We start from the raw sequence: 57,067 nt of genomic DNA, 5'->3' as shown, positions 1-57,067 counted from the left end.
GTGCCTGGCAGTTCCGGTGGCCCTCGCTGACGTACGGCAAGGTGCACGGGATGCATGCGCTGCCCGGCATGGAGCTGACGGGCGCGGATCCCGCCCGGCCGTCCTCCGAGGTCGTCGCCGAGTACTTCGACGCCTACGAGCGCACCTTCGACCTGCGCGTACGGCGGCCGGTCGATGTGAAGGCCGTACGGGAGGGCGCAGCCGGGCGACTGCTCGTCGAGACCTCCGACGGTACGTGGTCCACGCGGGCGGTGATCAACGCCACTGGTACCTGGGACCGGCCGTTCTGGCCACGCTATCCCGGCCAGGAGACCTTCCGCGGACGGCAGTTGCACACCGCGCAGTACCCGGGCCCCGAGGCGTTCGCCGGACTGCGGGTGGTCGTGGTCGGCGGCGGTGCGTCCGGTACGCAGCACCTGCTGGAGATCGCGCCGTACGCGGCCGACACCACCTGGGTGACGCGGCGGGCTCCCGTGTTCCGCGAGGGACCCTTCGACGAGGGTGCGGGCCGTGCGGCGGTCGCGCTCGTGGAGGAGCGGGTGCGGCAGGGACTGCCGCCGAAGAGCGTGGTGTCCGTGACGGGGCTGCCGCTCACCGACACGATCCGGCAGGGACTGGCCGACGGGGTGCTGGACCGCCTGCCCATGTTCGACCGGATCACTCCGGACGGCGTGGCATGGGACGACGGGCGGCGCGTGGACGCCGATGTCATCCTGTGGGCGACCGGTTTCCGGGCCGCCGTCGAGCATCTCGCGCCGCTGCGGCTGCGTGAGCCGGGCGGCGGGATCCGGGTCGAGGGCACGCGTGCGGTCGCCGATCCGCGCATCCACCTGGTCGGCTACGGGCCGTCGGCCAGCACCATCGGCGCCAACCGGGCCGGACGCGCGGCCGTCCGGGACATCAGGCGGCTGCTCGCCGGGGAGAGCGTCGCCGCCTGACGCCCCGCCAGGTCACTTCGCCGCCGCCGACGTACTCTTCTGAGCCTTCTGGTTCCGGTTGAACTCGGCGACGTTGCGCTGGTGCTCCGCGTAGCTCGCCGTGAAGCGCGTGTCACCCGGCTTGACCGTGACGAAGTACAGCCAGTCGCCCGGTGTGGGGCTGATCGCGGCACGCATGGCCTCCTCGCCGGGGTTGTCGATCGGCGTCGGCGGCAGGCCCATGCGCTGGTAGGAGTTGTAGGGGCTCTGGATGCGGGTGTCGTTCTGCGTCGTCCTGAGCGTGAAGCGGTTCAGCGCGTAGTTGATGGTGGAGTCCATCTGCAACGGCATCCCGCGCTCCAGGCGGTTGAACACGACCCGGGCCACCTTGCCCATGTCCGCCTTGGTGGCGGCCTCTGCCTGGACGAGGCTGGCGATGGTGACCGCCTGATAGACATTCATGGCGTTGCGCTGGGCACCGGCCGCGATCGGCGCCCCGTTGAACTTCTTGTTCGCCATGTCGACCATGTACGACAGCACCGTCTGCGGCGTCGCCTTCCTGCCCAACGGATACGTCGCCGGGAAGAGGTAGCCCTCCGGGTTGCCCTCGGCGTCGTTCGGCAGCTTGAGACGGGCCTTCGGCAGTGCCCCCCGGGTGGTACCGGGCGGCAGGGCGAGCGCCTTGTCGACGGCCTCGTAGATCTGGCTTGCGCGCCAGCCCTCCGGGATGACCAGGGCCGTCGGCTTCGGCTCGTGATCCTTCGATCGCTCCAGCAGCAGCGGCACCGCCACGGCGGTGCCGGCCACGACGGCTCCGGTCGCGATGAGGACGAGACGGCCGCGGCGCGTCAGTCGAATCGTGGTCCGTGGCGGAGTGTTCTTACGCATGCGGGCACGGTAACTCTCATACCGTCACAAACCCGGCATAACTTGGCATACTTTCATCTTGTCGGCTCCAGGTGGGCGTCTCGTCGCACGAGGGCCGCATACCGCCCGTTCCGCTCCAACAGCTCGTCGTGCGTCCCGCGTTCGGCCACCTGGCCGTAGTCGAGGACCACGATCTGGTCGGCACCCCGAATGGTGGACAGCCGGTGGGCGATGGTGAGGGTGGTGCGGTTCGCCGAGAGCGCGTCGATGGCCTCCTGGACGGCCCGTTCCGTACGGGTGTCCAGGGCGCTGGTCGCCTCGTCGAGGATCAGTACCGGCGGGTCGCGCAGGATGGTGCGGGCGATGGCCAGCCGCTGCTTCTCGCCGCCGGAGAACCGGTGGCCGCGCTCGCCGACGACCGTCTCGTAGCCGTCCGGCAGGGCGGCGATGTGGTCGTGGATCTGAGCCGCCCGCGCCGCCGCGTGCAGTTCCTCGTCGGTGGCGTCCGGCTTGGCGAAGCGCAGGTTGTCGGCGACCGTGGCATGGAAGAGGTACGTCTCCTGCGATACGACGCCGACCGCGCGGGCCAGGGTGTCGAAGTCGAGGTCACGGACGTCGACGCCGTCGAGGGTGACCCGGCCGCCGGTCACGTCGTACAGGCGCGGCACCAGGTAGCCCAGCGTGGACTTGCCGGCGCCGGTCGGGCCGACCACGGCGAGGCTGCCGCCGGCGGGGACAGTGACGTCGATGCCGTCGAGGACGGGCCGGACCGCCTTGTCGTCGTCGTTGTCGTAGCGGAAGGCGACCTTCTCGAAGCGCACCTCGCCCTTGATCTGGTCAAGGTGGACCGGGTTGTCGCGCTCGGTGATGTCGATGGGGAGGTCGAGGTACTCGAAGATGCGCTGGAACAGCGCGAGGGAGGTCTGGATCTGCACACCGGTCGCCAGGAGGCTGACGGCGGGGCGGAACAGTCCCTGCTGGAGCGAGACGAAGGCGACGATCGTACCGAGGGAGACGCCGGGACCACCGAGCTGGAGGGTCATGCCCGCGGCCCAGTAGATGACGGCCGGCATGGCGGACATGACGATCCCGATGACGGCCATCCGCCAGCGGCCGGCCATGTTCGACCGCACTTCGAGGTCGACGAGCTGCTCGGACTCCTCGGAGAAGGACCGGGTGAGGGAGTCGGAGCGGCCCATGGTGCGGCCGAGGAGGATGCCGCTGACCGACAGCGACTCGGTGACCGTGGCGGCCATCGCGGCCATCTGCTTCTGACGCTGGGTGGTGATCTTCTTGCGTTCGTTGCCGACGCGACGGCTGATCCACACGAAGACCGGCAGCAGGAGCAGGGAGACGACTGTCAGCCGCCAGTCGAGGGCGACCATCGCGATGATCGTGGCGACCACGCTGGTGAAGTTGGAGACCAGAGAGGTGGCGGTGGAGGTGACGGTGGCCTGCATGCCGCCGATGTCGTTGGCGATGCGGGACTGCACCTCGCCGGTACGCGTACGCGTGAAGAACGCGAGGGACATGCGCTGCAGGCGGCCGTAGACGGCCGTGCGCAGGTCGTGCATGACGCGCTGGCCGACCGTCGTCGAGATCAGCGTCTGCAGGACGCCGAACACGCCGCTGAGGACGGCGCTGAGGATCATGCCGAGGGCGAGCAGGCTCAGCAGGCCGGTGCGCCCCTGCGGGATGGCGACGTCCAGCGTCTCCTTCAGCAGGAACGGCGTGGCCACGGTGACCAGCGACGAGGCGGCGACGAGCACGCCGACGACCGCGAGCCGGGCACGGTAGGGCTTGAAGAGGGTGAGGATGCGGCGCACCTGCCGGGGTTGATCGGTCGAGGTGCCGGGCGAAGGGGTCCAGTCGATGTGGTCGCGGGGCATGGCTCCTACGGAGGGTGAGAGGGTGAGGACTGACGGAGCATAGCTCATTGTTACCTATACTCACAATGAACGGCGTCCTGATATTGTTCCCGTATGACCACCCCGGATTCCGACGGCCTCCTCGCCGAGCAACTGCTGCGGCTCACCCGCCGGGTGCACCGCATCCAGAAGCGTCACCTGGAGCAGCGCGGGCTGGGCGTCACCCCGGCCCAGGCCCGGCTGCTGCGCACCCTGGCGCACTGCGACGCACCGCCGCGCATGGCCGACCTCGCCGAGCGGCTGGAGGTGGTGCCCCGGGCCGTGACGACCCTGGTCGACGCACTGGAGGCGAGCGGCAAGGTGCGCCGGGTGCCCGACCCCACCAACCGGCGGGTGATCCGGATCGAACTCACTGAGGACGGCGGCGCTGCACTGCGGGAGCTGCGCGGTGCGCGGGTGTCCGCCGCGAAGGAGATTCTGGATCCGCTGACGGACCTGGAACGCCAGGTGCTGAGCGGGTTGCTCGACGCCCTGGTCGACGGGATACCGGAGCGGGAGCGGACGCAGGAACAGGGGCAGGGGCAGGGGCAGGGGCAGGGTCGGGGACATGAGCGGGGGCAGAGGCAGGGGCGGGCCTGCTGAACGACGTGACGGGCCGTGGCCGCTCCTCCGTACTGCGGGAGGGGCGGCCACGGCCCGTTGCGGTGTCGCGGTGCGTCAACCGACCTCGGGGGCCGTCTCCTTGGCGAGCTGAGCGGGCACCACAGCCACGGGCCCGGTCGTTTCCGGGCTTTCGGCGCCCTCGGGCTCGGCGGGAGCCGCGGGCTCCTCCTCGGCCGCGGCGACGTCCTCGCCGTCCAGGACCTTCTTGGCCCGCTCCAGGTCCAGCGCGCCCTCCCAGCGGGAGACGGCGAACACCGCCACGCAGTTGCCGAGCAGGTTGGTGACGACGCGCATCGAGTCCATGATGCGGTCCACGCCCAGCAGCAGGGCCACGGCACCGGCGGGGATGGCCCCCAGGGAGGAGGCGGTCGCGGACAGGGCGAGGAAGGCCGAGCCGGGGATGCCGGCCATGCCCTTGCTGGTCAGCATGAGCACCAGGACCACGGTGATCTGCTGCCCCAGGCTGAGGTCCACGCCGACCGCCTGGGCGATGAACAGCGTGCCGATGGACAGGTAGAGCGAGGCGCCGTCGAGGTTGAAGGAGTAGCCCGTCGGCAGCACCAGGCCGACGGCGTCGTCGCGGGCGCCGGCCTTGCGCAGCTTCTGCATCACGCGCGGCATGACGGCCTCGGTGGAGGCGGTGCCGAGCGCGAGGAGCATCTCCTCGCGGATGTAGCGCAGGAACTTCCACAGGCTCAGTCCTGTGACCAGCCGCAGGGCGACGGCTAGCAGCGCGACGAACAGGGCCGCCGCCGCGTAGCACAGGATGATCAGCTTGCCGTAGGTCTCGATCACACCGAGCCCGTAGTTGCCGATCAGGACGGCCATCGCGCCGAACACCGCGATCGGCGCCAGTCGCATGACGAAGCCGACGATCGCGAAGATGATCTCCTGCGCCTGCTCGACGGCGGGCAACACCTTGGGCACCTTGGTGTGGCCGAGGTGCAGCAGCGCGGCGCCCACCAGACAGGCCAGGATGAGCACCTGGAGCAGGGAGTTCTCCGCGAAGGCGCCGATGAAACTGGTGGGCAGCGCGTTCACGATGAACTCGGTCGTGGAAGGCAGCGAACCGCCGCCCGTCTTCGCGTCGACCGCCGAGGTGTCGAGCGTGGACGGGTCGACGTTCATCCCCGAGCCGGGCTGGACGATATTGGCGGCGAGGAGCCCGATGATCAGGGCGAGCGTGCTCGCGACCTCGAACCAGATCAGGGCCTTGAGCCCGATCCGGCCGAAGGACTTCAGGTCACCGGCCTTCGCGATGCCGACGACCACCACACAGAACACGAGGGGCGAGATGATCGTCTTGATGAGCCGGGTGAACCCGTCGCCGAGCGGCTTGAGATCCGTGGCCACGTCGGGCCACAGCCTTCCGACGACGATGCCCAGGACGAGCGCGCAGGCGACCTGCGCGAAGAGTGAGGTACGCAGTATGCGTGCGACGCGTCGTGGCAGGGACGGGGGGGACGACGGCACGGGCACTCCTTGGGGGACGGCCGACACACAGAAGTCGGGGCGGCGACTTCTGCGATACGGAAAGCGGTTTCCGTGCCGATCACTTTGAAGGTGACGTTGATCGCGCGCAAGACCGCTGCGTTTCAGCCTTGTAAATCCCGCCACGATTGACGGATCGCACGCTCTGCGTCTCAGCAGCCTCCGCGGTCCTCGGTCAGCACCCCCTGAAGGGTGGTCAGCCGACGGTCGTAGCAGCCCTCCGAGCCGTACAGCCGGTAGCGCTCGCTCGTCCTGGCGACGGCGTGCCGCTGCTCGCGGGGCACATTGACGGTGAAGGTCGCGTCACCCGTGTAGGTGTCGTCGAGTCGCGACCACCACGTGCGTCGGCCGTTTCGCGTCGTCATGGCGTCGGCCCGGTCGCCGAGGGTCAGGACGGTGCGCAGCCGGTCGTCCCCGCCGAGGGTGGTGGTGCCGTTCATCGTGTACGTCCGGTGGGTGCGTGTCGCCCGGGCCGGTCCGCGGCCGTCGACGGTGACCGACTCGTCGTCCGTCCAGGTGGCGTCGAGGCCGTCCACGTTCTCGCCGTCGGTCCAGCGGTGCACGGAGGTGTTCGCGAGGGTGCGGGTGACGGTGGTGCGCACACGTCCGTGCGAGGTGTCGAGGTATCCGGCGACGGTCAGCCGGTGCCGGCCCTCGGTGTCGAGCCGGTGCTCCGTGCCGGGCGTGTAGACGCTGGAGTCGGTGAGCTCACCCGCATCGTGCGTGACGAGCTTCCCGCCGACGACGGCCTTGCCCGGGTCCTGCCAGACGAGCACGTTGACGGGTGTGCTCCAGCCGCTCTGCCCCTCGGGCACCCCGACCACGGACACCTCGACGCGGTGCGGGCGGCCGTCGTTGAGAACCCCGGCGAAGGGGGTCAGGTCGTATTCGATCGGCTTGATGTCAAAGGCGCGTGGGCCCGGGAGCACGTACCAGAGAAAGGGGTTGGACCAGCCACCGGTCCAGACGGTCGGGAAGGGAGTGGCAATGCCGGCCAGTTGTCCGTCGACCTTGACCTGCACCTCCCGGTAGGGGCCGTCGTCGGCATGGCAGGAGTAGGGCGCCGCCGCGGGCACGGTCAGGTACCAGTACTCCTCGCACCCGCCGCCCGAACCGGTGGCGTACACCTCGGCGACGACGCGTTCGCTGTTGCGCGGCGTGGTGAGGGTCGCGCCGCCGGGCCCCTCGGCCAGGGTGAGGACCCGGTCGGGGACGGCGGCCGGTTTCCCCTTGGAGAAGGCGAGGTCGTAGAAGGTGAGGGTCGCCTTGACGTCGATCACACCCGTGTAGGTGTCGTCGACGACGTTGCCGATGAGCATCTCGACGTCCTGGGCCGAGCGGAACGTGTCGCTGTAGCGGGTGACGTCCTTCTCGACGGACCACTCGATCCCGTCGGGCGACGGCTCCGGCGTCGACGTACGCAAGACCTCCACCCCGCCGATGTGCAGATAGCCGAGCCGGTCGAACTGCCGCCCCTTGACCTTGCCGTCGAGCCGCAGCACGACCTTGCTCCAGCGGTCGCCGCAGCCGCCCGGCGGGGTGTAGGTGCCCCGGTACGGCGTGAAGTCCCGGAACTGCGCCTCGGCGAGGGTGATCCGACAGGACTTGGCGTCAGGCCTGGTCACGGGTGGGGCGGCGGTGAGGGGGTCGTGCCAGTCGGTGCCGAATTCGGCGGGAACCTCGACCGCCGCGGACGTGGATGCGGCGGCCCGCGCCGTGCCACCCCCGAGGACGGTGCCCAGCAGGAGGACCGCTCCGGTGAGCATGGACATGATGATCCGACTTCTCATGGCCGGTGTTCTACGGCGAGTCGCCCTCTCCCCGCAATGACGCGTCCGCCGGAAGTGCTGGGTCGTGTCCGCAAAGTAGCGCCGTCTGCCCGGAGCCAGACGGGACTTTCGAAACACGCCCTAGCTCCTCAGCGCGGCCCTGTCCCCCATGACCACCACGGGATGCCGATCCGGGTCGAGCGTGCGCAGCAGGTACTCCATCGCCTCCCTGGGCAGGCTGACGCAGGCCGATGTGCCGTTGCCGTGGTCCAGGTGCAGCCAGATCCCGCCCCCTCGCTCCTCGCCCAGAGGCTGCTCCGCATCGTCGGGAGGCGTGCCTTTGACGCGGTTGTAGTCGATGGCGATGACGTAGTCGAAGTCGTGCCAGTGCGCCTGGTCCCACCAGAGGGGCACCGCGTAGTCCTCGGACTGCGTGTACGGCAGCCGGGTCCCGGGGTCGTCCAGGACGCCGGCCGCGGCACTGAGTGTGAACACGCCGACAGGACTGCGGTCGTCGCCCAGGTAGTGCTCTGCGGTCCAGCCCTTCTTGCCGTTGTGCGCGGGCCAGGTACGGACGCGCTCCCAGACCGTGCCACGTTTGGCGTAGAACACGACGGTGGCGGTCGCGGAGTCCTTGCCGTCGCCGTACACCGCCACCACCTGGCGCGACGCGGCGGGGATCTGCCGTTGCAGCCGCTCTCCGACGCCCGGGACGCCGGTCGCCGGGGCCACGCTCGGCGGGGTGCCGCTGCCCGCGGCACCCGCTCGCGGCATGCGGTCACGCCCGTGTTCTCCACTCGAGCCGCCGCACGCGGCCAGGACCACGAGCAGAAGGCCACAGGTCACCGTCGCGGCTCCGACGCGCCGCACCTCACCATGTCGCACCGTGCCATGCTCGCATCACTTTCCGGTCATTTACGTCAAATTACGGACATTCGCGCCGTGTCGGGCGGCTGCCGGATCCTGCCGCCGCAGCGGAAAACAGGTTGATTTTCACCACACTGCGACGCGAACCTTGCACGGTTTGTTGCCGCTTGTTGCCGCGCCCCGCGGACCTTCCGCCGATCCGCCCCCCTGTCCCTTCCCTCCCCCCCCCACCCCCCACCCCCACTCCCTCCCCCGCCCCGCCTATCCCCCCTCCCCTGACTCGAGCCACTGGGACGTCATGCAGATCCAAGACCTTCCGTACCTCGACCCTGGTGTGCCGGACGCACGCTCGGGCCCCCGCTTCCTGTGGTGGCTCGGCCGCAATCAGCTGGGTGGCCAGCTCAAGTCCCTGGCCTGGGGGCTGCTGCACTTCGTCGCCGTCTCCGCACAGCCGTTCTGCGTCGGGCTCGCCATCGAGGCCGTCGTGGACCGCTCCGGTACCCGGCTCGCCCTCACCGGCGGGCTGATGCTGCTGTGCGGTGCCGCCACCGCGCTCGGGGACACCTTCCTGCACCGTACCGCCGTCACAAACTGGATCACCGCCGCCGCCCGGGTCCAGCAACTGCTGGCCCGCAAGGCCTCGCAGCTCGGCTCCGCGCTGACCCGGCGGGTCGCGGCCGGCGAGGTGGTGGCCGTCTCAACGGGCGACGTCGAGAAGATCGGCTGGTTCGTAGAGGCCGTCTCTCGCTTCACCGCCGCGGCCCTCACCGTCCTGCTGGTCTGCGTCGGCCTGGTCGTCTACGAGCCGGCCCTCGGCGTCGTCGTCGCCGTCGGCCTGCCTGTCCTCGCGCTCGCGGTGCTGCCCCTGCTGCCCCGGGCGACGCGCCGCGCCGACTTCCAGCGCGAGAAGGCCGGACGCGCCACCGAACTCGCCTCGGACACCGTGGCCGGCCTGCGGGTGCTGCGCGGGATCGGCGGCGAGGAACTGTTCCTCGACCGCTACCGCAGCGCCTCTCAGGAGGTCCGGCACGCGGCCGTGCGCAGCGCCCGCATGTGGTCCCTGATCAGCGCCATCCAGGTGTTGCTGCCCGGCCTGCTGCTGATCGCGGTCGTCTGCTATGGCGTCCACCTGGCCCGCGAGGGCCGCATCACGGTCGGCGAACTGGTCACGGTCTACAGCTCCGTCATGGTCCTGGCCTATCCCCTCAGGCACTTCGAGGAGATCGCGATGGCCTACTCCTTCTCGCGCCCCTCGGCCAAACGGGCCGCACGCGTGCTGTCCCTGGAGCGGGCCACCGACATCGGCGGGTCGCGCGCGGCAGACGTTCCCTCTGGCGACCTGTACGACCCCGACACCGGCCTGCTCGCTCCGGCCGCCCGGCTCACCGCCGTGGTGTGCGGCGACCCGGACACGGCAGGACGACTGGCCGAACGGCTGGGCGGACACCCACCGGAGGACGGCCCGTCAGTGCTGCTGGGCGGCGTCCCCCTGGACGAACTGCCGCTGGACTGCGCGCGCACGGCGGTCCTCGTCCAGGACAAGGACCCGGTGCTGCTGTCCGGTTCCCTGCGCGACCTGCTCGACGTGCCCGCCTCCGGTGCGGTCGACGCGGATGCGGCGCTGGCCGCCGCCCAGTGCGGGGACGTCCTCCAGGCGCTCGTACAGGGCTCGTTGGACGCCGACGATCCGCTGGACGCACGCATCACCGAACGCGGCCGGTCCCTCTCCGGCGGCCAGCGACAACGGCTCGCGCTGGCCCGCTCCCTGTACACGGACCCCGAGGTCCTCGTCCTGGACGAGCCCACGTCCGCCGTCGACTCGCACACCGAGGCACGGATCGCCGAAGGACTGCGCGCACTGCGTGCGGGGCGTACGACGGTCGTGTTCACCTCGTCGCCCCTGCTGCTGGACCGGGCCGACCGGGTCGTGCTCGTGCACGAGAGCGAGGCCGTCGCGGTCGGTGTGCACCGCGAACTGTTGCGCACCGAGCCCAGGTACCGGGCCGTGGTGACCAGGGAGACCGACGAGGAGGCCGCCCTGAACGGCGTGTTGAAGGACCTGGACGACAACGAACTCGCAGAGATCGAACGCGAAGAGATCGAGGAGAGCGCATGATCGGCGTGGCGCCGCCCGCGTACGACCCGGCGGCACCGACGACGGCGAACACCCTGCCCGTCGGCGCCCCCGCGACCGTACGCGCCTACGTGGCCGAACTCCTGCGCCGGCACCGCCGCGCCTTTCTGCTCCTCCTTTTCGTCAACACGGTCGCCACGGTCGCTTCGATGGTGGGTCCTTGGCTGCTCGGCGATCTCGTGGAGCGGCTCTCGGACCGAGCGCGGGAGCTCCATCTCGGGCTCACCGCCTCGCTGTTCGTGATCGCCCTGGTCGTCCAGGCCGCCTTCGTACGTCAGGTGCGGCTGCGCGGCGCGATGCTCGGCGAGCGGATGCTTGCCGACCTGCGCGAGGACTTCCTCGTACGGTCGGTGCGGCTGCCGCCGGGCGTGCTGGAGCGGGCCGGAACGGGCGACCTGCTGTCCCGCATCACGACGGACATCGACCGGCTGGCCAACGCGATGCGGGAGGCCGTGCCCCAGCTGACGATCGGCGTGATGTGGGCCCTGCTGCTGCTCGGCGGGCTCGTGGTCACGGCGCCGCCGCTGGCGCCTGCCGTACTGGTCGCGGTGCCCCTGCTGGTCGTCGGGTGCCGCTGGTACTTCAAGCGGGCCCCGGCCGGCTACCGCTCGGAGGCCGCAGGCTACGCCGCCGTGGCGGCCGCCCTCGCCGAGACCGTGGACGCCGGCCGCACCGTCGAGGCCCACCGCCTGGGCGACCGCCGTATCGCGATGTCGGAGCAGCGCATCCAGCAGTGGACCGCCTGGGAGCGCTACACGCTGTGGCTGCGGTCGGTGCTGTTTCCGGTGATCAACCTCGTGCACGTCACGGTGCTCGGCTCGGTCCTCATGCTCGGCGGCGTGTTCGTCCTGCAGGGCTGGATCGGGGTGGGCCAGCTGACGACGGGCGCGCTGCTGGCGCAGATGCTCGTCGACCCGGTGAACCTCATCCTGCGCTGGTACGACGAGCTGCAGGTGGCCCAGGTGTCGCTGGCCCGCCTCGTCGGGGTGCGCGACATCGAGCCGGACGGCGGGGACTCCGGGCTGACGCCCGACGGCCGCGACGTACTCGCCGACCGGGTCCACTTCGGCTACCGCGAGGGCGTCGACGTCCTGCGCAAGGTGTCCCTGGAGGTCTCCCCCGGGACCCGGCTCGCCCTGGTCGGCCCCTCGGGCGCGGGCAAGTCCACGCTGGGACGGCTGCTCGCCGGGATCTACGCGCCGCGCGACGGCCGGATCACCCTCGGCGGCGCCGAACTGTCGCGGATGACCGCCGAACGGGTCCGCTCCCACGTGGCACTCGTCAACCAGGAGCACCACGTCTTCGTGGGCTCCCTGCGTGACAACCTCCGGCTCGCCCGGACGGGAGCCGAGGACGCCGAGCTGTGGGCCGCCCTGGGCGCGGTCGACGCGGACGGCTGGGCACGGGCGCTGGACGACGGCCTCGACACCGAGGTCGGCTCCGGCGGCGTCGCGCTCACTCCGGCCCAGGCCCAGCAGATCGCGCTGGCCCGTCTGGTGCTGGCCGACCCGCACACGCTGGTCCTGGACGAGGCGACCTCGCTTCTCGACCCGCGTGCAGCGCGCCATCTGGAGCGGTCCCTCGCCCGCGTCCTGGACGGGCGCACCGTCGTCGCCATCGCCCACCGTCTGCACACCGCCCACGACGCCGACGTCATCGCCGTCGTTGAGAACGGCCGCATCAGCGAGCTGGGCAGCCATGCCGAGCTGGTCGAGGCGGACGGAGCGTACGCGGCACTGTGGCGGTCGTGGCACGGGTGAGGAGGCCTGGGGGGGGGGGGGGGGGGGGGGGGGGGGGGGGGGGGGGGGGGGGGGGGGGGGGTTGGGGGGGGGGGGGGGGGGGGGGGGGTTCTTGGGCCCTGCCGTGGGAGGTTTTTTCCCCCCCCAGGCCTGCCTGTAGGGCGCCCCCAGCCACAGCCGGTGCTGGTGCCAGTGCTGGTGCCAGTGCTGGTGCCGGCGTTCTCGGCAGAACCGCCGTAAGCAGTGGTGTACGGGCCGGGAGCGGACCAGAGACGCGTGTCGGCGACGCGCGGGAGACCGTGGGCGCCTCCCCTGCGCGAGCCCGGCACCCCGGCCGAGGCGACCCAGTCCCACGGCCGTGTGACCTTTGGCGTTGCGCGGTCCCGAAGCGGGGTGGAACGCTGGATAGCGGCACCCGCGCGGGAGGCACCCGGAATCCGTCCGAAACGCGCCTCCCCCGGCCGGTGCTCCGTCCGGCGGTATCCCATCGCCGACCGCGGAGAGTACGGGCCCGTCACCCCATGGAGGTACCCGTGAACAGCGCCGACGGATGGGGAGACGACGTCTACCAGCCCGACGCGTCCGACATCCAGGAGGACGCGGGGCTGCTCGACGTGGAGGACACGCTGGACAACGACGGCGTCGGAGACCCCCTCGACCGCGGCTGGTCCCCTCCGGACCGCCCCTGGGCCGTGGAGCACACCGGGGTGACCGCCGCGGAGCGCCATCAGGGGGAGACACTGGACCAGCGGCTCGCTGAGGAGCTCCCGGACCTCGATGTGCCCGACGGTGACGGCCTCGGGGACTGCGACGGCACCGACGGGGAACTCCTCGACAACGAGGTCGGCGCCGCCCGATCCGGCCGACTGGTGGCACCGGACGAGGGCGTCCACGAGGACGAGGAGAGCGCACTGATCGCCACGGACGTGGGCATCGACGGCGCGGCCGCCTCCGCCGAGGAGGCCGCGATGCACATCGTCGACGAGGACGCCCTGTCCGGTTGACCCGCCCGCTGCCGGCCCGGCCGTCCCCGGCCCATGACCGCCACCGCCACCGCACGAGGAGTACGCATGCAGCAGGACAAGCAGCCCGACTACCATCCGGTCGTCTTCCGCGACCGGACGGCCGGTTACGCCTTCCTGACCCGGTCCACCGCGACCAGCGGCCAGACCATCGAATGGGACGACGGCGAGACCTACCCGGTCGTGGATGTGGAGATCTCCTCGGAGAGCCACCCCTTCTACACCGGCAAGGCACGCACCGTGGACACGGAGGGCCGCGTCGCCAAATTCGAGCGGCGCTATGGCGACGGCGGGGCAATGACCTGAACGGGGGCTGACCCCGCCACCACCGTCACGGCCCTCGGCGCACCGGCCCACCGGACCCGTCGCGTCGCGCGTCAGATGTAGTTGAGGGCGGCAGCCCCGCCCACTCCTCCTAGCAGCATGAACACGGGCATCAGCACCTTCAGCTCGACCCAGCTGCCCGCGCGGAACCGCATCGCCTTGGGCGGACCGATCGGGTACCAGCGCTTGCGCCCGATCGGGATGGGCCACAGGACCGGGCAGCCGGAGACGGTCAGTGCGTCCCCGATGTCGTGGACCAGGGCGCCCAGCACGATCGGCAGCCCCAGCCACAGGTACTCCTGGCCCGGGTCCGTGAACAGCCAGTCCGAGCCGTTGCCCGGCTTGTCCAGCACACCGGCGAGGATCCACGCACTGGTCGCGGCGAGCAGCCACACCAGCACATCGCTGCTGGACCCCCGGGCCGCCCGCCACAACAGGCCCTCGATCGCCAGCACCATGTGCGCGAAGAGGATCGCCAGCACCGCCCAGCGGCCACCGGTGATCGCCAGCGCCGAGGCACCGGCGCCGATCATGACCGCCCACAGCCAGGTGTGGGTGAGCGTGCGGTGCCCCCCGGAGCGGCGCGGGTCGCCCTGCTTCCGCGTGGCCTTGTAGACGGCGTAGGAGAGCTTGTCGACGATCTCGCACAGCCAGCGCGAGACGGGACCGAAGGCACGGGAGATGGTGGCGGCCTTGTGATCGAGGTCCGGGGCGAGCGCGGCGCCGGCGCAGATCAGCGCACCGGCGAGCAGGACCGGCCAGGGCATCGTGTGCCCGGTCGCGGCGGCGGCCGCACCGACGCCGAGCCAGGCGGCGGCGCCCGACAGTGAGTGTGCTGGTCCCATCATGGCCGTTGCCCGCCCTATTCCTCGTGTGCCGCTGTCCAGTTGACCGGGTGCGATGACGCTCCGTCGGCGACACAGCGTAGCGGCCATGATCTTCGGGCCGGCAGCCGATTCCCCCATCAAGGGCGAGGGCAGGCAAGATGGGGTCGTGACCCTCATCGATCAGCTGCCACCGACCGCAGATCCCGACGCCCTGTACGAAGCCTTCGAGTCCTGGGCGCAGGAGCGCGGTCTGACGCTCTACCCCCATCAGGAGGAGGCGCTGATCGAGGTGGTCTCCGGGGCGAACGTGATCGTGTCGACGCCCACCGGATCCGGCAAGAGCATGATCGCGGCGGCCGCGCACTTCGCGGCCCTCGCCCGTGACGAGGTCACCTTCTACACGGCCCCGATCAAGGCGCTGGTGTCGGAGAAGTTCTTCGAACTGTGCAAGATCTTCGGCACGGAGAACGTCGGCATGCTGACCGGCGACGCGTCCGTGAACTCCGACGCCCCGGTCATCTGCTGCACCGCCGAGGTGCTCGCGTCGATCGCGCTGCGCGACGGCAAGGACGCGGACGTCGGCCAGGTCGTCATGGACGAGTTCCACTTCTACGCGGAGGGAGACCGCGGCTGGGCGTGGCAGATCCCCATCCTGGAGCTGCCACAGGCGCAGTTCGTCCTCATGTCGGCCACGCTCGGCGACGTGTCGTTCTTCGAGAAGGACCTCAGCCGGCGCACCGGCCGCCCCACAGCGGTGGTCCGCTCGGCGACACGGCCTGTTCCGCTGTCCTACGAGTACCAGTACACGCCGATGACGGAGACGCTCACCGATCTGCTGGCGACGAGGCAGGCGCCCGTCTACATCGTGCACTTCACCCAGGCGCAGGCGGTGGAGCGGGCGCAGGCGCTGATGAGCATCAACATGTGCTCGCGCGAGGAGAAGGAGCAGATCGCCGCCCTGATCGGCAACTTCCGCTTCACCACGAAGTTCGGCAGCAACCTCTCGCGCTACGTGCGGCACGGCATCGGCGTCCACCACGCCGGCATGTTGCCCAAGTACCGGCGCTTGGTGGAGAAGCTCGCCCAGGCCGGTCTGCTGAAGGTGATCTGCGGTACGGACACGCTGGGTGTGGGCGTCAACGTGCCCATCCGCACCGTGCTGTTCACGGCGCTGACCAAGTACGACGGCAACCGGGTGCGTACCCTGCGGGCCCGCGAGTTCCATCAGATCGCGGGCCGGGCCGGGCGGGCCGGCTTCGACACGGCGGGCTACGTGGTGGCCCAGGCACCCGAGCATGTCATCGAGAACGAGAAGGCCCTTTCCAAGGCCGGCGACGACCCGAAGAAGCGCCGCAAGGTGGTGCGCAAGAAGGCACCGGAAGGCTTCGTGGGCTGGACGGAGAACACGTTCGACAAGCTCATCGAGTCGGACCCGGAGCCACTGACCTCCCGTTTCCGGGTCACGCACACGATGCTGCTGTCGGTGATCGCCCGGCCCGGCAACGCCTTCGAGGCGATGCGGCATCTGCTGGAGGACAACCACGAGCCGCGCAAGCAGCAGTTGCGGCACATCCGGCGCGCGATCGCGATCTACCGTTCGCTGCTGGACGGCGGGATCGTCGAGAAGCTCGACGAACCCGACGCCACCGGCCGCATCGTCCGCCTCACCGTGGACCTCCAGCAGGACTTCGCGCTGAACCAGCCGCTGTCCACCTTCGCACTGGCCGCGTTCGAGCTCCTCGACCCGGAGTCGCCTTCCTACGCTCTGGACATGGTCTCCGTCGTGGAGTCCACGTTGGACGATCCGCGTCAGATCCTCGCCGCTCAGCAGAACAAGGCACGCGGCGAGGCGGTGGCCGCGATGAAGGCGGACGGCGTCGAGTACGAGGAGCGCATGGAACGCCTCCAGGACATCTCGTACCCGAAGCCCCTGGAGGAACTCCTCTTCCACGCGTACAACACCTACCGCAAGAGCCACCCGTGGGTCGGCGACCACCCGTTGTCGCCGAAGTCCGTCATCCGCGACATGTACGAGCGGGCGATGTCCTTCACCGAGCTGGTGTCCCACTACGAGCTGGCCCGCACCGAGGGCATCGTGCTGCGCTACCTGGCCAGCGCCTACAAGGCCCTCGACCACACCGTCCCCGACGACCTCAAGTCCGAGGATCTGCAGGACCTGGTCGAGTGGCTGGGCGAGATGGTGCGCCAGGTCGACTCGAGCCTGCTCGACGAGTGGGAGCAGCTCGCCAACCCGGAGGAGATGACCGCCGAGGAGGCCCAGGAGAAGGCCGACGAGGTCAAGCCGGTCACCGCCAACGCCCGCGCCTTCCGGGTACTGGTCCGCAACGCGATGTTCCGTCGCGTCGAGCTCGCCGCTCTCGATCACGTCGACGAGCTGGGCGAGATCGACGGCGAGTCCGGCTGGGACGCCGACACGTGGGGCGAGGCGATGGACAAGTACTGGGACGAGTACGACGACCTCGGCACCGGTCCGGATGCCCGGGGTCCGAAGCTGCTTGTCATCCAGGAGGAGCCGCAGAACGCCCTGTGGCGTGTCCGCCAGATCTTCGACGACCCGAACGACGATCACGACTGGGGCATCAGTGCGGAGGTCGACCTCACGGCCTCGGACGCCGAGGGCCGTGCGGTCGTCCGGGTCACCTCCGTCGGTCAGTTGTGAGCGGCGCAGCAGGGACCGAGGCGCAGAGAGAACCAGGAACGGCAGAAGGCACAGGAGAAACGCACCGATGACGAATCCTGCCGAGAGGCTCGTCGATCTGCTCGACCTGGAACAGATCGAGGTCAACATCTTCCGCGGCCGCAGCCCGCTGGAGTCCCTGCAGCGGGTCTTCGGCGGCCAGGTCGCGGGCCAGGCGCTGGTCGCGGCCGGGCGGACCACCGACGGCGACCGGCCGGTGCACTCGTTGCACGCGTACTTCCTGCGCCCGGGTCGGCCCGGTGTGCCCATCGTGTACCAGGTCGAACGGGTGCGGGACGGGCGGTCCTTCACCACCCGCCGGGTTACCGCCGTGCAGCAGGGGCGCACGATCTTCAATCTCACCGCCTCCTTTCACAAGCCTGAGGAAGGACCCTTCGAGCACCAGTTGCCGCCGGCCCGCGAGGTCCCGGACCCGGAGTCCCTGCCGACGGTCGCGGAAGAGATCCGGGAGCATCTGGGCACGATGCCCGAACAGTTGGAGCGCATGGCGCGCCGTCAGCCCTTCGACATCCGGTACGCGGACCGGCTGCGCTGGAGCGCCGAGGACGTCAAGGAAGCCGAGCCGCGCAGCGCGGTGTGGATGCGGGCGGTCGGGCCGCTCGGCGACGATCCGCTCGTCCACACCTGCGCGCTCACCTACGCCAGCGACATGACCCTCCTGGACGCCGTCCGCCTCCCGGTCGAGCCCCTGTGGGGTCCGCGGAACTTCGACATGGCGTCGTTGGACCACGCGATGTGGTTCCATCGGCCGTTCCGCGCGGACGAGTGGTTCCTGTACGACCAGGAATCGCCGATCGCCACCGGCGGACGAGGGCTGGCCCGCGGGCGCATCTACGACCGGGAAGGACGCCTGTTGGTGTCCGTGGTCCAGGAGGGTCTCTTCCGGGCGCTGTAGTTCCCGTCCCGCTAGGTCACGTCGCCGTACGTCACGCGGTTCGGCGGCGCAACCGGCTCAGCAGACCTCGTGTCGACCGGCCGGGCTCGTCGGGCTTGTCCGGGTGCGGCGCCGGTTGCGTCGGGGCCGGTTTCGAAAGTGGGCTCGACGCGATCGGCTCCGGCGCAACAGGCGTCGACCTGGACGGCTTCGGCGAGGGGCGCGGCGCGGGCTGGTCGGCGCGGGCCTCGGCCAGGGTGCGTTCCAGGTCGGACCTCAGCCAGTCGATCTCGTCGGGGTCGTCCGCCGTCATGATCTTCTCGACGAGTTGGGCACCCGGCGTACCTGGGGCGCCGTGGGCGGGCGGTCCGGGCCGGAACCTGTTCAGGTGGGAGCGTTCGTAGGGGTCCCTGACGATCTCCGCGACCTGGAGGGGGTCGAGGAACCCGGCCAGAACTCCGGCATGCTGCCAGGGGCCGTCGGCCTGTCGGAGCAGGAAGCCCAGGTGTCGTCCCCGCCAATTCCGGGCCCGCAGGTCAACGCCTTCGGCCAAGCGGCCGCGCACCGTTTCGGGTGTCCGACCGGTGAGCAGGGACGAGTTGGTCTTGTCGGTGGCGAACTGCCGTAGTTCTTCGGCGAGATACAGCCAGACGACGGCCCGGTAGCGGTTGAGATAGAACCTGACGGGCACCACCAGTCCCACCCGCGCGAGACGGGTGAACCGGGCGGGAGGCACGTCCAGGATGGCCGCGGCGTCGCCGGTGCCCACGGCCAGCACGCTCTCACGCAGCGTTTCGGGGAAGCCGGGTTCCGAGCGCAGGCGGTCGATCTCCGTGCGGGCCACCCGACGGCCCCCTCCTCCGTCGTCGGGCAGGGTCCTGACGCGTCCGAGATGCACGGCGAGGTCGAACTCACTTCGCTTCAGGTTCAGTTCTCGCGCCGCCCGACTCGGCGTGCAGGAAACATAGTGTGGTTGCGTGACGGTGTTGCCGGACATGGTCGGTCTCCCCCGTGGAGTGAAGTGGAGTGCAGCAGGCCCGCGCTGTCCGCGGTGGCCTCGGGAAAACCGTAGCCGGAATCGCCGATCTCGTGGCGAGCCTGTGGATAACTCCAGGAAGGAGAGGAAAAGCGCAGGTCAGAGATCTGTCAGCGGGGCACGCTCGGGCTGTCGGGCGTCCACCGTGAGGTGTTCGCCGACCCGGTTGACGAGCAGGGTCATCTCATAGGCGATCTGACCCATGTCGGCCTCCGCCCCGCTGAGCACGCACAGGCAACTGCCGGTTCCCGCGGCGGTGACGAACAGCACCGCGTCGTCGAACTCGATCATTGTCTGGCGGACTCGGCCCGCGCTGAAATGGCGTCCCGATCCCTTGGCCAGGCTGTGCAGCCCGGACGAGACCGCGGCGAGGTGCTCCGCGTCCTCCCGGCGCAGTCCTGTGCTCGCGCCCGCCACCAGACCGTCGTTGGACAGGACGAGCGCGTGCCGCACATGGTCGACGCGCTCGGTCAAGTCGTCCAACAAGCAGCCCAGTTCCTGGTTCTGCGCCATGTGCCACTCCCCGTGTGACGTTCCCCGTATGTCTTCCCCATGTGATCCTCCGCCTCGCCGGAGAATCTGACCGCCACCCTTCCCCAGGCTCGGCCGCCGGAGCAAGGAGGCTGGCGGCATGGCACAGAAGATGACCGATGAGGAATGCGGGGCCTTCGTCGCCCACGGAACCCGCACCGGAAAAACTGTCGACCGTGCGGGCGGACGGCAGCCCGCACGTAGCGCCGGTCTGATTGGTCAGCCCACCGAGTCGAGCAGCCGCGCGGTGTGCATCCGCCCGGCATACTCCACCAGCCGGATCAGCACCTCCTTCCCCGAATCGCGGTCACGGGCGTCGCACAGGACGACGGGGGTTCCTCCGTCGAGGTCGAGGGCGCGCGAGACGTCCTGGGCGCCGTATGTCCGCGTGCCCGCGAAGCAGTTGACGGCTACGACGAAAGGGATGTGCCGGTGCTCGAAGTAGTCGACCGCGGGAAAGCAGTCCTCCAGGCGCCGGGTGTCGGCCAGGACCACGGCGCCGAGAGCGCCCTGCGACAGTTCGTCCCACAGGAACCAGAAGCGGTCCTGACCCGGCGTTCCGAACAGGTAGAGGGAGAGACCGGAACGGATGGTGATCCGGCCGAAGTCCATGGCCACGGTCGTCGTGACCTTCTGGTCCACGCCGTCGGTGTCGTCCACCAACTGCCCGGCTTCGCTGAGGAGTTCCTCGGTGCGCAGCGGCTTGATCTCACTGACCGCGCCCACCATGGTGGTCTTGCCCACGCCGAACCCGCCGGCGACCAGAATCTTCAACGCCAGGGGGGCCGTCTCGCCGTCTGTGGCGTCGGAGTGCTCGGAGACCATGGATCACTTCTCTCGGGAGAGTACGACTTCGGCGTGTGTGCGAAGCCGGCAGCATGACAACTGGGGGCTTTTTCCGTCCGGGTGGGGTTGAGCGTGCTTCTACAGCGCTCGCAGCCCCTCGATCACCTCGCGCAGGATCCGCTCGTCGGGCAACTGGGCGGGTGGGACGGGACGGCTGACGGTGACACAACCGAGTTCCAGCAGGTCTCCGAGGAGCACCCTGACCACGCCGACGGGAAGATCCGCGCCGGCCGCGAGTTCCGCGACGGACTGGGTCTCCGTACGGCAGAGGTCGATGAGGGTGCGGTGCTCTGGCCCGAGCGCCATGCCGTCCGCACCGGGCGCGCCGGGGTCCAGGGTGACCAGGGCTATCAGGTCGAAGCGCACTCCGGTGGGGCCCGGTTTCGTGCGTCCGCCCGTCATGGCGTACGGGCGGACGAGCGGACCGGCCTCGTTGTCATACCACTGGCTGCCCAGGTCGCGTGGGGCGCCGGTCGTGTCGTCGGTCATCTGCGTGGGTCGCTCTCTCGCCTCAGCCGGCGGCGGGCGGCCGCGCGCCGAGGCGTGGCGGCGTGTAGAGGTGCTCTCCGACCCGCTTGACCAGCCTCGCCATCTCGTAGGCGACCAGGCCGATGTCGGCGGTCACCGCGGTGAGGACGGCCAGGCAGGAGCCGTCGCCCGCGGCGGCCACGAAGAGGAATCCGTCGTCCATCTCCACCATGGTCTGGCGCACACCGCCGGCACCGAAGTGCCGGCCCGCACCCTTGGCGAGACTGTGGAAGCCGGAGGCGACGGCGGCGAGGTGTTCGGCGTCCTCACGTCTGAGGTCGGTCGAGGCACCGACGGCGAGGCCGTCGTTGGACAGCACCACGGCGTGCCGCACCTCGCTCACGCGCATCACCAAGTCGTCCAGCAGCCAGTCGAGTTCGCCGGACCGCTGGGCCGACCTCGTACTCGGGTCCTGGATCATGCGGGGTCTCCTTCACTGCTGTCGCTGCCCGGTGCGGGGTCCGGGGTGGCTGCGCGGCCGGGTTGCCTGCCGCCGCCCCGGGCCCAGCCGGCCCGGTACGCCGCCATTCGGTCCCGTACGAGTTCGGGGGTGCGTCCTTCGTCGCCGCGCGGCTCGGGTGCCCTGGCCGGTTCCTCGGAGAGCGGGCGGCGCAGTTGCGGGGCGAGATGGGCCTGCCGCACCCGGCGCGGGAGGTCGTCCGAGCCTTCGGAGTCGTCCGGGGAGCGGTGCAGGCGCAAGGTCGTGACTCCGGGAGGCGGCGGTTCGGCTGCCGCCGGTTCGGCGGCGGCCCGTAAGGGGGCCACCAGCGCGGGGCGGTCGGCGGCCGCGGGTACGGCCTCCGGATGGCGGTCCGTGGCACGACGGTCGTAGGCGTGACGGTCCGAGGCATGATGGCTGGAGGCGTCGCGGTCGGCTTCGGGCACGCGCGCGTGCTCGCGTTCCGCGGACTGTTGCGCCTGCGCGACCTCACGGGCGGAACGTTCCGGCTTGCCGCTGTGCAGCAGGGCCGTCGGCAGCAGGACGACCGCTGTGGTCCCACCGTAGGGCGAGGTGCGCAAGTGCACTTTGATGCCGTGACGGGCGGCGAGCCTGCTCACCACGAACAGGCCCAGCCGGTCGCTGTCGAAGAGGTCGAGGGCCTCGGACTGCGCGATGCGCCGGTTGGCGTCGGTGAGGGTCTCCTTGCCCATGCCTAGGCCCCGGTCCTCGACCTCGACGGCGTATCCGTTGCCCACGGGTTCGCCGGTGACGCGCACGCGCGTGTGCGGGGGCGAGAACTGGGCGGCGTTCTCGACGAGTTCGGCGAGCAGGTGGGTGAGGTCGGCGACCGCGGTGCCGATGACGGCCGCCTCCGGGAGTTGCCGTACCTCCACGCGCGCGTAGTCCTCGACCTCGGAGAGGGCGGCGCGGACCACGTTGGTGAGGGACACCGGCAGGCGCCAGGCCCGGCCCGGTGCCGCCCCGGACAGGATGATCAGGCTCTCCGCGTGGCGTCGCATACGGGTGGTGAGGTGGTCCAGCCGGAAGAGGTCGCTCAGCTCGTTCGGGTCGTCGGAGCGGCGCTCCATGCTGTCCAGGAGGCTCAACTGGCGGTGCACGAGGACCTGGCTGCGGCGGGCGAGGTTGACGAACACGCCGGAGATCCCGCTGGCGAGTTCGGCGCGCTCCACGGCGGCGCGCAGCGCGGCGCGGTGCACGGTGCTCAGAGCCTCGGCGACCTGACCTGTCTCGTCCTCGGAGGGAGGCCCGGGCGGGGCCTCCGCGCGGACGTCGATCTCCTCCCCGGCGCGCAGTTTCCGCATCGCCTCGGGCAGTTTGCGCCGGGCGATCTCCAGGGCGCTGTTGCGCAGGCTGACCAGTTCGACGACGAGTCCGCGGCCGATGCGCACGGAGATGACGAGTGAGGCGACGACGGCGGCGAGTCCGAGCAGGACCGCGGCGCCGGCGGCGGTGAGCAGACCGCGGGTGAAGGGGTCGGCGCGGTCGGCGACACCGCGCCCGGCGTCCGCCTCGATGGTCCGCATCCCGCTCTGCACGCGCGCGTGGGCCTGGTCCCAGGTGCTTGCCGGAGCAGCCGTGATCGCTTTCGCGCCGGGCCCGTCGGCGAGCACCTTGTCCTCCGCGGCGTCCAGGGCGGCGTAGGCGCTGCCGGCGGCGAGGCGCTGCCAGGCGGTGCGTTCGGGGCCGCGCAGGTCCGCGACAGCCGATTCCGTCAGGGTGCGGCGTGTGGCGACGGCGCCGGTGAACAGTCGCAAGCGCTGTCCGTCGAGGCGCCCCGCCCGGCGGGCGCCCGCGAGCACGACGTCCTCCTGGGACAGGGCCTCTCCCGCGCGGGAGAACTCGAGCAGCACACGCGCGTCGGAGCCGAGTTCGGCGTCCTGGATGCCGGAGAGCGCGCCACCGACCGAGAAGGCCGCGGAGATCGTGCTCGTGTACCGGCCGTACGTCTCCTCCCAGCCGGTTCTGCCGTCGAGCACGGCGGTCCGTACCGAGGAGAGTCCCTCGGTCCTGGAGACGAACGACTCGAGCCGCTGGGCCACTCCCTTGGGCAGTTCCTGGCCGTCGGCGACGGTGCTGTCGTCGCCGAGCCGCAGTTTGGCCACCGCGCGGTCCGTGCGTTGCGCGAGCGCCTTGAGGTCACCGGTCCGACCGGGTGCGGGGGCGGTCGCGTACCGTACGGCGGCCGCCCGTTCGGCCTGCAGGGCGGCCACCGCTGCCGCGACGGGGGTGCGCACCTCGGAGTCCACGCGCTGCGATTGGCGCAGTCCCGCGACGTTCTGGGCGGTGCTGACGGTGGCGTACGCCCACAGGGCCAACAGGGAGACGACCGGCACCATCAGCAGGCAGACGATCTTGGCGCGCACGGTGCGCGGCCGGATCCGCCAGCGTTCCGCGCGCGGGGGTATCGCGCCCGCCGGCGGGTCCGTCTGCTCGTCCGGCCCCTCGTCGGCGGGGGGTCCGGCGTGGGCGCGGCGCCCGCGCGTGGGGGGCGGCGCGTCGGCGCCTGCCGTGGGGGTCCTACGGGGTGTACGCATGGCCTCCTCGCTCGGAAGTGGTTCGGGGGCGTGGCCTGCCGGTCGCCTCAGACGGGCCGGGCCTGCTGTCGGCCCGGCAGGTTGTCCACCGGTTGTTGTGCCGTGGCGGACGCCTCGCGCTCCCCCGTGGTGGGCGACAGCGCGACGAAGGCCGAGGTCAGGAAGAGGTAGGACCCGAGGCCGACGGCGAGGGGGAAGATGAACTGCATCGCCGTGGCCCCGGGCAGTGCCTCCCCTGAGGGCGTGACGTGGACGCTCACCGCGAACATCGCGGTGTAGTGCATGCTGCTCACGGCCGCGCCCATGACGAGGGAGGCGACGGTGACCGCGATCGGCGACTTGATGTTGAGTGCCGCCCAGAGGGCCGCGGTGGCCGCGACGACGGCGATCAGGACGGAGAGTCCGACGCGCACCGGATCGTAGGTCACATCGCCGTGCAGCCGGACCGCGGCCATCCCGAGGTAGTGCATGCTCGCCACCCCCAGGCCCGTGGTCAGTCCGCCGATCAGCAACGCGCGCGTGCGGTCGCGGCTGTAGCCGACGGCGAAGACGCCGACGCAGACGACGACCATGGCGACGAGGAGACTGAGCACGGTCAGAGGAACGTCGTAGCGGATGTCGGTGCCGCTGACGCCGAAGCCGAGCATGGCCACGAAGTGCATGGTCCAGATGCCTGAGCCGATCGCCGAGGCCGCGGTGATCAGCCAGTTCCGGCGCGAGCGTCCGGTGGCGCCGAGGGCGCGCACGGTGCAGCGCAGCCCGAGGGCGGCGCCGATACAGGCCATCACGTACGACAGCACGGGGGTAAGCCAGCCGAAGGCGGCGTGGTCCAGGTGTCCCATGGCCACGGGACGCTAGCCGGGGCGCAGGAGCACAAAGGGGGCGCATTTCGAAAGGTGTTGGAATATGACGCGGAAATGCGCCGGATCGATCGGGTCACGCTCGAACATGTGCGCCGAGGCGTCGTCTGTGTCGGTGAGGAATCATGCGGAGCATGAGCGATGACCACACACACGTTCAGGATTTCTTCACGGCCCGCGCCGCGGACTGGGACCGCCGGTTCCCCGACGACGGCCCCGCCTACACGGCGGCGGTCGGAGACCTCGGGCTGCGCGAGGGGGACCGCGTGCTGGACGCCGGCTGCGGCACCGGACGGGCCCTGACGCCCCTGCGTGCGGCCGTGGGGCCCTCGGGAGTGGTCATCGGGGCCGATCTGACTCCGGCCATGCTGGAGGCCGCCGTACGGGCAGGACGCGACCGTGACGGGCACCTGGTGCTGGCCGACGTCGGCGCGCTTCCCCTGCGGTCCGTCTCGCTGGACGCCGTGTTCGGGGCGGGCCTCATCGCCCATCTGCCCCGCCCGGCCGAGAACCTGCGGGAGTTGGCGCGGGTGGTGCGCCCCGGCGGCACGCTGGCGTTGTTCCACCCGATCGGCAGGGCGGCGCTCGCGGCCCGGCAGGGCCGGCAGATCACCCCGGAGGACCTGCGCGCGGAGCCCAACCTCCGACCGCTGCTGGCCGGTTCGGGGTGGCGCATGACGTCGTACGTCGACGAGGACGACCGTTTCCTGGCCCTGGCCGTCCGCGAGCCCTGAGGACTCACGCCCCCTGGGCGACCGCCCGCACGAACGCATCGGGGTTGTCGAAGATTACGGTCCGGCGAGCATGGCTGCCCGCGCCGTCGAACTCTGCCTGGTGCGTCGTTTCCCCTCGGTCCGAGAGCAGTGCAGCAGAGTCTGGTGACGCCCGCCGCTCCGGCCCTCTTCTGCCACCGGGGCTCCAACTCTAGGTTGAGCAGCAGGAGATGAACGACCAGTCGCGGCAATCACGCAGGGGGAAGGTGGTCGACATGTTCGACGGGATCCGCAAGGCCTACGGCAGTTTCCTCGGCGCGCCGCGCACACGGTCGCGTCCGGACGTGGAGGGACGTCCGGACGGGGCATCGGGCCGCGGGAAGCGCACCGGGAAGCGCACGCCCAATCTGTTCGAGGCCGCCGCGGCGTACGTCTCGGCCTGCGCGCAGGACGATCAGGACGGGATCGACGAGGCGGCGGGCTGGGTGTCACCGGAGGCGCTGTGCTTCGGGATCAACGAGCTGGCCTGTCGCGCCGTGATCACTCTCGCGCGGGAGCGCGACGAGTCGCCCCGGACCGTGGCCCGTACACTCCTCGGGCTGCCGTCGGCGTGACGCATCCAACGGTCGGCGGTGGTCGATTCGCCCCGTCCGGCCGGAAAACTGCAGCTCCGGGTGTGTTGGGGAGTCGTGACAAGCGCCTTCCCGCCGCACTAGGGTGCGCGCCGTTGGACGAACCGATGGGGAGGCTGGGATGGCCGGGACGGACGAGGACGCCGTCGCCGCCGCGGACGAGGCGCTCTATGTGCTCACGGCGGTGCTGCTGACGCCGGCGAAGTTCCCGAGCGCGCTGGGCGACGACTACCCGGAGGCCTGTGCGGCGCTCGGCCTCCCGCCGCTCGCCGACGGGTACGGCCTGGTGCTGGGCCAGGACGGCGAGGGCGCGCGGTGGACTGTCGTCATCGACGACGTGTCGCTGGTGGCTGTCGCCATCGCGTCGTGGGACTGCGGTATGGAGTACGACCTGTCGCCGGACGAGCGGACGGTCGTCGCCGCGCTGCCCGGCTGGCCGCTGGCGGTCGCCGTCGCGGCTCCGGGCGTGCCCGCGCCGCACGATCCGGGCCCCGAGGTCGTGGACAGCCCTGCGCTGTGCCCTCCGGACACGAGCACCTGGGGCCCGGCCCAGCGACGGCTCGGGGCCGACGAGATCGCGCTGCAGTGGGCCCTGTGGCGCGAGCAGATCGACGACACGGAGTTCGCGCCTGCGCGGGCGGCCGCCGGAACGGATTCAGGCATCGGCGAGGGAGACCGCTCCGCCGAAGTCGCCGAGTCCGGCAGGTCCGACGAAGCCGACGCGGCCAACGGGTCCGACGAGGCCGGGAAGGGGGCACCGAAGAGGCACAGCGGTGTCCGACGTGTCCTGGCCGAGGTGCGTGCCTACGTGGACACCCCACCTCCCCTCGGCCGCGTGCGTTCTTCGTTCGCTCCCGGTGATGCGCGTACCCTGCGCGCCGACGGCCCCGGCTGGTCGCTGGTGGCCAGGACCGACGACATCGCTTTCGTCCTCCTCGACGAACAGCCCGGCGAGGTGCTGCCGGTCGGCCGCGGCCCCGAACTGCCCGGGCTTTTGGAAGCGCTCGACAAGATGGCCGTGCGGCCCCTCTGAGCTGCTGGAGCGGTAGGGGTCCTTGGGGTCGTGGGACGCCTGAGGGCCCCGGCGGCTCGCATGTGCCGGAAGACGGGGACCGCGGTGCGGTCCCCGTCACTCACCGGCCGAGCTCCTTGCGTGTGACACGGCGCAGCCTGCGCCGCTGTGAGGGATCCAGCGTGAGGTAGGCCGCCGCCGGAACTCCCAGCACGATCAGCAGGGCCGCCCACCAGGGCAGCCAGATCAGCAGGAGGAGTCCAGCCGCCACACCTCCTGCGGCGATCTTCGCGTTCCTCGACATCTACGTCGCCTCCTTCGCGGCCACTGCCGCTCTCTGCCATGAAAACGGGTCCGCGCCGCCCGCGGTTCCGGAATCGACCCTGAGACCTCCCTGAGGTACACCCCCGAGACGCCCCTGAGAACCATCTCGCCCCGAGTGCGCGGACGACAGGGCTCCTCGGTCCCAAGGCGGCGCGCATTCCTCGCCGGAGTGCTGTACCCTCGGCGACCGCCGACACCCAGTAGTCAAATTTGAGGAGCGAGCTCATCGCCGTGCAGAGGGTTCCCGTGCAAGCTTCGTCCGAGATCTCCGAACTGGCCCGTTGCTGCGCCCTGTTCGTGCCCGGCACTCCGGCCCGTACCGGCAGTGTCGCCTTCTGGCTCCCTGACGGTGACGCACCTCCCGTCGTCGCATCGAGGGCCGCACAGGATCTGACCGTCGTCAGGCCTGCCGGCACCGGCGTGGCACTCGTACGCGTGCCTGCCGTGCTGCTGCCGGTACAGGACGCCCTGCCCGCCCTCGCCCACGCGCGCGTCACCCCGGACGCGCACCGCGCCACCGCCTTCTGGGGTGCGGCCGCCCTGCTGGCCCTGCACTGTGTGGCCCGTGGACTGCTGTTGCCCGGCCTGTCCCCGGAAGACCACGACGCCTGGCGGGTCGGCCCCCTGGGCCCGGAGGACGTCGAGCAGGTGCGCCGGCTGGCCGCCTCGATGCCACCGGAGGCGCATGCCCTGCCGGCGAACGAAACACCGCCCCTGCGGCTCCCCTCCCCCGAACGGCTCCTACGTGCGTTCTTGGACGCCGTCGCGGACACCCTGCCCCGCACCCCCGCAGCGCCGCTCGTGACGGGCGGGCCTGCCTACGCGACACAGCAGCCCCATCGCGTCCCGGAGCTGCGCGCATGGGCGAGCGATGTCGCCGCGGGTCACGACGCCGGCCTGCGGATCTCGCTGCGGATCGAGGTGTCGGGCATCGACGACCTGTCGGAGCTCGACATGTCCAGGGCCGATGCCGTCGCGATCGCAGACTCTGCGGCGAGCCCGGCACGGCCCAGGTTCCGGGCCGTCCCGCAGGTGCACAGTGTCAGCGATCCCGCGCTCCTCGCGGACGCCTCCGAGATCTGGGGAGACAACGGCGTCACGCACGGGGCGTTCGGCCCGCGCGCGCGAATGGACGCCCTGCTCGCCCTGCGCCGTGCGGTCCGGGCCTGGCCCGCGCTCACGCCACTGCTGTCGGCGACCGTGCCCGACGCCGTCGACCTCCTGGACGAGGAGGTGGCCGAGCTGCTGGGCGAGGGCTCGCGGGCGCTCGCGAACGCGGGAGTCGAGGTGCACTGGCCCAGGGAGCTGGCCCGCACGCTGACCACCCGCGCGGTCGTGGGGCCGCCGCATGAGGCAACGGAACCGGACCGGACCGGCTCGGACATACCGTCTTTCCTGTCCGCGGACGCGCTCCTGACCTTCACCTGGTGGTTCGGGCTGGGCGACCAGCAGCTGACCCGCGAGGAGCTGGATCGTCTGGCCGAGGCCAACCGGCCGCTGGTGCGGCTGCGCGACCAGTGGGTCCTGATCGACCCACGAGAGCTGCGCCGTGCCCGCGCCCAGCAGGACCGCAAGATGACCCCCGTGGACGCGCTGGGAGCCGCTCTGACGGGCTCTGCGGAGGTGGACGGCCGCAGGGTCGACGTGCAGCCCACCGGGTGGCTGGCGGCCCTGCGGGAGCGGCTGACGCGGCCGCAGGAGCAGGAGCCGGTGGAGCAGCCCGCCGCACTCGACGCCACGCTGCGCGACTACCAGCGGCGCGGCTTGGACTGGCTGGCCCGGACCACGTCCCTCGGGCTGGGCTGTTGCCTCGCGGACGACATGGGGCTCGGCAAGACCGTCACGTTGATCGCCCTGCATCTGCACCGCCAGACGGACATCTCGTCGGCAGGTCCGACCCTCGTGGTCTGCCCGACGTCCCTGATGGGCAACTGGCAGCGGGAGATCGAGCGGTTCGCGCCGGGCACCGCGGTGCGCCGCTTCCACGGGCCGCGTCGTGACCTGGAGGCCCTGGCCGACGGGGAGTTCGTGCTCACCACCTACGGCACGCTGCGACTGGATCCTGGCCGGCTCCGCGAGGTGCCGTGGGGTCTGGTGGTGGCGGACGAGGCCCAGCATGTGAAGAACCCGTACTCGGCGACGGCGCGGGCGCTGCGCACGATCGACGCCCGCGCGCGCGTGGCGCTCACGGGCACCCCGGTGGAGAACAACCTGTCGGAGCTGTGGGCGATCCTGGACTGGACGACGCCGGGGCTGCTGGGCCGGCTCGGCGCCTTCCGCACACGGTACGCGCGAGCCGTCGAGGACGGCGGGGATCCGGCCGCGGCGGAGCGGCTGGCCCGGCTCGTGGGGCCGTTCCTGCTGCGCCGGCGCAAGTCGGACCCGGGGATCGCCCCCGAACTGCCGCCGAAGACCGAGACGGATCGCCCGGTGTCCCTCACCAAGGAGCAGGCGGGCCTGTACGAGGCCGTGGTGCGCGAGACGCTCGAGGCGATCGCCGAGGCCGACGACATGGCGCGACGCGGGCTGATCGTGAAGCTGCTGACCGGCCTCAAACAGATCTGCAACCATCCGGCGCAGTACCTGAAGGAGGAACAGCCGACGACCGCCGGGCGCTCCGGGAAGCTGGAGCTTCTGGACGAACTGCTCGACACCCTCCTCGCCGAGGGGGCGAGCGTGCTGATCTTCACGCAGTACGTGCGCCTGGCGCGGCTCCTGGAGCAGCACCTGGCAGCGCGTGGCGTGCCCACGCAGTTCCTGCATGGTGGCACGCCCGTCGCAGAGCGCGAGGCCATGGTCCGGCGCTTCCAGGACGGTGAGGTCCCCGTGTTCCTGCTGTCCCTCAGGGCGGCCGGCACAGGCCTCAACCTCACGCGCGCGGAGCACGTGGTGCACTACGACCGCTGGTGGAACCCGGCCGTCGAGGCGCAGGCCACCGACCGGGCGTACCGCATCGGCCAGACCAGGCCCGTACAGGTGCACCGGCTGATCGCCGAGGGCACGATCGAGGATCGCATCGCCGACATGCTGCGCCGCAAACGGGACCTGGCTGAGGCCGTTCTCGGGGCCGGCGAGGCGGGACTCACGGAACTGACGGACGCCGAGCTGGCCGATCTGGTCGAGCTGCGAGGGGGCACGCGATGAACCGGCACGACAGCGTCGAGGAACGGACCTTTGCCGCGTTGCCGCCCGCGCACGGGAGGGGGTTCGCGCAGACGTGGTGGGGCCGGGCGTGGCTGGCCGCGTTGGAGGACGGAGCACTGGACGGGGAGCAGGTGAGGACGGGCCGCCGGCTCGCGCGCGGGGGCGCCGTGGGCGCGGTGTCGGTGCGGCCAGGACGCATCACGGCCGTCGTCGAGGACCGCGATCGCACATCGCATCGGGCCGATGTGCTGCTCGACACGCTGTCGGAGGCACAGTGGGACCGCTTCCTGGATCTGGCGGTCGAGCGGGCCGGACACGTCGCCGCACTTCTCGACCGCGAGATGCCGCCGCATCTGGTCGAGGACGCCGAGGCGGCCGGCATCGACCTGCTGCCGGGGCTCGGCAACCTGGAGGCGGAATGCGACTGCGGCGCCTGGGACCACTGTGGTCACACGGCGGCGGTCTGCTATCAGGTGGCACGGCTGCTCGACCAGGATCCGTTCGTCCTGCTGCTGCTTCGGGGGCGCGCCGAGCGGACCCTGTTGGACGCCCTTCAGGCGCGCGGCACCGCCGCTTCCCGGGCCGAAGCGGAGCCGCCCCGGGCCGAAGGGGTGGACGCGGCGGAGGCGTATGCGGCCGGGAGCATCCTGCCTGCGCTGCCCGCCGCGCCCGAACTCCCGGAGGGGCCAGGTATTCCGCCCTCCTTGGACACGGAGGCGCCGGCCCCGCCCGGGGTGGAGCCGGCGGCATTGGAGATGCTGGCCGCCGGGACGGCCGCCACGGCGTACCTGATGCTCGCTCAGGCGCTCCGTGAGAGCTCCGGACCGAGTGCGCCCACAGCCGAGCTGACGGTCGGCCAGGACGCGGCACGGCTCGCGGCAGGCCTCCTCGAGGGCGCTCAGTCAGCGGATCCTCCCGCCACGGCCGTCGTCGGCCGACTCGCCGCCGGGTCGGGGCGCAGCCGGGAGCAACTGGCGTCGGCCGCGCATGCCTGGTGCCACGGAGGGGCGGCGGCCCTGTCGGTGTTCGAGGAGGAGTGGACCGTAGAGGGCGAGGCTCTCGCACGCGCGCGTGCCGCGTTGGATGCGGCCTGGGAGGAGGACGAGCGGCCGGTGCTGCGGGCGCGGGGGAACCGGTGGACGGTCGTCGGGACGGGCTGCCAACTGCGGTTGGGGCGGGACGGCCATTGGTGGCCGTATCGCAAGGAGGGTGGTCGTTGGATGCCGGCCGGGGAAGGGGCCCATGACCCGGCGACGGCCCTCGCCGTGGCCCGGCCCGACAGTGAGGAAGCACTTTCCTGACCGCGCGGTCGTTCCGTGACACGGGGCCGTCGGTCTGACGGGCGGCCGACGCCCCGTGTTCACCCGGAGGTCGCGCGGCGTTCGGCGCACGCCTCAACTCTGGCCGCTGTCCCCGAAGTTGCCGCACTGCTCCTCAGGAGGCCCGATGTCCCCGCATACCGCCGGTCGACGCCGCGTCAATCGTTGCGTCGCCGCGGGCGTACCGCTCGCCGTGCTGGCCGCGCTCGCCACTGCCGGACCCGCCGCCGCTGGTACACAGGCCAAGGGGCCGCACGAGGCGCACGTCATCAGGACCGCGACTCTCGGCGACATCCCGCTCGGGGCGTTCAGCAACGGGCTGCTGCCGGGAACGGTGGACGACGACCGCGGCGTGGACCTCGGCGGCATCGGCAGCGACATCTGTCCGACGGGCCACAAGGGCGAGTTCTGGACGGTCACCGACCGCGGGCCCAACGGCCAGATCAAGGTGAGCGGCACCAAGCGTCGCACGTTCCCCGCGCCCGGGTTCGACCCGGCGATCGTGCGGATCCGGGTGTCCGCAGACACGGTGAAGGTGGTGCAGGCGATCCCGGTCACCACGTCGTCGGGCAAGCCCGTGACGGGGCTGCCGAACCAGGCGGGACGCGACGAGGCGCCGTACTCCTACAACGCGCTGACACCCCTGGCGTACAACCCGAACGGGCTGGACACGGAAGGCCTTGTGCGGGCCGCGGACGGGAGTTTCTGGCTCGTCGACGAGTACGGGCCCTCGCTGGTGCACGTCTCCGCGCGCGGGAAGGTGCTGACGCGTTACGTTCCCCAGGGGCTGAACCTGACTGGCACGGACTACCCGGTCGTGGAGGCACTGCCCGCCGTCCTGCTGCACCGGAAGATCAACCGTGGCTTCGAGGGGCTGGCCCAACTTCCGGGCGGCGACCTCGTGCTGGCGATGCAGAGCCCGCTGTCGCTGCCGGACACGGCTGCGGGAGAGGGCTCGCGGACCGTGCGTCTGCTGCGTTTCTCGCCGAAGAAGAAGGCTGTCACCGCCGAGTACGCGTACCGCTTCGACCCGGTCGACGTGGTCGACCCGGGTGAGGACGACACCTCCGAGCTCAAGATCTCCTCGGTGGTCGCTGTGGGCGGCGAACGGCTGCTGGTGGAGGAGCGCACGGACAAGGCCGCACGGCTGCAGCTGGTACGGCTGGGCAGGGAGGCGGACATCCTGGGCAGCCGCTGGGACGACGCGGCGACCACACCGTCGCTGGAGCAGCTCGACGATCCCGCCGCCTCGGGGGTCCCGGTGCTGTCCAAGCGGCTGGTGGTCGATCTGGGCAGGGTCGCCGGGGTGCCCGGGAAGATCGAGGGTGTCGCGCGTGTCGACCGCGACACGCTGGCCCTCGTCAACGACAACGACTTCGGGATGACGGACGGCGCCGGCGCGTTCGACGCTCAGGGCCGGCTCGTCGACAGCGGCATCGAGACGACGGTCACCTACGTGCGGCTGCCGCGGCGCATTTGAGAGGGACGGACGGTGTCGTGGGCACGCGCGCGTGGCCGTGCGGAGCACCCCACGCGCGCGTGCAGACCAGGTCGTGTCCGCAAAGTAGCGCCGTCTGCCCGGAGGGCGGGGCTCGCGGCGTCCGGTGCGTGCGATCACAAGGCGGAGGGTCGCCCTCGTACCAGGTGTACGTGGGCGACCCGACAACGCGGCTGGGGTCCCCCGCCGAGGGAGCGTGCCGGGCGTCGCGAGCCAGGCGGGACTTTGCGACACGTCCTAGGGCAGCAGCTCGCCCAGGGACGGCAGCAGTGACTCGAGGCCGCTCGGTATCGCGGTCGGCAGGTCGGTGGGGAGCTGCGACGGCAGCTCGGTCGGCAGGCCGCTCGGCAGCTCCACCGGGAGGCTGAAGGACGGCGCGGGAGTGGAGCCACTGCCGGTGCTGCTCCCGGCGGTCGGCTTGTCGTCCGGTGAGCCGCCGCCTCCCGAGGCCATCAGCACGACGGCGATGACAGCTCCGGCGGTGACAAGGAGAGCGAGGACGACGAAGAGGGGGCTCCTACGTCTTCCGGAGCCCCCGGAGCCTCCTGGCGACTCCGGGGGCGGAGGCGGCGGCCAGCCGCCCCCTCCCGTCCCGTCATCGGGTCCGAAGCGGGACCGGGGCGGTCCGAAGCCACCCGGAGGCGGCGTGCCACCGGGCGGTCCGGGCGGCTGGGGCGGTACGGGCGGCATGGCCATACCGTCCAGCGTCGCGGCGGCCCGTTCGGGGCGCGACCTCCGCACGGAAGTTGATACGGATCCATGCCATGGACCGCATCATTCCGGCGTACTCCGTACGGAGACCGCTCGAAACATCGGCCGTTCGGCGGCACGCGCGCGTGCACCCTCATCGGCGCACACACGCGTGACGGCGGCTTCAGCCGCGGGCGCCCAGCAGGTGGTCCATCGCGAGCTGGTCGAGCTGCTCGAAGGCCATGCCGCGGGCGGCGGCGGCCTCGGGGTCGAAGTCCTCGAACGCGGTGCGGTCGGCGAGCAGGCTCTGCAGACCGTCGGCGGCGGTGGCCTGCGCCAGCTCGTCGAGGCGGGAAGCGCGCAGGGCCTCCTGGACCTCCGGGTCGCTGCGGAACGCGGCCGCACGCTCCTTGAGGATCAGGTAGTTGCGCATGCAGCCCGCGGCCGACGCCCAGACACCGTCGAGGTCCTCGGTGCGCGGCGGCTTGAAGTCGAAGTGCTTCGGGCCCGCGTAGCCGGCGGTCTCCAGCAGGTCGACCAGCCAGAACGCGGAACGCAGGTCGCCGGCGCCGAAGCGCAGGTCCTGGTCGTACTTGATGCCGGACTGGCCGTTGAGGTCGATGTGGAAGAGCTTGCCCGCCCACAGCGCCTGGGCGATGCCGTGCGGGAAGTTCAGCCCGGCCATCTGCTCGTGGCCCACCTCGGGGTTGACGCCGTACAGCTCCGGGCGCTCCAGGCGCTCGATGAACGCCAGGGCGTGGCCGACGGTGGGCAGGAGGATGTCGCCGCGCGGCTCGTTCGGCTTGGGCTCGATGGCGAAGCGCAGGTCGTAGCCCTGGGAGGTGACGTACTCACCCAGAAGGTCGAAGGCCTCCTTCATGCGGTCGAGCGCCACGCGCACGTCCTTGGCGGCACCGGACTCAGCGCCCTCACGGCCGCCCCAGGCGACATAGGTCTTCGCGCCGAGCTCGACGGCAAGGTCGATGTTGCGGATCGTCTTGCGCAGGGCGTAACGGCGCACGTCACGGTCGTTCGCGGTGAATGCGCCGTCCTTGAAGACGGGGTGCGTGAAGAGGTTGGTGGTGGCCATCGGCACCGTCATGCCGGTGGTGTCCAGGGCCTGGCGGAAGCGCTTGATGTGCTCCTCGCGCTCGCTGTCGGAGGACCCGAAGGGGATCAGGTCGTCGTCATGGAAGGTGACGCCGTAGGCGCCCAGCTCGGCCAGGCGCTGCACCGTCTCGACCGGATCCAGGGCGCGCCGCGTGGCGTCGCCGAACGGGTCCCTTCCCTGCCAGCCGACGGTCCACAGGCCGAAGGTGAACCTGTCATCGGGGGTGGGCTGGTAGCTCATGCCGCGGCTCCTTGCTTGAAGACTGTCGTGCTGGCGGTGGCGAACTATTTCGTCATGGCCGTTTACAAATTAGTATGCGGACGCATCTCTGGGAAGACAGATCCCGCAGAGCCGCGGAAAAAACTTGAGGGAGAACCCGATGTCAGCAGCCGAGGGTCCGCTCGTCGTCGGCGTGGACACGTCCACCCAGTCCACCAAGGCGCTGGTCGTCGACGCGGCCACCGGCGAGGTCGTCGCGAGCGGCCAGGCGCCGCACACGGTGTCCTCCGGGGCCGGCCGCGAGAGCGACCCGCGCCAGTGGTGGGACGCCCTGCGCGAGGCGTTGCACCAGTGCGGTGACGCGGCGCGCGAGGCGGCCGCGGTGTCGATCGGCGGGCAGCAGCACGGGCTCGTCACGCTGAACGAACGCGGTGAGCCGGTGCGCCCCGCGCTGCTGTGGAACGACGTGCGTTCGGCTCCGCAGGCCCGTCGGCTGACCGAGGAACTGGGCGGCGCGAAGTTCTGGGCGGAGCGGACCGGGTCCGTCCCGGCCGCGTCGTTCACCGTCACGAAGTGGGCCTGGCTGGCCGAGCACGAGCCGCAGGCCCTGCGCGCGACGAAGGCCGTGCGCCTCCCCCACGACTACCTCACCGAGCGCCTCACGGGCGAGGGCACCACCGATCGCGGTGACGTCTCCGGCACCGGCTGGTGGGCGTCCGGGACGGAGACGTACGACGAGGAGATCCTCGCCCATGTCGGCCTCGACCCCGCGCTGCTGCCCCGCGTGGTGCGGCCCGGTGAGGTGGCGGGCACCGTGCGGGACAGCCACGACCTGCCCTTCGCCAAGGGAACGCTGGTCGCGCCGGGCACCGGTGACAACGCCGCGGCGGCGCTGGGGCTCGGGCTGCGGCCGGGCACGCCCGTACTGAGCCTCGGCACGTCGGGCACGGTGTACGCGGTGGCCAAGCGCCGCCCCACCGACCCCACCGGCACCGTGGCCGGCTTCGCCGACGCCCACGGCGACTGGCTGCCGCTGGCCTGCACCCTGAACTGCACGCTCGCCGTCGACCGCGTCGCCGCCCTGCTGGGCCTGGACCGGGAAGCCGTGGAGCCCGCCGCGGACGTCACGCTCCTGCCCTATCTGGACGGCGAGCGCACCCCGAACCTGCCCAACGCCTCGGGCCTCCTGCACGGACTGCGCCACGACACGACCGCCGGTCAGCTGCTGCAGGCGGCCTACGACGGCGCCGTGCACTCGCTGCTCGGCGCCCTCGACCTGGTCCTCGACGAGGACGCGGACCGCTCGGCTCCCCTGCTGCTGATCGGCGGCGGCGCCCGGGGCAGGGCCTGGCAGCAGACCGTGCGTCGGCTGTCCGGGCGGCCGGTGCAGGTGCCCGAGGCCAAGGAACTCGTCGCGCTGGGGGCCGCGGCACAGGCGGCGGGCCTACTGACCGGGGAGGACCCGGCCGCCGTCGCCCGCCGCTGGAACACCACGCGCGGTCCGGTGCTCGACGCCGTCGAGCGGGACGAGAAGACGCTGGCCAGGATCGCCGGGGTACTCTCCGACGCGGCCCCGCTGCTCGAACGGAGCACGGACGCCCACTGAGCATCGACGAATCGACGGAGGCATGACAGCACCGCTGCACGAGACCCGGCCGGCCGGCCCCGGGCGCGCGCTGCCCGACACCCAGCAGGGCATGCGTCGCCGCAACCTGGCCCGGGTGATGCACGCCGTCAGCGCCGAGGGACCGCTCTCGCGGGCGGCGGTCGCCTCGCGCATCGGCCTGACCCGGGCGGCGGTGTCGACCCTCGTCGACGAACTCATACGCACCGGTCTGCTCGAGGAGTTGGGCCCCGAGCGGCCCGGCCGGGTGGGCCGGCCCGGTTCGGCACTGGCGGTCAGCGGGCGCGGCCCGGCCGGGATGGGCGCCGAGATCGGCGTGGACCACCTGGCGGTCTGCGCCGTCGACCTGCGGGGCGAGGTCCGGGCGCGCGCCGTGCGGCACGGCACGAACCGGGGCCGCTCCCCCGAGCCGGTCGTCGAGGAGCTCACCGGGCTCGTGCACCGCGTCGTCGCCGAGGCGGAGCGCGAGGGGCTGTGGCCGGCCGGACTCGCCGTGGCCGTCCCCGGACTAGTCTCCCGCGACGCCCGTACGGTCGTCCGCGCGCCGAACCTCGACTGGCAGGACGTCGACCTCGGCGCGCTGCTGCCCGAGGAGTTCCCGCTGACCGTGGACAACGAGGCCAACTTCGGCGGGCTGGCCGAACTCTGGCTCGGCACGGACACTCCAGGGCATTTTCTGCACGTGTCGGCCGAGATCGGCATCGGCGCCGCACTGATCGTGGACGGCAGCCTGCTGCGCGGCACCCGCGGCTTCGCGGGCGAGCTGGGTCATGTGCCGGTCCATCCCGACGGGCCGCAGTGCGGGTGCGGCGGACGCGGGTGTCTGGAGCAGTACGCCGGTGAGGAGGCGGTGCTGCGAGCCGCCGGGCTGGCACCGGGCGAGGACCGCGTCGGCCTCCTCGCGGGCCGCGCCGCTGACGGCGATCCGAACGTACGGCGCGCTCTGCGCGAGGCGGGAACGGCCCTCGGTATCGCCCTGACCGGGGCGCTCAATCTGCTGGACCCCGAAGGCGTCGTGCTCGGTGGCGCCCTGGCCGGGCTCGCACCGTGGTTGCTGCCGTCCCTCGAGACCGAACTCTCCCGCCGTACGGCGGGCCCCGCCTGCCCGGTGTCCGTCTCGCGGCTCGGTCCCGAGGGACCGTTGCTCGGGGCCGCGCACTCGGTCGTGCGGGCCGTGATGGACGACCCGGCGGCGGTGGCCGAGCGGGCCTGAGCGGCCGCACCGCGCCAACCGCTCGAGCCGGAACTCCCCGTTCGGGTGAGCGAGTTGTCCACAATGCCACGGTCGTCCACCGAACTTCGGCACGCCCGTCTGCCGGTCCGCCCCCCGCCGTAACGTGATCCGTGCGGGGCGCAGTCGTCGGGCCGTGACGGCTGACGCACCGACGCGTGCGAGGGGGGTTCGCTTCGCCGCCCCCCCTGACCTCCCTCGGAACGGAGCCGTGCAGCGATGAGCGACCGTCAGATCCTGACCGTACGTCCGGTACAGGGCGAGTACGCCCGGACGTTCGGTGGTGCGCTGCCTGTGGCGCGCATCGACTCGGACACCCACCTCATCTCGACCGGTTCGGCCCGGCCGCTGGCGGACGTGTTCCGCATATCCCGGTTCGGCCTGGTCCAGTGGCCGGTGCGGGACTACGGGTTTGCCGAGCTGAACACGTACCGGTTCGCAACCCAGGCCGTCGAATCGCCGTTGGCCAATGTGTGCGACACCAACTACACGTGCGTCGGTGCCGCTTTCCCCCCGTCGGAGACTCCTTGAAAGGCAACACCTCGTGGATCGAGCAGGACCCCTCCCCGGACGTCGACGCATCCTGAAGGGCGCCGCCCTGGCGGTCGTTCCGTACGCGCTGCTCCCCGAGGCGCGGGCGGGCGCGCAGCCTCGAACCGTCGACTATCCGCTCGCCGAGTGGCAGCCCGCGACCGAGTCCAACTACACGGCTTCGCACCGCCCCGCCACCCACGTCGTGGACCGCGTCGTCATCCACGTCACACAGACCGACTACGTCAAAGCCCTGTCCATCTTCCAGAATCCGCGGAAGAAAGTCTCCGCCCACTACGTCATGCGCTCCATCGACGGTCACGCGGCGCAGTGCGTGCGCGAGTCCGACGTCGCCTGGCACGCGGGGAACTGGGACTACAACACACGCAGCATCGGAATCGAACACGAAGGGTGGGTGGATCGACCGGAATACTTCACCGACACCCTCTACCAGCAGTCCGCTCGGCTGACGGCATCGGTCTGCGACCGGTACGGCATCCCGAAGGACCGGGCGCACATCATCGGCCACCACGAAGTACCAGGCACCGATCACACCGATCCCGGTCCGAACTGGGACTGGGGCCGCTACGTGTGGCTCGTCAACACTGCCTGACGCGAACCGGACCGGAACCGGAACCGGACGCCCACGTTTCGGGTGACCACGTCCAAACGGTTGTCGGTCCACGCACTCGGCGTGACGATGTCCCCAGCCGTATCGCCCCGCATGCCCTTCCGGGAGGACGACTTGACCGATCCCTGGGTGGCCCTGGAGCCGGGGGCCGACCCTGCCGAGCGTGTACGGATCCTGCGACAGGCGCACGAGACGTTCACCGAGGCGGGCACCGTACCGCGACCGGTGCGTGCCGTCGTGGCCGACTCGTGGCGGCGCTCGGCACGCGCCGGCGTGGGACCCGACGGCACTGCGAGTGTGGAGCTGACCGACGGTCAGCTCGGCGCCTACCGGGCCGAGCACCCGCTGGCGCGGGTGATGCCGCTGTTTCGCGAGCTGATGGGCACCTTCGCCGCCGACGGAGAACATCTGCTGGCGGTGTGCGACGCCCACGGCAGGCTGCTGTGGGTCGAGGGCCACAAGGCGACACGGCGGCACGCGGGGCGGATGAACTTCGTGCCGGGTGCGCGTTGGGCGGAGAGCGCGGTCGGCACGAACGCACCGGGCACGGCGGTCGCCCTGGACCGGCCGGTGCAGGTGTTCGCGGCCGAGCACTTCATCCGGCGGGTGCAGCCGTGGACGTGCGCGGCCGCCCCGGTGCACGATCCGTGGACCGGGCGGGTACTGGGTGCCGTGGACATCACGGGCGGGAACGGGCTGGCGCATCCGCACAGCCTGGGTTTCGTGCAGGCGGTCGCGCGGGCGGCCGAGGCCCATCTGGCACTGCTCGCCCCCGCACGGCCTGCCGCCGAGACAGCGCGGCTGACGGTGCTGGGCCGGGACGAGGCACGTCTGGCCGTCGGCGGCCGGAGCATCAGGCTGAGCCGGCGGCACAGCGAGATCCTGGTGTTGCTGGCCCGTCACCCCGAGGGCCTGAGCGGCGACGAGTTGTTGTGCGCGCTGTACAAGGACGAGTCGGTGACACCGGTGACGCTGCGCGCCGAACTCGCCCGGCTGCGCGGGGTGCTGGGCCCCGGGCTGCTGGCCTCGCGCCCCTACCGGCTCACCGTTCCGTTCGAGTCGGACGCGGCGATCGTCGAACGCCGGCTGGCTGCCGGCGCCGTCACGGCGGCCCTGACGGCGTACACCGGACCGCTGCTGCCGTCCTCCGAGGCACCGGCGGTGGTGCGGCTCCGGCACCGACTCGCCGAGGGGCTGCGCGCCGCGCTGATCGCCTGCGGCGACCCCGATCTGCTGGCGGACTGGGCGCACGCGCCGTGGGGCGAGGACGACCTCGACGCGTGGCGGGCGCTCTCGGCAGCCCGCCCCACAGCGGCGATACGCGCGCGCCTCGCCTCACTGGAAACAGAACTGACGGCACCCGCCGGATGGCCACACCCATAGACCGGAGCACCGCACGCGCCGGTCGGGGTCCGACGCGTACCCGCCGGTCCGCCTCCCCGGCCGGTCGGGGCACTGCGCATGCCTGCCGAGCCACCGCCCGCACCTGCCAGGCACTGCGGACATCGGCGACGGGCTCGGGCCGACCGGCCGCACCCCGCGCTTCCGCGCCCCGCACCCCCGTGCCCCGCGCCCCGCACCCCCGTGCCCCGGCGGTTGCATACCCGCACGGCTGGACGAGCTCCCGTGCTCGAAGGGTGCATCCGTCGCCCAGGCAGACCGCGCCTGTGGGTCCCGGCGGACGCACCCGTATGTCCGGCGGCAGCGCCCGCACGCCCAGGGCCCGCACCCGTCGGCTCGGCACACGCGCCCCTCAGCTCGACACACGCACCGAACGCCCCCGCCCCGCAACCCACCCGAAACTCCCCCTCGCCCACCCAACGCGTCCGTCGCCCCGCCGGGATGACGCCCCCGACCAGCAGCGCAACGTGACTGCAACGTCTGCGTCCCTAGCCTCCCGCGCAGAGCTGCCCAATGGCGGGCAGCGCTGCTGAAGGAGGCAGAGCAGGATGACCCGTTACGCGGCGCCCGGTACCGAGGGCGCGATCGTCTCCTACCAGACGCGCTACGACCACTACATCGGAGGCGAGTACGTACCCCCGGCTCGGGGGCAGTACTTCGAGAACCCGTCTCCGGTGACCGGGGAGACATTCGCCGAGGTGGCGCGTGGCACGGCCGAGGACGTGGAGCGGGCGCTCGACGCGGCGCACGCGGCCGCCCCGAGTTGGGGCCGGACCTCGTCGACCGAGCGCTCCGACATCCTGCTGAAGATCGCCGACCGCATGGAGGCGTACCTGGAGCCCCTCGCCGTCGCGGAGAGCTGGGAGAACGGCAAGCCGGTCCGCGAGACGCTGGCGGCGGACATCCCGCTGGCCATCGACCACTTCCGCTACTTCGCCGGCGCGGTCCGCGCCCAGGAGGGTTCGCTCAGCGAGCTCGACGACGACACTGTGGCGTACCACTACCACGAGCCGCTCGGGGTCGTCGCGCAGATCATCCCGTGGAACTTCCCCATCCTGATGGCCACATGGAAGCTCGCACCGGCCCTCGCCGCGGGCAACACGGTGGTCATCAAGCCCGCCGAGCAGACTCCGGTGTCGCTGCACTACTGGATGAGCCTGATCGCGGATCTGCTGCCGCCGGGCGTGGTGAACATCGTCAACGGGTTCGGCGAGGAGGCGGGCAAGCCGCTGGCGTCCAGTGCGCGAGTGGCGAAGGTCGCGTTCACGGGCGAGACGGCCACGGGGCGGCTGATCATGCAGTACGCCGCGGAGAACCTGAAGCCGGTCACGCTGGAACTGGGCGGCAAGTCGCCGAACCTCTTCTTCGACGACGTGTGGGACAAGGACGACGACCTGCGCGACAAGGCCCTCGAGGGCTTCACCATGTTCGCGCTGAACCAGGGCGAGGTGTGCACCTGTCCCTCGCGCGGCCTGATCCAGCGCGGCAATTACGGCGACTTCCTCGAGGCGGCCGTCGCCCGCACCGAGCTCATCAAGCCCGGCCACCCCCTCGACACGGACACGATGATCGGCGCGCAGGCGTCCGGCGAACAGCTCGCGAAGATCCTCTCCTACATCGACATCGGTCGGAAGGAGGGCGCCAAGATCCTCACAGGTGGTGAACGTGCCGAGTACGACGGCGAGTTGAAGGGCGGCTACTACGTCCGACCGACGATCTTCGAGGGTGACAACCGCATGCGGATCTTCCAGGAGGAGATCTTCGGTCCGGTCGTCTCAGTGGCCTCGTTCGACGACTTCGACGACGCCATCAAGATCGCCAACGATACGTCGTACGGCCTCGGGGCCGGCGTGTGGACACGGGACATCAACACGGCGTACCGCGCGGGCCGGGCGATCCAGGCGGGCCGTGTGTGGACGAACTGCTACCACACGTACCCGGCCCACGCCGCCTTCGGCGGCTACAAGCAGTCCGGGATCGGGCGCGAGACGCACAAGATGATGCTGGAGCACTACCAGCAGACGAAAAACGTTCTTGTTTCATATAGTCCGAAGAAACTTGGGTTCTTCTAGAGCCTGGAGTCGGTTGCCTGGAGGCATCGTTGCGCTCCAGGCAACTCGACACGATAGCTACCCAATGCAATCAGTGGGGTTCTTCTCGTTACTCTCTGGCGTCCAGTGGAGTTCCACTCGGACCAATCGCGGGCCAAATCGTGTCGGAGAACATCACCCTGCGAGCCGCCCACTCATGAGCGCAGCGACCCGCCGAATGCCCGTAGGCACCGTCCAGCAGGAACACGACTCCGCCGCTGCGGGCGATCTTCTTCAGCGCCGGGTCCAGTCGCGGGGCGCGGGCGGACAGCGGGGTGAGGACTTCCAGCACCCAGCGGCGCACGGTGGAGGCGGAGACGTGGTTGCCGCCGGCCATGTCGGCCAGGCGCTGGTCGTGGCGGAGCACGGCGAGCAGGACAACCGCCTGGGCGCCCGGGGTGAGCTTGCGCCACCGGGTGCCCAGCTGGTTGCGTCGGCGGCGTATCAGGCCGGCGACGAGATCGATGGTCCGCTTCGACAGCGGGAGACGGACCTGGTAGACGACATCCTGAGGGCCTTCGGCAGGCTGGTTTTTCGTCACAGATTCACCAACTCCCGCCGGGGGCCGTCTTGTTACGGCCGGAATCGGCCGGTCCGCCACTGCCCTGACCGGTCAGCGCGTCAGATAGCGTCCCGAGCCGGTCCGCGAGATCCAGCCCCGGTCGGCGAGTTTGCGCAGCTGCCCGCGCACCGGCTCCACCTTCGCCGGTGTCGTCTCCCTGCCCAGCGCGACCGCGACGTCCCTGGCCATCACCGGACCGTCCGAACCGGCCACGATCTCCATGATCCGCCGGTACTCCGGGGTGAGGACCTCCACCCCCATGCCCTCGACACGGTCCGGCACCAGCCGCATCCCACCCGCACCCGGACCAGCCACCACCGGCTCCGGCTCCGGCTCCGGCTCCGGCTCCGGCTCCGGCTCCGGCTCCGGCTCCGGCTCCGGCTCGATGATGCCGGACGGCTGCCGCCCGCCGTCGGTCACCTCGGCCCACTGCCCGAAGACGACCTCGGCGGCCTCCAGCCGGGCCACCTCCACCTCGATCCCCGCCAGTTCCTTGCGCAGCAGTTCAGCCCGCTCGGCCAGGTACATCCGCCGCTCGACCGTCCACGTCAGCACGTCCAGGATGCAGATGCCTCCCGCGCAGAAGCTACGGGGCAAGCCGAGGCCCGCACCCGGGAAGCGCAGAAGACGCCCCTGACGGACGATCACGTGCTGTCGATCTCCGCTCCGACCAGCACGAGCACCCCATCGAGACGGCACGCCAGCCCCGCTGACCAGCAGGAATCAGGATAACGGGGCCTCATTCCTCACCGCCCCCACACCGGCGCCGTGGTGGACGTCGCGCGTGACGTCGTGGAACCCGTCCCGTCCTCACGTCCCCGCGGGCTCCGTGTCCGGGGTCGGTGCGGTGAGGTACTCCTCCGTGATCTCCTTCGGTCCGAAGGGCCACACCTTCTCCAGGCGTGCCCAGATGATGTAGGCGATACAGCCGAGGACGAGCCAGGCGAGGGACCATTCGATGGGATGGCGGCCCGGGGAGTTCTTGTCCGCGTATCCGTAGATGGTGAGCCAGCCCGCGAGGGCGAGGAAACTGGGCAGCGGGTACAGCCACATGCGGTAAGGGCGGCGGAGGGTCGGTTGGCGCTTGCGGAGGACCGAGAGGGCGAGCACCTGGGCCAGCGCCTGGACGATCACCATGACCGTGGTGAGGAGTTGTATGAGCGTGGCCAGGTCGGTGTGGCGGCCGATCAGGAAGCCGATCGCCGTGATGACGCCCATGGTCGCCAGGCCCATCGTCGGGAAGCGGTGCCGGGGGTGCAGTTTGGCGTACGGGCGGAAGAAGACCCGGTCGCGGGCGGCGTCGTACGGAACGCGTGAGCCGCCCAGCAGACCGGTGAAGACCGAGGCGAACGCTGTGATGAGGATCAGGACCGTGACCGTGTCCGCGGCGCCCTTGCCCCAGGTTTCCTCCATGACCGCCGAGGCCACGGACGTGGAGGCGATGTCGCCCGGGTCTGTCATCCGGTGCCAGTCGATGACGCCGAGCGTGCCGATCTGCAGGAGAAGGTAGATCGCCATGATGCCGAGGATCGAGAAGACGATGGAGCGGGGCAGAGCACGGCCCGGGTCCTTGATCTCCGCGCCCATGTAAGCGCTCGTGTTGTAACCCAGATAGTCGTAGATACCGATCGTCAGGCCCGCGGCGAAGCCGATCCAGAAGTGGTTGCTCGCGAAGTCGAAGGCGTGCGCCGGGTAGGTGAAGGCCAGGTGCGCGCTGAAGTCGGTCGCCGCGGCCACGATCACCAGGACGACCGAGGTGATCATGACCGCCCACATGACGGCGGTGATGCGGGCGATGTGCTCTATGCCCCGCCAGAGGAGGACCACCACCAGGGCGACGATGCCAACACCTATGAGATCGCCCGTTGTCCTGCCCATGTCGGGGGCCAGATAGCCCAGGTACTGGACGAACCCGACCACGCCCGTGGACATGATCAGCGGGATGAAGAGCATCGCCGTCCACACGAACAGGAACGGCATGAGGCGGCCTGTGCGGTACTGGAAGGCCTGGCGCAGATACACGTAACTGCCGCCCGAGCCGGGCATCGACGCGCCCAGCTCGGCCCAGACGAGTCCGTCTGCGAGCGCCAGCACGGCGCCCGCGACGAAGCCGATGACCGCCTGTGGGCCGCCGAACGCGGCGACCATCAGCGGGATCGTCACGAACGGCCCGATGCCGCACATCTGGCTCATGTTGATGGCGGTTGCCTGGAACAGGCCAACGCTGCGGACGAAACCACCGGTGGGTGGACGGCTACCGGACATGGGTCCTCCTGAAGCAAGACGCGGGGAGAGGTACGACGTGAAGGCCGACGTCTGTCGGCGGCCTCTTGACAAGGGCGGCGGGTGACCGGCCGGCGCTGGGCTCCCCTTGGCTCGCCCGGCGACGCTGACTGGGCGATAAAGTTAAGGAGCCTTACTAGATGCGTCAAGAGGGTGTCATGAATGCGTGAGAATGGTGCGATGCCCGCCAGCGACGCCGCCGAGCAGCCGGAACAGCCCTGGAACCGTCAGCGGCTGCGCAGCACCAACGAGCGACTGCTCCTCGACCGACTGCGCACCGGCGGCGCCGCCTCGCGCGCCCAACTCGCCCGCGAGACGGGCCTGTCGAAACCGACGGTCTCCAGCGCTCTGGCGGCGCTGGAGCAGGCCGGGCTCGTCCGCGAGGTGGGCACCCTTGCACCGGAGCGCGGCCGGGTGGCCGTCCTGTACGCCCCCGATCCTGCGGCCGGATACGCCCTGGGTATCGACATCGGCCGCAGTTGGCTGCGCGTGGCCGTCGCCGATCTGGACGGCGCCCTGGTCGCGCGCGCCGATGTGCGCAACCGGGCGCGCAGCTCGGGTGCCGTGGCCGACCTGGTGGTCTCCACGGCACGGCAGGTCGTCGCCAACTCCGGTGCCGGCGCGGACAAGGTGGCGCACGCGGTGGTGGGCACGCCCGGCGTGTACGACGAGAAGCAGCGCCGGGTGCGGTACGCGATGCATCTGCCCGGATGGGGCCGGGCGGGCCTCTTCGACCGGATGCGTGAGGAACTCGGCATCCCGCTGGAGGTGCACAACGACGCCAACCTCGCGGCACTGGGTGAGTACACCTTCGGTGTCGGCGCGGGCAGCCGCCTGTTCACGTACATCATGATCGGTACGGGTCTCGGCATGGGCGTCGTCAGTGAGGGGCGGCTGTTCACGGGCGCGCACGGCGGGGCCGGGGAGATCGGGTTCCTGCCGTGGCCGGGGCAGCAGAAGCCGGAGACGCTGGAGGACGCGGTGTCGGGCGTGGCCGTCGTCGAGGCGGCGCGGCACTTCGGGATGACCGGGCAGCAGCTCACCGCGAAGGCCGTGTTCGACGCGGCACGACAGGGAAATCCCGCCGCGGCAGCGGCCGTTCGCCTGGAGGGCGAGCGGATCGCCCACACAGTCGCGGCCGCCGCCGCTGTGCTCGACCCCGATCTGGTGGTCCTCGGCGGAGGCGTGGGCCACAGCATCGACCTGCTGCTGCGGCCGGTGCGCGAGACCCTGCGTACGCTCACGCCGTTGCGGCCGAAGATCGTACCCGGCCGGCTGGGCGAGGATGCCGTGCTGCTCGGCGCGGTGGCGACGGCTCTGGGGACGGCGCGGGACGCGGTGTTCGAGCGGCGCTCGGCTTCCTGAAGCCGGGCCACTCCCCCGCCCCCGCGGGCAGGGCGGTGATTGACATGGCTTACCCAGCCACTTAGCTTATGGGTCAGTTAGTAAGGTTTCCTAACTTGCAGTGCCGTAGCGCGGATGCTCCCCCGACCTTCCAAGGAGACCACCGTGTTCCACCGCCCTGCTTCCGGGCCCGGCCGGCGCTTCGCCACGGCCGCCGTCGCCCTGGGCCTCGTGTGCACCCTCTCGACCAGCGCGTGTGCAGGGGAACTCCGTCCCTGGTCGGCTGTGGTTCAGCGCGCCCGGGCCACAGCGGTGGCTTCCACCGCGGGAAGCGCCACCGCCCTTTCCGGGTACGCGATCCAGTCGACGGCCAAGGTCACCGACTCGGCGGCCGATGTCTCCCGTCCCGGCTATCCGGCAGGCGACTGGTACCCGGCGGGGTCCCGCTCCACGGTCCTCGCGGCGCTGCTCTCGGACGGGAATTACGCCGACCCGTTCTACTCCACCAATCAGCAGAAGATCCCGAAAGCCGACTTCCAGGTCCCCTGGTGGTACCGCTCGGACTTCACGGTCACCGACACCACCGAGCGCAGCTACCTGGACTTCAGCGGGGTGATCTCGGCGGCCGACGTCTACGTCAACGGCGAGCAGGTCGCCAAGGCCGCCGACGTGGCGGGCGCCTACACACACCACGAGCTGGACATCACCTCGCTGGTGCGGGCGGGCACGAACACCGTCGCCTTCCGCATCCGGCCCAACGACCCGAACAAGAACCTGACCATGGGCTGGATCGACTGGCTCGAGCCGCCGCCCGACGAGAACATGGGCATCGTCCGCGACGTCCTCGTCCGCCGTGGCGGCCCGGTCGCGCTGCGCGACGCGCATGTGGTGACCAAGCTCGCCGTACCGTCGCTCGCCTCCGCGGACCTGACGGTCAAGGCGCAGGCGCGCAACGACACGAACTCCGGTGTCACGGCCACGGTCTCCGGCACCATCGGGTCGGCCACCTTCACGAAGACCGTCCCGCTCGCCGCGCACGAGACGAAGGCGGTCACCTTCACGCCGGCCGACTTCCCTGCCCTGCGTCTGACGTCCCCGAAGGTGTGGTGGCCGGCCGGCATGGGCGGACAGCCTCTGTACGGCCTCGATCTGACCGCCTCCGTCTCCGGCGCCCCCTCCGACACCGCCCACGAGGACTTCGGCATCCGCGACGTGAAGGCACCTCTCGACTCCGATGGCGCACGGCAGTACAGCGTCAACGGCCGCAAGCTGCTCATCAAGGGCGGCGGCTGGTCCCCCGACGAGTTCCTGCGCTGGGACAAGACCTATGTCGAGGACCGGCTGAAGTACGCGCTCGACCTGGGCCTGAACACGATCCGCCTCGAAGGGCACATCGAGCCGGACGAGTTCTTCGACCTCGCGGACCGGTACGGCATCCTCACGCTGCCCGGCTGGGAGTGCTGCGACAAGTGGGAGGGCAACGTCAACGGTGGCGAGTCGGGCGACAAGTGGACCGCCGCCGACTATCCCGTCGCCAAGGCGTCGATGGCCGCCGAGGCCGCGCGCCTGCGTGACCACCCGAGCGTCATCTCGTTCCTCATCGGCAGCGACTTCGCGCCGGACGCCGCGATCGAGAAGAACTACCTCGACGCCCTGAAGGCAGCCGACTGGCCGACACCAGTGGTCCCTGCCGCATCCGACAAGTCCTCGCCGGTCAGCGGCAGTTCGGGCATGAAGATGACCGGGCCGTATGACTGGATCCCGCCGAACTACTGGTACGCCAAGCGCGAGGGCGGCGCGACAGGCTTCAACTCCGAGACCAGTGCGGGCCCCGACATCCCCACGCTCGACACGCTGCGCCGGATGATGTCCCCCGCCGAGCAGGACACCCTCTGGAAGAACCCGAACGCCAAGCAGTACCACCGCTCGCCGTCGTCGACCTTCGGCACCCTCAAGCTCTACGACGACGCCCTGACCGGCCGCTACGGCCCACCGACCGGGCTCACGGACTACGTACGCAAGGCACAGCTCACCCAGTACGAGAACGTGCGTGCGCAGTACGAGGCGTATGGGCGGAACGCCACCGACTCCTCCAAGCCCGCGACCGGAGTCATCTACTGGATGTTCAACAGCGGATGGACCTCGCTGCACTGGCAGTTGATGGACCGATACCTCGATCAGGGCGGCGCTTACTTCGGTGCCAAGAAGGCGAACGAGCCGCTGCACATCCAGTACTCGTACGACGACAACTCGGTCGTGGTGGTGAACAGCCGGCACGCGTCCGCGTCCGGCCTCACGGCCCGGGTCACGCTGTTCAACACCGACGGTTCGCAGAAGTACGACAGGACGGCGGCCGGGGTGAGTGTGGGCGGGGACGGTGCGCGCAGCACCGCGCTCACGGTGCCCGCCTCGGTGAGCGGACTGTCGACGACGTACCTTGCGCGTCTGACCCTCACCGACTCCACAGGCAAGGAGGTCAGCCGCAACGTCTACTGGCTGTCCACCAAGGCCGACACCCTCGACTGGGCCAACACCGACTGGTACTACACGCCGACTACGAGCTACGCGGACCTCAGGGGGCTCAACTCGATGGCGCAGGTGCCGGTTTCGGCGTCGGCTTCGACCTCGTCCGGCCCGGGCGGCACGTCCACGACGACGGTCATCGTACGGAACACGGGGACCGGGAAGACGCCGTCGCTGCTCACCGATGTACACCTCGTGGATTCAACGGGCAAGTCCGTGCTACCGGTTCAGTGGTCCGACAACCAAGTCAGCCTGTGGCCGGGCGAGTCGACGACTCTGAGGGCCACCTACCGGACGCCTGATCTGCACGGGGCCGCGCCTCAGGTGCGGGTATCGGGGTGGAACACCCCGGAGCAGACCGTGCCGGCACTCTAGGACTCCGTCAGCTTGTCTGATGATCCTCAGCTGGGCTCAGATATGGAAACGCGACTCTCTCCAGATCCTTTTCGGCTCGATGCCGTGGCGGTCGAGGTCAGGGGCACACGTGCGATGCGCGGCTGCCCCCCGGACCGGGCAGCCGCCGATCAGCCCGCGATGGAGTCCAGTTGTTCTGCCGCCGGGCGCAGGGCCCACAGGTCACCGCCCGGCGGGTCCTCCAGCAGTGGAACTGCCTGCCGTGCCCGTACATCACCGGCATCGGCGGCCGCATGGACGACGTCGTCCGCCGCGTACCGGAGGAATCCGAGCTCCTGATACGGCCAAGCGGCCGATCCCGTCGCGGCGGGCAGGAGGAAGTCCACCGCCTTGAACAGGCTCTGTCCGTCCGGGCCCCGGTACGCCCAGAGGTTCACGCCGACGTGCCGGCCGATGGCCGCGAGCCGGGTGTGGGCGACCAGGGCGAAGGCCGAGTAGTGCCAGCTTCTGGTCCGCGCCAGCTCCTGCGGCTGGCCGCCGTCGGACGCGATCTGCGGCGCGATGCGTGTGCGCGGCACGTTCAGGACGGTTCGACGGGCCAGGTCCTTGTCGCCGGTCGCGTAGGCGAGTGCGGCGAGCTGCATGTCGTAGAAGGTGCCGTGGTTGTTGGCCGCGGCCGCCTCGTCCTTGCCGAAGTCGCTGTTCCTGAGCCAGTCGAGGAAGTCGCTGTTCCACTTCGCCATGCCGGAACGGTCCTTCGTGGTCCAGCCAGGGGCGCCGGTGTCCAGGAGGGCGAGCGCGTCGAGGACGCCGGTGAAGGACTGTGAGAAGTCGATGATGCCGATGGCACGGCCGTCGTACTTGCAGGGAATGAACTGCGCGTGGTTCAGGTTCGGGTTCATCCTCGTGGCCGGGGCGAGGAACCAAGTGCGCAGCACCTGTCCGGCCTTCTCGGCGTACCGCTCCTCGCCGGTGTAGTACCAGGCGAGGGCGAGGTCGTACGTGGCGTCGAAGGTCTTCTCGACGTCCTGGCGGTCGGTGCCGGTGTCGACCTCGGGGTTGCGCTCGCCGTCGCGTTGCACGTAGGGGCAGCCCCAGGGGTTGTCGGCGGTCGGGGGCTTGGAGGGCCACCAGTAGGGGGCCTGGCTGAGGTAGTCGTGGACGTCGCCGCCGGGCGCGGGCCGTGGTTTGTCGACGACCGTCCAGGGTCCCTGGCTCAGCCATCTGTCGGCTCGGTCCGTCAACGCCTCGACGGCCGGGCGTAGTTGAGGGTCACCGCGGTCCACGCGGAGCTTGGTCAGATGGAGCCGGGCGCCGTCCAGTACGGTTGTGTGCGGGACCTCGGGCGTGACCTCCGCCGTCACCCGCGCCGAGGCGGTGGGGACGGCGGCGCCGACGGCGAACGCGGCGAAGGCCACCAGGAGGACGCCCAGCCGTGACACTGCCGGGGGTGCGCTCATCGATCCACTCCGTTCATGTCCGTTCATGCGGGCGAACATGCGGTGGTGACGCGCGTGCTAGAGCGCGCGCTGTGCCGCGTGCAGATTCCGCGGCCGAACCGCGTGAGGGGTGCCGTAAAGCTCCAGGCGGCTGTGGAGGTCGCCGGTGAGGTCGGGGACGTCGATCTGGTCGAACTCCCTGACCTCGTCGATGCCGACGGTGGCGGAGTACGGTGCCAGGCCGTCGATCCTGACCAGTCCCGCGCGGCCGTTGGTGACGCGGATGTTCCAGTGGGCGAAGCGGGCTCCGAACAGGGGGCCGGCGCTCGCGTCACCGCCGTGGCGGCCGTTGTTGTTCAGGGTGATGTCGGTGCGGACGTTGGCGAAGGGCAGTCCGCGGTGGCTGTCGAAGGTGCCCATCCGCATGTCGCCGCGGGACCAGACGTTGTACGAGGACAGGCCCTCGACGTTGATGCCGTGCAGTTGGGTGTTCGCGGGGGCGGGGCCGGTGCGCTCCTCGATCGTGAAGTCCTCGACGAGGTTGTCGTGCGAGCCCTCACGGCAGAAGTAGGGGTGGTGGGAGCCGCGGCCGGTGACACGTGTCCGGCGCAGGGTGCACGCGGAGGCGGACACGAGGCCGAATCCGTTGTCGACGTGCCGGACCGTCACGTCGTCCACCCAGCAGTCGTACGCGCACTGCAGGACGACCCCGTTGTGCCCCTTGTCCAGCAGATGCGGCTGCTGCGGGGTCTCCATCGCCTCAAGGGTCAGCCCCTCGACTCCGCAGCCTGTCAACTCCGTTACGTGCGTGGTTAGTTGAGGGACCCACTCCGGGCGTACGTCGAGTGGGAGCGGGCGTTCGAGGGTGACCTTTCGGCCCCGGACCCGGGTGATGCGGACGGGCCACTCGTAGGGGACGTACGACGTCAGCTTCGTCTTGTCGTCCCAGATGTAGGCCTCCGGCCCGGGGCCGCCGCCGCACATGTGCTCCAGGAGTGTGTGATCCGCGTCGTCGGCCAGCCGGAGGAGAACCAGGGTGCCGGGGCGCAGTGACGACGGGTTTGTGACCGTGATCGTCCATGAGCCCTGTCGGGCCGGGGCGATCGCCGTGAGCGGGCGCCACTCGTCGCGCCGGTTGCCCGTCCATCCCTCGAAGGGCCACGCCTTCGCCCTGATCGCGGCGACGAGAGAGGACCAGCGGGCCTCGGGAGCCAGCCAGATCAGGCCTCCGGCCCATGACCAGCCCGACTTGTCGCCGCCGTAGCGGGAGCCGTACGCGCCGATGAGCTCGGTGAGGTTCTTCGTCGCGTACAGGGTCGTACGGCCGCTGCCGGCGCCCTTGAGAATCACGTTCGACCGGCCCAGGCGGATCACGTCGTCGATGCGGAACGTGCCGGGCGGAATGGTGACCGTGCCACCGCCGACCCTGCCTGCAGCGGCGATGGCACGGTTGATCGCGGGGGCGGAGTCGGTCGTGCCGTCCGCCACGGCGCCGAAGGCTCGTACGTCGGCGACAGCGGGGCGGCAGGGAAGGCGGATCGCCCCGCCGCGGCAGCCTGCCCGGCCGATGTAGGGGATCTGCGGGTGAGTGAAGGGTGTGCGCGTGAACTCCCGCCAGAGGAGCGGGGTGCCGGTCGGCCGCGTTCCCGAGTCGACTGCCGCCGCGGTGCCGGTACCGGCCGCTACGGCGATGGCGCCGCCCAGGGCGGCGCGCCTGGTCACGCCCATGGTCATGCTCATGACATTCAGATCGCCGATATCGGCTGCGTGTGCGTCTCTCATGTCCGTTCGCCCTTCCCATGCTGCTTCATGGATATGAACGACGTTCAGATGGGTGCTGAGCGGTGAGCATGCCATGACGCACTTGAGGACGAAAGGGCTTGTGCAGCCTTAATTGGTTTGAACCTTTAAGGGGAGAGGTTCCCCGTCCGGTCAGATGAGTGAACCAGCCAGATCCTCCGTCTTTTCCCGGACTCAAGGTGCCGGCGGCGGGCCGCTGCTCTCCCGGACCACCAGTTGCGTCGCCACCTCCACCCGCGTCGTCTCCGGCTGCTCGCCGGACAGCAGTCGCAGCACCATCGGGGCCGCGAGCGCGGTCATGTCGGCCAGCGGAGTGCGGACCGTCGTCAGGCGTGGGGTGACCCAATCCGCGAAGGGGAGGTCGTCGAAGCCGATCACACTGACGTCGGCGGGACGCGCAGGCCCAGTTCGGCGGCAGCCCGATAGGCGCCCAGCGCCTGATGGTCGCTGCCGGCGAAGATCGCCGTCGGACGTTCTGGCAACGACAGGATGTCCAGGGCGTGTTGGTGCGCGAGGCCGTGGGTGAAGTCGCCGTAGCGCACCAGCTCGGCGTCGAAGGGCAGGCCGGCCTCCGCCAGAGCCGAGCGGTAGCCGTCGACCCGGGCCCGGGAGGTGAGCCGGCGCTCCGGGCCACTGATGATCGCGATGCGTCGGTGACCGAGCTCGACGAGGTGGCGAGTCGCGGCCGGTCCGCCGGGCCAGTTCGTCGCGCCCACCCACGGCGTGCCCGGCGCGGGTTCGTCGATCGGCATTTCCGAGGTCCACATCGACCTCGGCGGAGCGAACTGCACCCGGGTGGCCGACCTGCTCCAGCCGCTCTCCCGGGAGAAGGCCGTCACCACCGTCCTGCCCATCGACCCGGGCTTCGCCACGTTCGGCAAGGACGACAAGCTCCTGATGCTGCCGGCCCCGGCCTGGTTCGGCGACCTCATGTTCGGCCCCGCCTTCAAGGTGTCCAAGGGACGGATCGCCGCCGCCCCCATGCCCACCTGGCCCGGCGAGAGCAAGCCGTACGCGGGGCAGGTAGGCGGCGGCGCCTTCCTCGTCTCCGCGCATGCCGGTGCGCGCACCGAGCAGGCGACGGACCTGGTGCGCTGGATGACCACCGACGTCCTTCCGCCCCGAGGCGCCAGGGCGCGCAGGCCGGCTGCAGGCACCGCCGGGCGCCAGGGGCGGACAGCACCATCCGTGACGAGCCCCCGGGCGGCCGAGACGCCGTACGCGCGGCCGTCCCTCACCCGGCCGGCCGGCAGCCGCGATCGTCGACCGGCCCTGCGACATAGTCCGAGGTCAGCCGGTAGACGCCCGCCCGGGGCGCGGTCAGCCGGGTCCACGGGCCCGCCGCGCTGACGCACGCGCCCTCGGCCCGCAACCACGGCGAATACGCGATCCGCACGGTGCTCGCCCCAGCGCGAGGCATCCTCAGTGTCAGCTCGGCCTCGCCCGCTTGCTCCAGTTCGGCCGGGGCGGAGACCAGCGGCAGAGTGTCGCGAACGCGATAGATCTTCCAGTAGCGGTCGTGCCAGACGAGCTCCAGCCAGTCCTGTCCCTCCTTGATCAGAGCGGTCTCCCGCTCCGCGGACCGGTCCGGTGTGCCGTCGTGCAGGACGACGTAGCCCACCGCCCACTGGCGCAGCCAGGCGTGGTAACGCGGCCCGTCGAGCTCGCCCTCGTAGAACAGGCGTCCCCGTTCCACGTCCAACTGCTGATTCCAGCCCCGCATCAGTTCGACGTGCGGGCCGAGGAGGGTGGCTCCACGATGGTCGCGATCCGTCGGCAGCTCGACCCGGCCTCGGTTCGCGCCGAGCCGGGCGAGCGCGGCGAGCACTCCGTCGGTGTGCGTGACCCAGCCCGGCACGGGGTCCGGGCTCCGCAGATGCATCAGCGACGTCACACAGAGATAGGAGACGGAGAGAGCGGTCACCAGCGTCATCGCGCGCACATGGGCTCGAGGTACGCCGTTCCGGGTGGCTCCGGAGCGGCGGTGCAGCGCGGCCGCCAGCAAAACCGCGGGCGCGAAGAGCAGGGCGAGCCGCTCCACGTTGTTCCCGATCGGAGAGGGGACCAGCCAGGTCAGGACGACCCCGGCGGCGTACAGGGCGCTGCTTGCCCGCACCACCCGCCACTTGCGCGGGGCTGCCCACACCACTGCGGCGGAAAGCAGCGCGGGCAGGATCATGCGGCCCGCGGCCATGGGCTGTTCGCCCTGGAAGGGGAACAGCAAAGTCGTCAAGCCGACGACGGCGACCGGCGGCAGAGTCAGGGCGAGACACTTGCCGTACTGCCGCGCGACCAGATATCCGGCACCCGCCACCAGCAGGAAGAGCCCGGCCACCGGGCTGCCCATGGTCGCGAACAGCGCCCCGCACACAGCGACGGCAAGCCGGGCGGGCCGGGGCGCGCGGTCGGCCACGGCGAGCAGACCCGCGAGAGCGAAGGCCAGGCCGAGGGCGAACGTGGTGCGGCCGAGCACGACGTTGTACCAGAGGCCCAACGCACCGACCAGCGCGGGCCACAGCGGCACGCGCGCGACGGTGCGCTCCAGCAGCATGGCCAGCATCCAGGTGGCGCTGATCCCGGACATCACGGAGACAGCACGGACGCCGAGCAGCGCCATCAAGTGCGGTGATATGACGCTGTAGTTGACGGTGTGGACCCCGCCGAACCAGAAAAGCCCGTACGGCGTGTCCGGGTGCCTGCCCACGAACCCCGCCCACGCGTACTGCGCGGCGAGGTCGCCGCCGTCCGTCGCAAGAACGGCGTCCCACCCCCAGTACAGGGGGAGGACGGCGGCGATGACGAGGAGCGGGACGCGGTACCTCGCCGGCCCGGGCGACCAGCGCAGTGCCGGTGACGATGGTGGTGGCGGTGGCGGTGGTTGCAGTGAGGCGGGGGCGGACAGAGTGGAGGACCGTATGGACATATCAGCTTTCCCGGTGCGGTACGGACGCCGTGCGAGCCCGCCGAGGAATTTCGTTGCCCTGAGGGCTCCTCAAAGTCGCGGACCTGCGCAGGCGTCACGGCCGGGCCTCTCCCGTCCCTCGTGCCCGCTCGCCCGTCGCGCACCACTCCAGCGCGTCGGCCCGTCGGTCGGCTCTCCCGCGTGCCGCCACCGGACGCCAGGCACGATCGGTCGACGCGCCGACGCCGCCGACGACGCGCAGCACGCCCGTATCAGCTCGCCTCCCGCCCGCTGCGGCAGCGTTGAACCACGCTGCGCGGACTGCGCAACTTGCTGACAGCGCCAGCACCAAGAGGCCGACATCATGCACTGAACCGCTCCGGAATCGGTGGGGGATCCGGGCTGGGGCCTCCTACCCAAGCGGACTGCGGACATGAGTCGGATCGCGCCTCCGACCATGATCCGGACCATTCCCGGGCCAGCAACCCTCCCCCGGCTTCGGCAGAGGCTATTTCCACAGATCAGCCACATGCAAGGCGGGTACCTCAGTAGACGAAAAACCTGCTGGTGTCGTACTCACCGAAGAAGCTGGGCTTCTTCTAGAGGCACGAAAAAGGCGCCTGAACTGGGCTTTTGCCCGCCAGGCGCCTTCCCCTCGGCCGGCCAAAAGCAAGGACCGACTTGCGCCATAACTCCCAGTTCCTCCCACCGCTGTCCCGCTCCTGACCAGTGCTTCCGGACCAGTCACGGACCAAACCCCGACTCACCCTTCAGACCCCGCGCCCTGGCTGACGCGGTCCCACTCCTGCAT

The 57,067-nt window shown here is 70.9% G+C and carries 45 protein-coding genes and 3 pseudogenes (2 of these 48 only partly in view); 24 read left to right on the top strand and 24 right to left on the bottom strand.

Going from position 1 to position 57,067, the window contains the following annotated elements; genetic code table 11:
• Window positions 1-938, top strand: the 3' portion of a protein-coding gene (locus tag ACZ5SK_RS04865) for an NAD(P)-binding domain-containing protein (RefSeq protein WP_457493849.1). Its footprint begins 139 nt before the window's first position; the window shows 938 of its 1,077 coding nt (coding positions 140-1,077); its start codon lies beyond the left edge, outside the window; its stop codon occupies window positions 936-938.
• Window positions 939-950: 12 nt separating this feature from the next.
• Here the strand turns inward: ACZ5SK_RS04865 and mltG are convergent, their stop codons facing one another.
• A complete protein-coding gene (mltG, locus tag ACZ5SK_RS04860) occupies window positions 951-1,805 on the bottom strand; it encodes an endolytic transglycosylase MltG (RefSeq protein ID WP_457493848.1) in 855 nt (284 codons plus the stop codon).
• Between the two features lie 53 nt (window positions 1,806-1,858).
• Window positions 1,859-3,673: an ABC transporter ATP-binding protein gene (locus ACZ5SK_RS04855; RefSeq protein ID WP_361706502.1), complete on the bottom strand. Its 1,815-nt coding sequence runs from the start codon at window positions 3,671-3,673 to the stop codon at window positions 1,859-1,861.
• Between the two features lie 93 nt (window positions 3,674-3,766).
• Here ACZ5SK_RS04855 and ACZ5SK_RS04850 point away from each other — a divergent pair, with 93 nt between their 5' ends.
• On the top strand, window positions 3,767-4,294 hold the full coding sequence (locus ACZ5SK_RS04850) for a MarR family winged helix-turn-helix transcriptional regulator (RefSeq protein WP_468575342.1): 528 nt from the start codon (window positions 3,767-3,769) through the stop codon (window positions 4,292-4,294).
• Between the two features lie 75 nt (window positions 4,295-4,369).
• Here ACZ5SK_RS04850 and ACZ5SK_RS04845 read toward each other — a convergent pair whose 3' ends face one another.
• The 3 genes from ACZ5SK_RS04845 to ACZ5SK_RS04835 all read right to left on the bottom strand — a co-directional run bounded on the left by ACZ5SK_RS04845 (window position 4,370) and on the right by ACZ5SK_RS04835 (window position 8,460).
• Window positions 4,370-5,788, bottom strand: a complete 1,419-nt coding sequence (locus ACZ5SK_RS04845) for a cation:dicarboxylate symporter family transporter (protein WP_334582665.1) — start codon at window positions 5,786-5,788, stop codon at window positions 4,370-4,372.
• A gap of 170 nt (window positions 5,789-5,958) precedes the next feature.
• Window positions 5,959-7,596: a peptide-N4-asparagine amidase gene (locus ACZ5SK_RS04840; RefSeq protein WP_334582666.1), complete on the bottom strand. Its 1,638-nt coding sequence runs from the start codon at window positions 7,594-7,596 to the stop codon at window positions 5,959-5,961.
• A 120-nt stretch (window positions 7,597-7,716) separates the two neighbouring features.
• Window positions 7,717-8,460 carry a L,D-transpeptidase family protein gene (locus ACZ5SK_RS04835; protein ID WP_443041375.1) on the bottom strand — a complete coding sequence of 248 codons (744 nt, stop codon included), beginning with the start codon at window positions 8,458-8,460 and terminating at the stop codon, window positions 7,717-7,719.
• A gap of 280 nt (window positions 8,461-8,740) precedes the next feature.
• Here ACZ5SK_RS04835 and ACZ5SK_RS04830 point away from each other — a divergent pair, with 280 nt between their 5' ends.
• The 4 genes from ACZ5SK_RS04830 to ACZ5SK_RS04815 all read left to right on the top strand — a co-directional run bounded on the left by ACZ5SK_RS04830 (window position 8,741) and on the right by ACZ5SK_RS04815 (window position 13,643).
• Window positions 8,741-10,558 (top strand): ABC transporter transmembrane domain-containing protein, encoded by a 1,818-nt coding sequence (locus ACZ5SK_RS04830; protein WP_468156137.1) that lies wholly within the window; start codon window positions 8,741-8,743, stop codon window positions 10,556-10,558.
• Window positions 10,555-12,336: an ABC transporter ATP-binding protein gene (locus tag ACZ5SK_RS04825; RefSeq protein WP_334582668.1), complete on the top strand. Its 1,782-nt coding sequence runs from the start codon at window positions 10,555-10,557 to the stop codon at window positions 12,334-12,336. Before ACZ5SK_RS04830 ends, ACZ5SK_RS04825 begins: the two co-directional genes overlap by 4 nt.
• Before the next feature lie 512 nt (window positions 12,337-12,848).
• Complete coding sequence (locus ACZ5SK_RS04820) at window positions 12,849-13,319, top strand: DUF5709 domain-containing protein (protein WP_319673054.1); 471 nt, start codon at window positions 12,849-12,851, stop codon at window positions 13,317-13,319.
• Between the two features lie 66 nt (window positions 13,320-13,385).
• Entirely contained in the window at window positions 13,386-13,643 is a 258-nt protein-coding gene (locus ACZ5SK_RS04815) for a type B 50S ribosomal protein L31 (protein WP_079664098.1), read from the top strand.
• 71 nt (window positions 13,644-13,714) lie between these two features.
• Here ACZ5SK_RS04815 and ACZ5SK_RS04810 read toward each other — a convergent pair whose 3' ends face one another.
• Window positions 13,715-14,509, bottom strand: coding sequence for a metal-dependent hydrolase (locus tag ACZ5SK_RS04810; RefSeq protein WP_334582670.1), 795 nt, complete (start codon window positions 14,507-14,509; stop codon window positions 13,715-13,717).
• 145 nt (window positions 14,510-14,654) lie between these two features.
• Between ACZ5SK_RS04810 and ACZ5SK_RS04805 the strand changes: the two genes are divergently transcribed.
• Both ACZ5SK_RS04805 and ACZ5SK_RS04800 read left to right on the top strand, forming a co-directional pair.
• Window positions 14,655-17,168 (top strand): DEAD/DEAH box helicase, encoded by a 2,514-nt coding sequence (locus ACZ5SK_RS04805; protein ID WP_334582671.1) that lies wholly within the window; start codon window positions 14,655-14,657, stop codon window positions 17,166-17,168.
• Window positions 17,169-17,235: 67 nt separating this feature from the next.
• Window positions 17,236-18,102, top strand: a complete 867-nt coding sequence (locus tag ACZ5SK_RS04800; RefSeq protein WP_334582672.1) for an acyl-CoA thioesterase — start codon at window positions 17,236-17,238, stop codon at window positions 18,100-18,102.
• A 31-nt stretch (window positions 18,103-18,133) separates the two neighbouring features.
• On the opposite strand, the gene ACZ5SK_RS04795 is transcribed toward ACZ5SK_RS04800, so the two are convergent.
• Together ACZ5SK_RS04795 and ACZ5SK_RS04790 are read right to left on the bottom strand one after the other, a co-directional pair.
• Window positions 18,134-19,078, bottom strand: a complete 945-nt coding sequence (locus ACZ5SK_RS04795; protein WP_334582673.1) for a DUF6397 family protein — start codon at window positions 19,076-19,078, stop codon at window positions 18,134-18,136.
• Window positions 19,079-19,216: 138 nt separating this feature from the next.
• Window positions 19,217-19,630, bottom strand: a complete 414-nt coding sequence (locus tag ACZ5SK_RS04790; RefSeq protein ID WP_334582674.1) for a roadblock/LC7 domain-containing protein — start codon at window positions 19,628-19,630, stop codon at window positions 19,217-19,219.
• A 118-nt stretch (window positions 19,631-19,748) separates the two neighbouring features.
• Here ACZ5SK_RS04790 and ACZ5SK_RS04785 point away from each other — a divergent pair.
• Window positions 19,749-19,860 (top strand): annotated as a pseudogene (locus ACZ5SK_RS04785) (PPOX class F420-dependent enzyme); the annotation flags it as partial.
• Window positions 19,861-19,867: 7 nt separating this feature from the next.
• Here the strand turns inward: ACZ5SK_RS04785 and ACZ5SK_RS04780 are convergent.
• The 5 genes from ACZ5SK_RS04780 to ACZ5SK_RS04760 form a co-directional block, all read right to left on the bottom strand.
• Window positions 19,868-20,473, bottom strand: a complete 606-nt coding sequence (locus tag ACZ5SK_RS04780) for a GTP-binding protein (RefSeq protein ID WP_334582675.1) — start codon at window positions 20,471-20,473, stop codon at window positions 19,868-19,870.
• A gap of 99 nt (window positions 20,474-20,572) precedes the next feature.
• Entirely contained in the window at window positions 20,573-20,983 is a 411-nt protein-coding gene (locus ACZ5SK_RS04775) for a DUF742 domain-containing protein (protein WP_334582676.1), read from the bottom strand.
• Window positions 20,984-21,005: 22 nt separating this feature from the next.
• Entirely contained in the window at window positions 21,006-21,443 is a 438-nt protein-coding gene (locus tag ACZ5SK_RS04770; RefSeq protein ID WP_079664091.1) for a roadblock/LC7 domain-containing protein, read from the bottom strand.
• Window positions 21,440-24,019: a sensor histidine kinase gene (locus ACZ5SK_RS04765; RefSeq protein ID WP_468418915.1), complete on the bottom strand. Its 2,580-nt coding sequence runs from the start codon at window positions 24,017-24,019 to the stop codon at window positions 21,440-21,442. Before ACZ5SK_RS04765 ends, ACZ5SK_RS04770 begins: the two co-directional genes overlap by 4 nt.
• Window positions 24,020-24,066: 47 nt before the next feature.
• Window positions 24,067-24,861 (bottom strand): MHYT domain-containing protein, encoded by a 795-nt coding sequence (locus tag ACZ5SK_RS04760; RefSeq protein ID WP_334582678.1) that lies wholly within the window; start codon window positions 24,859-24,861, stop codon window positions 24,067-24,069.
• 152 nt (window positions 24,862-25,013) lie between these two features.
• Between ACZ5SK_RS04760 and ACZ5SK_RS04755 the strand changes: the two genes are divergently transcribed.
• From ACZ5SK_RS04755 to ACZ5SK_RS04745, 3 genes are all read left to right on the top strand, one after another.
• Complete coding sequence (locus ACZ5SK_RS04755; protein WP_468418916.1) at window positions 25,014-25,613, top strand: class I SAM-dependent methyltransferase; 600 nt, start codon at window positions 25,014-25,016, stop codon at window positions 25,611-25,613.
• A gap of 254 nt (window positions 25,614-25,867) precedes the next feature.
• A complete protein-coding gene (locus ACZ5SK_RS04750; protein ID WP_334582680.1) occupies window positions 25,868-26,206 on the top strand; it encodes a hypothetical protein in 339 nt (112 codons plus the stop codon).
• Window positions 26,207-26,345: 139 nt separating this feature from the next.
• Window positions 26,346-27,257, top strand: a complete 912-nt coding sequence (locus ACZ5SK_RS04745) for a hypothetical protein (protein ID WP_334582681.1) — start codon at window positions 26,346-26,348, stop codon at window positions 27,255-27,257.
• A 100-nt stretch (window positions 27,258-27,357) separates the two neighbouring features.
• Here ACZ5SK_RS04745 and ACZ5SK_RS04740 read toward each other — a convergent pair whose 3' ends face one another.
• A complete protein-coding gene (locus tag ACZ5SK_RS04740) occupies window positions 27,358-27,540 on the bottom strand; it encodes a hypothetical protein (protein ID WP_079664086.1) in 183 nt (60 codons plus the stop codon).
• 266 nt (window positions 27,541-27,806) lie between these two features.
• Between ACZ5SK_RS04740 and ACZ5SK_RS04735 the strand changes: the two genes are divergently transcribed.
• The 3 genes from ACZ5SK_RS04735 to ACZ5SK_RS04725 all read left to right on the top strand — a co-directional run bounded on the left by ACZ5SK_RS04735 (window position 27,807) and on the right by ACZ5SK_RS04725 (window position 33,503).
• Complete coding sequence (locus ACZ5SK_RS04735) at window positions 27,807-30,704, top strand: DEAD/DEAH box helicase (protein ID WP_457493841.1); 2,898 nt, start codon at window positions 27,807-27,809, stop codon at window positions 30,702-30,704.
• Window positions 30,701-32,005, top strand: coding sequence for an SWIM zinc finger family protein (locus tag ACZ5SK_RS04730; RefSeq protein WP_334582683.1), 1,305 nt, complete (start codon window positions 30,701-30,703; stop codon window positions 32,003-32,005). Before ACZ5SK_RS04735 ends, ACZ5SK_RS04730 begins: the two co-directional genes overlap by 4 nt.
• Before the next feature lie 145 nt (window positions 32,006-32,150).
• The gene (locus ACZ5SK_RS04725; protein ID WP_468575336.1) at window positions 32,151-33,503 is read left to right on the top strand and encodes an esterase-like activity of phytase family protein; all 1,353 of its coding nucleotides are present in this window, start codon (window positions 32,151-32,153) and stop codon (window positions 33,501-33,503) included.
• Window positions 33,504-33,758: 255 nt separating this feature from the next.
• Here ACZ5SK_RS04725 and ACZ5SK_RS04720 read toward each other — a convergent pair whose 3' ends face one another.
• Both ACZ5SK_RS04720 and xylA read right to left on the bottom strand, forming a co-directional pair.
• Window positions 33,759-33,974, bottom strand: coding sequence for a hypothetical protein (locus tag ACZ5SK_RS04720; protein ID WP_334582685.1), 216 nt, complete (start codon window positions 33,972-33,974; stop codon window positions 33,759-33,761).
• A 421-nt stretch (window positions 33,975-34,395) separates the two neighbouring features.
• Window positions 34,396-35,562, bottom strand: a complete 1,167-nt coding sequence (xylA, locus tag ACZ5SK_RS04715; RefSeq protein WP_334582686.1) for a xylose isomerase — start codon at window positions 35,560-35,562, stop codon at window positions 34,396-34,398.
• A 139-nt stretch (window positions 35,563-35,701) separates the two neighbouring features.
• Here xylA and xylB point away from each other — a divergent pair, with 139 nt between their 5' ends.
• The 6 genes and pseudogenes from xylB to exaC all read left to right on the top strand — a co-directional run bounded on the left by xylB (window position 35,702) and on the right by exaC (window position 43,031).
• Complete coding sequence (gene xylB / locus ACZ5SK_RS04710; RefSeq protein WP_361706524.1) at window positions 35,702-37,147, top strand: xylulokinase; 1,446 nt, start codon at window positions 35,702-35,704, stop codon at window positions 37,145-37,147.
• A gap of 22 nt (window positions 37,148-37,169) precedes the next feature.
• Window positions 37,170-38,378 (top strand): ROK family transcriptional regulator, encoded by a 1,209-nt coding sequence (locus ACZ5SK_RS04705; protein ID WP_334582690.1) that lies wholly within the window; start codon window positions 37,170-37,172, stop codon window positions 38,376-38,378.
• Between the two features lie 297 nt (window positions 38,379-38,675).
• Window positions 38,676-38,894: pseudogene (locus tag ACZ5SK_RS04700) on the top strand (acetamidase/formamidase family protein); the annotation flags it as partial.
• A gap of 46 nt (window positions 38,895-38,940) precedes the next feature.
• Window positions 38,941-39,540, top strand: a complete 600-nt coding sequence (locus tag ACZ5SK_RS04695; protein WP_334582691.1) for an N-acetylmuramoyl-L-alanine amidase — start codon at window positions 38,941-38,943, stop codon at window positions 39,538-39,540.
• Window positions 39,541-39,672: 132 nt separating this feature from the next.
• Complete coding sequence (locus ACZ5SK_RS04690; RefSeq protein WP_334582692.1) at window positions 39,673-40,941, top strand: GAF domain-containing protein; 1,269 nt, start codon at window positions 39,673-39,675, stop codon at window positions 40,939-40,941.
• 566 nt (window positions 40,942-41,507) lie between these two features.
• Window positions 41,508-43,031: an acetaldehyde dehydrogenase ExaC gene (gene exaC, locus ACZ5SK_RS04685; protein ID WP_334582693.1), complete on the top strand. Its 1,524-nt coding sequence runs from the start codon at window positions 41,508-41,510 to the stop codon at window positions 43,029-43,031.
• An 88-nt stretch (window positions 43,032-43,119) separates the two neighbouring features.
• Here exaC and ACZ5SK_RS04680 read toward each other — a convergent pair whose 3' ends face one another.
• The 3 genes from ACZ5SK_RS04680 to ACZ5SK_RS04670 all read right to left on the bottom strand — a co-directional run bounded on the left by ACZ5SK_RS04680 (window position 43,120) and on the right by ACZ5SK_RS04670 (window position 45,876).
• Window positions 43,120-43,590, bottom strand: a complete 471-nt coding sequence (locus tag ACZ5SK_RS04680; RefSeq protein WP_361706529.1) for a hypothetical protein — start codon at window positions 43,588-43,590, stop codon at window positions 43,120-43,122.
• Window positions 43,591-43,662: 72 nt separating this feature from the next.
• A complete protein-coding gene (locus tag ACZ5SK_RS04675) occupies window positions 43,663-44,208 on the bottom strand; it encodes a hypothetical protein (RefSeq protein ID WP_468575333.1) in 546 nt (181 codons plus the stop codon).
• A 213-nt stretch (window positions 44,209-44,421) separates the two neighbouring features.
• Entirely contained in the window at window positions 44,422-45,876 is a 1,455-nt protein-coding gene (locus ACZ5SK_RS04670; protein ID WP_334582696.1) for an APC family permease, read from the bottom strand.
• A 198-nt stretch (window positions 45,877-46,074) separates the two neighbouring features.
• Between ACZ5SK_RS04670 and ACZ5SK_RS04665 the strand changes: the two genes are divergently transcribed.
• Both ACZ5SK_RS04665 and ACZ5SK_RS04660 read left to right on the top strand, forming a co-directional pair.
• Window positions 46,075-47,259 (top strand): ROK family transcriptional regulator, encoded by a 1,185-nt coding sequence (locus ACZ5SK_RS04665; RefSeq protein ID WP_334582697.1) that lies wholly within the window; start codon window positions 46,075-46,077, stop codon window positions 47,257-47,259.
• A 144-nt stretch (window positions 47,260-47,403) separates the two neighbouring features.
• The gene (locus ACZ5SK_RS04660) at window positions 47,404-50,136 is read left to right on the top strand and encodes a glycoside hydrolase family 2 protein (protein ID WP_468575399.1); all 2,733 of its coding nucleotides are present in this window, start codon (window positions 47,404-47,406) and stop codon (window positions 50,134-50,136) included.
• A gap of 149 nt (window positions 50,137-50,285) precedes the next feature.
• Here the strand turns inward: ACZ5SK_RS04660 and ACZ5SK_RS04655 are convergent, their stop codons facing one another.
• The 3 genes and pseudogenes from ACZ5SK_RS04655 to ACZ5SK_RS04645 all read right to left on the bottom strand — a co-directional run bounded on the left by ACZ5SK_RS04655 (window position 50,286) and on the right by ACZ5SK_RS04645 (window position 54,106).
• On the bottom strand, window positions 50,286-51,575 hold the full coding sequence (locus ACZ5SK_RS04655; protein WP_334582699.1) for an alginate lyase family protein: 1,290 nt from the start codon (window positions 51,573-51,575) through the stop codon (window positions 50,286-50,288).
• A gap of 57 nt (window positions 51,576-51,632) precedes the next feature.
• A complete protein-coding gene (locus ACZ5SK_RS04650) occupies window positions 51,633-53,282 on the bottom strand; it encodes a glycosyl hydrolase family 28-related protein (RefSeq protein ID WP_468156272.1) in 1,650 nt (549 codons plus the stop codon).
• A 246-nt stretch (window positions 53,283-53,528) separates the two neighbouring features.
• A pseudogene (locus ACZ5SK_RS04645) lies at window positions 53,529-54,106 on the bottom strand (substrate-binding domain-containing protein).
• Here ACZ5SK_RS04645 and ACZ5SK_RS04640 point away from each other — a divergent pair.
• A complete protein-coding gene (locus ACZ5SK_RS04640; RefSeq protein WP_361706539.1) occupies window positions 54,078-54,704 on the top strand; it encodes a hypothetical protein in 627 nt (208 codons plus the stop codon). The pseudogene ACZ5SK_RS04645 and the gene ACZ5SK_RS04640 overlap by 29 nt on opposite strands.
• Here the strand turns inward: ACZ5SK_RS04640 and ACZ5SK_RS04635 are convergent.
• Both ACZ5SK_RS04635 and ACZ5SK_RS04630 read right to left on the bottom strand, forming a co-directional pair.
• Window positions 54,589-56,277: a hypothetical protein gene (locus tag ACZ5SK_RS04635; protein WP_361706542.1), complete on the bottom strand. Its 1,689-nt coding sequence runs from the start codon at window positions 56,275-56,277 to the stop codon at window positions 54,589-54,591. The genes ACZ5SK_RS04640 and ACZ5SK_RS04635 overlap by 116 nt on opposite strands.
• A gap of 723 nt (window positions 56,278-57,000) precedes the next feature.
• Window positions 57,001-57,067, bottom strand: partial view of an NADPH-dependent F420 reductase gene (locus ACZ5SK_RS04630; RefSeq protein ID WP_334582704.1) — the 3' portion only. The gene runs 458 nt beyond the window's last position; only the last 67 of its 525 coding nucleotides appear in the window; the start codon falls outside the window, past its right edge; the stop codon is at window positions 57,001-57,003.

This window comes from Streptomyces sp. NPDC031474, from assembly GCF_055581185.1.
This window is presented reverse-complemented; position numbering and strand designations above follow the sequence as displayed.

Excerpts from the sequence above, each read along its gene's own strand:
- xylA (WP_334582686.1), bottom strand. The coding sequence starts at position 35,562 with ATGAGCTACCAGCCCACCCCCGATGACAGGTTCACCTTCGGCCTGTGG.
- ACZ5SK_RS04780 (WP_334582675.1), bottom strand. The coding sequence starts at position 20,473 with ATGGTCTCCGAGCACTCCGACGCCACAGACGGCGAGACGGCCCCCCTG.
- ACZ5SK_RS04730 (WP_334582683.1), top strand. The coding sequence starts at position 30,701 with ATGAACCGGCACGACAGCGTCGAGGAACGGACCTTTGCCGCGTTGCCG.
- ACZ5SK_RS04665 (WP_334582697.1), top strand. The coding sequence starts at position 46,075 with ATGCCCGCCAGCGACGCCGCCGAGCAGCCGGAACAGCCCTGGAACCGT.
- mltG (WP_457493848.1), bottom strand. The coding sequence starts at position 1,805 with ATGCGTAAGAACACTCCGCCACGGACCACGATTCGACTGACGCGCCGC.
- ACZ5SK_RS04635 (WP_361706542.1), bottom strand. The coding sequence starts at position 56,277 with ATGTCCATACGGTCCTCCACTCTGTCCGCCCCCGCCTCACTGCAACCA.
- ACZ5SK_RS04765 (WP_468418915.1), bottom strand. The coding sequence starts at position 24,019 with ATGCGTACACCCCGTAGGACCCCCACGGCAGGCGCCGACGCGCCGCCC.
- ACZ5SK_RS04850 (WP_468575342.1), top strand. The coding sequence starts at position 3,767 with ATGACCACCCCGGATTCCGACGGCCTCCTCGCCGAGCAACTGCTGCGG.
- ACZ5SK_RS04670 (WP_334582696.1), bottom strand. The coding sequence starts at position 45,876 with ATGTCCGGTAGCCGTCCACCCACCGGTGGTTTCGTCCGCAGCGTTGGC.
- ACZ5SK_RS04800 (WP_334582672.1), top strand. The coding sequence starts at position 17,236 with ATGACGAATCCTGCCGAGAGGCTCGTCGATCTGCTCGACCTGGAACAG.
- exaC (WP_334582693.1), top strand. The coding sequence starts at position 41,508 with ATGACCCGTTACGCGGCGCCCGGTACCGAGGGCGCGATCGTCTCCTAC.
- ACZ5SK_RS04795 (WP_334582673.1), bottom strand. The coding sequence starts at position 19,078 with ATGTCCGGCAACACCGTCACGCAACCACACTATGTTTCCTGCACGCCG.
- ACZ5SK_RS04770 (WP_079664091.1), bottom strand. The coding sequence starts at position 21,443 with ATGATCCAGGACCCGAGTACGAGGTCGGCCCAGCGGTCCGGCGAACTC.
- ACZ5SK_RS04655 (WP_334582699.1), bottom strand. The coding sequence starts at position 51,575 with ATGAGCGCACCCCCGGCAGTGTCACGGCTGGGCGTCCTCCTGGTGGCC.
- ACZ5SK_RS04775 (WP_334582676.1), bottom strand. The coding sequence starts at position 20,983 with ATGACCGACGACACGACCGGCGCCCCACGCGACCTGGGCAGCCAGTGG.
- ACZ5SK_RS04790 (WP_334582674.1), bottom strand. The coding sequence starts at position 19,630 with ATGGCGCAGAACCAGGAACTGGGCTGCTTGTTGGACGACTTGACCGAG.
- ACZ5SK_RS04650 (WP_468156272.1), bottom strand. The coding sequence starts at position 53,282 with ATGGGCGTGACCAGGCGCGCCGCCCTGGGCGGCGCCATCGCCGTAGCG.
- ACZ5SK_RS04750 (WP_334582680.1), top strand. The coding sequence starts at position 25,868 with ATGTTCGACGGGATCCGCAAGGCCTACGGCAGTTTCCTCGGCGCGCCG.
- ACZ5SK_RS04830 (WP_468156137.1), top strand. The coding sequence starts at position 8,741 with ATGCAGATCCAAGACCTTCCGTACCTCGACCCTGGTGTGCCGGACGCA.
- ACZ5SK_RS04705 (WP_334582690.1), top strand. The coding sequence starts at position 37,170 with ATGACAGCACCGCTGCACGAGACCCGGCCGGCCGGCCCCGGGCGCGCG.
- ACZ5SK_RS04755 (WP_468418916.1), top strand. The coding sequence starts at position 25,014 with ATGAGCGATGACCACACACACGTTCAGGATTTCTTCACGGCCCGCGCC.
- ACZ5SK_RS04725 (WP_468575336.1), top strand. The coding sequence starts at position 32,151 with ATGTCCCCGCATACCGCCGGTCGACGCCGCGTCAATCGTTGCGTCGCC.
- ACZ5SK_RS04815 (WP_079664098.1), top strand. The coding sequence starts at position 13,386 with ATGCAGCAGGACAAGCAGCCCGACTACCATCCGGTCGTCTTCCGCGAC.
- ACZ5SK_RS04740 (WP_079664086.1), bottom strand. The coding sequence starts at position 27,540 with ATGTCGAGGAACGCGAAGATCGCCGCAGGAGGTGTGGCGGCTGGACTC.
- ACZ5SK_RS04760 (WP_334582678.1), bottom strand. The coding sequence starts at position 24,861 with ATGGGACACCTGGACCACGCCGCCTTCGGCTGGCTTACCCCCGTGCTG.
- xylB (WP_361706524.1), top strand. The coding sequence starts at position 35,702 with ATGTCAGCAGCCGAGGGTCCGCTCGTCGTCGGCGTGGACACGTCCACC.
- ACZ5SK_RS04840 (WP_334582666.1), bottom strand. The coding sequence starts at position 7,596 with ATGAGAAGTCGGATCATCATGTCCATGCTCACCGGAGCGGTCCTCCTG.
- ACZ5SK_RS04810 (WP_334582670.1), bottom strand. The coding sequence starts at position 14,509 with ATGATGGGACCAGCACACTCACTGTCGGGCGCCGCCGCCTGGCTCGGC.
- ACZ5SK_RS04855 (WP_361706502.1), bottom strand. The coding sequence starts at position 3,673 with ATGCCCCGCGACCACATCGACTGGACCCCTTCGCCCGGCACCTCGACC.
- ACZ5SK_RS04720 (WP_334582685.1), bottom strand. The coding sequence starts at position 33,974 with ATGGCCTCGGGAGGCGGCGGCTCACCGGACGACAAGCCGACCGCCGGG.
- ACZ5SK_RS04825 (WP_334582668.1), top strand. The coding sequence starts at position 10,555 with ATGATCGGCGTGGCGCCGCCCGCGTACGACCCGGCGGCACCGACGACG.
- ACZ5SK_RS04745 (WP_334582681.1), top strand. The coding sequence starts at position 26,346 with ATGGCCGGGACGGACGAGGACGCCGTCGCCGCCGCGGACGAGGCGCTC.